Origin of the sequence: Ruegeria sp. HKCCD7303 (genome assembly GCF_013111185.1) — a bacterium.
In the GTDB taxonomy this organism is placed as follows: domain Bacteria; phylum Pseudomonadota; class Alphaproteobacteria; order Rhodobacterales; family Rhodobacteraceae; genus Ruegeria.
Genome location: NZ_WVRE01000003.1, coordinates 343883 through 401553, shown reverse-complemented (window position 1 = coordinate 401553; position 57671 = coordinate 343883). Strand labels below are relative to the sequence as shown.

53 protein-coding genes, 1 tRNA gene, 1 pseudogene and 1 riboswitch (2 of these 56 running past the window's edge) are annotated in these 57671 nt (G+C 57.8%); of the genes and pseudogenes, 39 read left to right on the top strand and 16 right to left on the bottom strand.

Features of this window, described 5'->3' with window-relative positions; all coding sequences use genetic code 11:
* Together GS630_RS11575 and GS630_RS11570 are read left to right on the top strand one after the other, a co-directional pair.
* A protein-coding gene (locus GS630_RS11575; RefSeq protein ID WP_171619799.1) for a UDP-glucuronic acid decarboxylase family protein crosses the window boundary here: on the top strand, positions 1-794 show its 3' portion. The gene continues 178 nt to the left of window position 1, outside the view; only the last 794 of its 972 coding nucleotides appear in the window; the start codon falls outside the window, past its left edge; its stop codon occupies positions 792-794.
* A 204-nt stretch (positions 795-998) separates the two neighbouring features.
* Positions 999-1280, top strand: a complete 282-nt coding sequence (locus GS630_RS11570) for a hypothetical protein (protein ID WP_171177448.1) — start codon at positions 999-1001, stop codon at positions 1278-1280.
* Positions 1281-1295: 15 nt separating this feature from the next.
* Here the strand turns inward: GS630_RS11570 and GS630_RS11565 are convergent, their stop codons facing one another.
* The 3 genes from GS630_RS11565 to GS630_RS11550 all read right to left on the bottom strand — a co-directional run bounded on the left by GS630_RS11565 (position 1296) and on the right by GS630_RS11550 (position 4547).
* Positions 1296-2135, bottom strand: a complete 840-nt coding sequence (locus GS630_RS11565) for a DMT family transporter (RefSeq protein ID WP_171177450.1) — start codon at positions 2133-2135, stop codon at positions 1296-1298.
* A gap of 99 nt (positions 2136-2234) precedes the next feature.
* Positions 2235-3005: an alpha/beta hydrolase gene (locus tag GS630_RS11560; RefSeq protein ID WP_171619797.1), complete on the bottom strand. Its 771-nt coding sequence runs from the start codon at positions 3003-3005 to the stop codon at positions 2235-2237.
* Positions 3006-3872: 867 nt separating this feature from the next.
* Entirely contained in the window at positions 3873-4547 is a 675-nt protein-coding gene (locus GS630_RS11550) for a TIGR04283 family arsenosugar biosynthesis glycosyltransferase (protein WP_171177454.1), read from the bottom strand.
* Between the two features lie 73 nt (positions 4548-4620).
* On the opposite strand from GS630_RS11550, the gene GS630_RS11545 reads away from it, so the two are divergent.
* Positions 4621-5358, top strand: a complete 738-nt coding sequence (locus GS630_RS11545) for a folate-binding protein YgfZ (RefSeq protein ID WP_171177457.1) — start codon at positions 4621-4623, stop codon at positions 5356-5358.
* Positions 5359-5470: 112 nt separating this feature from the next.
* The gene (locus tag GS630_RS11540) at positions 5471-6412 is read left to right on the top strand and encodes an ABC transporter transmembrane domain-containing protein (protein WP_171177459.1); all 942 of its coding nucleotides are present in this window, start codon (positions 5471-5473) and stop codon (positions 6410-6412) included.
* 54 nt (positions 6413-6466) lie between these two features.
* Here GS630_RS11540 and efp read toward each other — a convergent pair whose 3' ends face one another.
* Complete coding sequence (gene efp, locus GS630_RS11535; RefSeq protein ID WP_171177461.1) at positions 6467-7030, bottom strand: elongation factor P; 564 nt, start codon at positions 7028-7030, stop codon at positions 6467-6469.
* Positions 7031-7248: 218 nt separating this feature from the next.
* Here efp and GS630_RS11530 point away from each other — a divergent pair, with 218 nt between their 5' ends.
* Positions 7249-7569 carry a DUF6280 family protein gene (locus GS630_RS11530; RefSeq protein ID WP_037310273.1) on the top strand — a complete coding sequence of 107 codons (321 nt, stop codon included), beginning with the start codon at positions 7249-7251 and terminating at the stop codon, positions 7567-7569.
* 82 nt (positions 7570-7651) lie between these two features.
* Here the strand turns inward: GS630_RS11530 and GS630_RS11525 are convergent, their stop codons facing one another.
* Complete coding sequence (locus GS630_RS11525; protein ID WP_171619795.1) at positions 7652-8221, bottom strand: cobalamin biosynthesis protein CobQ; 570 nt, start codon at positions 8219-8221, stop codon at positions 7652-7654.
* 62 nt (positions 8222-8283) lie between these two features.
* On the opposite strand from GS630_RS11525, the gene GS630_RS11520 reads away from it, so the two are divergent.
* Entirely contained in the window at positions 8284-9741 is a 1458-nt protein-coding gene (locus GS630_RS11520) for a cobyric acid synthase (protein ID WP_171177465.1), read from the top strand.
* Positions 9742-9744: 3 nt separating this feature from the next.
* Here GS630_RS11520 and GS630_RS11515 read toward each other — a convergent pair whose 3' ends face one another.
* From GS630_RS11515 to GS630_RS11505, 3 genes are all read right to left on the bottom strand, one after another.
* Positions 9745-10518, bottom strand: coding sequence for a hypothetical protein (locus tag GS630_RS11515; RefSeq protein ID WP_171177467.1), 774 nt, complete (start codon positions 10516-10518; stop codon positions 9745-9747).
* Positions 10519-10591: 73 nt separating this feature from the next.
* Positions 10592-12010 (bottom strand): TolC family outer membrane protein, encoded by a 1419-nt coding sequence (locus GS630_RS11510; protein WP_171619793.1) that lies wholly within the window; start codon positions 12008-12010, stop codon positions 10592-10594.
* 95 nt (positions 12011-12105) lie between these two features.
* Positions 12106-12759: a protein-L-isoaspartate O-methyltransferase gene (locus GS630_RS11505; protein ID WP_171177471.1), complete on the bottom strand. Its 654-nt coding sequence runs from the start codon at positions 12757-12759 to the stop codon at positions 12106-12108.
* 226 nt (positions 12760-12985) lie between these two features.
* Between GS630_RS11505 and GS630_RS11500 the strand changes: the two genes are divergently transcribed.
* Positions 12986-13059 (top strand) — tRNA-Cys (locus GS630_RS11500).
* Between the two features lie 499 nt (positions 13060-13558).
* Here the strand turns inward: GS630_RS11500 and GS630_RS11495 are convergent.
* Positions 13559-14242 (bottom strand): hypothetical protein, encoded by a 684-nt coding sequence (locus GS630_RS11495; protein WP_171619791.1) that lies wholly within the window; start codon positions 14240-14242, stop codon positions 13559-13561.
* A gap of 793 nt (positions 14243-15035) precedes the next feature.
* Here GS630_RS11495 and GS630_RS11490 point away from each other — a divergent pair.
* A complete protein-coding gene (locus GS630_RS11490) occupies positions 15036-16892 on the top strand; it encodes an SLC13 family permease (protein WP_171178075.1) in 1857 nt (618 codons plus the stop codon).
* Positions 16893-16972: 80 nt separating this feature from the next.
* On the opposite strand, the pseudogene GS630_RS11485 reads toward GS630_RS11490, so the two are convergent.
* A pseudogene (locus GS630_RS11485) lies at positions 16973-17950 on the bottom strand (NAD(P)-dependent oxidoreductase); the annotation flags it as partial.
* Positions 17951-18075: 125 nt separating this feature from the next.
* A riboswitch (cobalamin riboswitch) is annotated at positions 18076-18293 on the top strand.
* A gap of 93 nt (positions 18294-18386) precedes the next feature.
* Here GS630_RS11485 and GS630_RS11480 point away from each other — a divergent pair.
* Genes GS630_RS11480 through cobJ form a run of 7 tightly spaced genes read left to right on the top strand, consistent with a single transcriptional unit; the run spans position 18387 to position 26348 of the window.
* The gene (locus tag GS630_RS11480) at positions 18387-18761 is read left to right on the top strand and encodes a DUF1636 domain-containing protein (RefSeq protein ID WP_171619787.1); all 375 of its coding nucleotides are present in this window, start codon (positions 18387-18389) and stop codon (positions 18759-18761) included.
* Between the two features lies 1 nt (position 18762).
* On the top strand, positions 18763-19818 hold the full coding sequence (gene cobW, locus GS630_RS11475) for a cobalamin biosynthesis protein CobW (RefSeq protein ID WP_171177479.1): 1056 nt from the start codon (positions 18763-18765) through the stop codon (positions 19816-19818).
* 3 nt (positions 19819-19821) lie between these two features.
* A complete protein-coding gene (gene cobN, locus GS630_RS11470; protein WP_171619785.1) occupies positions 19822-23115 on the top strand; it encodes a cobaltochelatase subunit CobN in 3294 nt (1097 codons plus the stop codon).
* Positions 23112-24233: a cobalamin biosynthesis protein CobG gene (locus tag GS630_RS11465; protein WP_171619783.1), complete on the top strand. Its 1122-nt coding sequence runs from the start codon at positions 23112-23114 to the stop codon at positions 24231-24233. Before cobN ends, GS630_RS11465 begins: the two co-directional genes overlap by 4 nt.
* Positions 24233-24862 carry a precorrin-8X methylmutase gene (locus GS630_RS11460; RefSeq protein ID WP_171177486.1) on the top strand — a complete coding sequence of 210 codons (630 nt, stop codon included), beginning with the start codon at positions 24233-24235 and terminating at the stop codon, positions 24860-24862. The genes GS630_RS11465 and GS630_RS11460 overlap by 1 nt, the downstream gene beginning before the upstream one ends.
* A complete protein-coding gene (locus tag GS630_RS11455) occupies positions 24859-25587 on the top strand; it encodes a precorrin-2 C(20)-methyltransferase (protein WP_171177488.1) in 729 nt (242 codons plus the stop codon). Before GS630_RS11460 ends, GS630_RS11455 begins: the two co-directional genes overlap by 4 nt.
* Complete coding sequence (gene cobJ, locus GS630_RS11450) at positions 25584-26348, top strand: precorrin-3B C(17)-methyltransferase (RefSeq protein ID WP_171177490.1); 765 nt, start codon at positions 25584-25586, stop codon at positions 26346-26348. The genes GS630_RS11455 and cobJ overlap by 4 nt, the downstream gene beginning before the upstream one ends.
* Here the strand turns inward: cobJ and GS630_RS11445 are convergent.
* Positions 26339-27085: a cobalt-precorrin-6A reductase gene (locus GS630_RS11445; protein WP_171177492.1), complete on the bottom strand. Its 747-nt coding sequence runs from the start codon at positions 27083-27085 to the stop codon at positions 26339-26341. The genes cobJ and GS630_RS11445 overlap by 10 nt on opposite strands.
* Here GS630_RS11445 and cbiE point away from each other — a divergent pair.
* The 13 genes from cbiE (at position 27084) to mdoH (ending at position 41795) form a co-directional block, all read left to right on the top strand.
* Positions 27084-28283 carry a precorrin-6y C5,15-methyltransferase (decarboxylating) subunit CbiE gene (cbiE, locus tag GS630_RS11440; protein WP_171619781.1) on the top strand — a complete coding sequence of 400 codons (1200 nt, stop codon included), beginning with the start codon at positions 27084-27086 and terminating at the stop codon, positions 28281-28283. The two genes, GS630_RS11445 and cbiE, sit on opposite strands and share 2 nt — an antisense overlap.
* Complete coding sequence (locus GS630_RS11435; protein ID WP_171619779.1) at positions 28280-28660, top strand: cobalamin biosynthesis protein; 381 nt, start codon at positions 28280-28282, stop codon at positions 28658-28660. The genes cbiE and GS630_RS11435 overlap by 4 nt, the downstream gene beginning before the upstream one ends.
* On the top strand, positions 28657-29451 hold the full coding sequence (cobM, locus tag GS630_RS11430) for a precorrin-4 C(11)-methyltransferase (protein WP_171619777.1): 795 nt from the start codon (positions 28657-28659) through the stop codon (positions 29449-29451). The genes GS630_RS11435 and cobM overlap by 4 nt, the downstream gene beginning before the upstream one ends.
* Positions 29444-30760 carry a cobyrinate a,c-diamide synthase gene (locus tag GS630_RS11425; protein ID WP_171177501.1) on the top strand — a complete coding sequence of 439 codons (1317 nt, stop codon included), beginning with the start codon at positions 29444-29446 and terminating at the stop codon, positions 30758-30760. Before cobM ends, GS630_RS11425 begins: the two co-directional genes overlap by 8 nt.
* Positions 30757-31485 (top strand): uroporphyrinogen-III C-methyltransferase, encoded by a 729-nt coding sequence (cobA, locus tag GS630_RS11420; protein WP_171236509.1) that lies wholly within the window; start codon positions 30757-30759, stop codon positions 31483-31485. Before GS630_RS11425 ends, cobA begins: the two co-directional genes overlap by 4 nt.
* The gene (gene cobF / locus GS630_RS11415; RefSeq protein ID WP_171619775.1) at positions 31478-32221 is read left to right on the top strand and encodes a precorrin-6A synthase (deacetylating); all 744 of its coding nucleotides are present in this window, start codon (positions 31478-31480) and stop codon (positions 32219-32221) included. Before cobA ends, cobF begins: the two co-directional genes overlap by 8 nt.
* Positions 32222-32306: 85 nt before the next feature.
* On the top strand, positions 32307-32765 hold the full coding sequence (locus tag GS630_RS11410) for a DUF302 domain-containing protein (protein ID WP_171619773.1): 459 nt from the start codon (positions 32307-32309) through the stop codon (positions 32763-32765).
* Between the two features lie 79 nt (positions 32766-32844).
* Positions 32845-34464 (top strand): thiamine pyrophosphate-binding protein, encoded by a 1620-nt coding sequence (locus GS630_RS11405; protein ID WP_171619771.1) that lies wholly within the window; start codon positions 32845-32847, stop codon positions 34462-34464.
* On the top strand, positions 34451-35635 hold the full coding sequence (locus tag GS630_RS11400) for a CaiB/BaiF CoA-transferase family protein (RefSeq protein ID WP_171712030.1): 1185 nt from the start codon (positions 34451-34453) through the stop codon (positions 35633-35635). Before GS630_RS11405 ends, GS630_RS11400 begins: the two co-directional genes overlap by 14 nt.
* A 179-nt stretch (positions 35636-35814) precedes the next feature.
* Positions 35815-37185, top strand: a complete 1371-nt coding sequence (locus tag GS630_RS11395; RefSeq protein ID WP_171177511.1) for a tetratricopeptide repeat protein — start codon at positions 35815-35817, stop codon at positions 37183-37185.
* Positions 37186-37213: 28 nt separating this feature from the next.
* A complete protein-coding gene (locus tag GS630_RS11390; RefSeq protein WP_171236504.1) occupies positions 37214-38431 on the top strand; it encodes an OpgC family protein in 1218 nt (405 codons plus the stop codon).
* Positions 38428-39927 (top strand): glucan biosynthesis protein, encoded by a 1500-nt coding sequence (locus GS630_RS11385; RefSeq protein WP_171619767.1) that lies wholly within the window; start codon positions 38428-38430, stop codon positions 39925-39927. Before GS630_RS11390 ends, GS630_RS11385 begins: the two co-directional genes overlap by 4 nt.
* Entirely contained in the window at positions 39924-41795 is a 1872-nt protein-coding gene (gene mdoH / locus GS630_RS11380) for a glucans biosynthesis glucosyltransferase MdoH (RefSeq protein WP_171619765.1), read from the top strand. Before GS630_RS11385 ends, mdoH begins: the two co-directional genes overlap by 4 nt.
* Here the strand turns inward: mdoH and GS630_RS11375 are convergent, their stop codons facing one another.
* Both GS630_RS11375 and GS630_RS11370 read right to left on the bottom strand, forming a co-directional pair.
* On the bottom strand, positions 41796-42620 hold the full coding sequence (locus GS630_RS11375) for a PHB depolymerase family esterase (protein WP_171619763.1): 825 nt from the start codon (positions 42618-42620) through the stop codon (positions 41796-41798).
* A gap of 8 nt (positions 42621-42628) precedes the next feature.
* A complete protein-coding gene (locus tag GS630_RS11370; protein ID WP_171619761.1) occupies positions 42629-43090 on the bottom strand; it encodes a rhodanese-like domain-containing protein in 462 nt (153 codons plus the stop codon).
* 222 nt (positions 43091-43312) lie between these two features.
* Here GS630_RS11370 and GS630_RS11365 point away from each other — a divergent pair, with 222 nt between their 5' ends.
* Genes GS630_RS11365 through selD form a run of 7 tightly spaced genes read left to right on the top strand, consistent with a single transcriptional unit; the run spans position 43313 to position 51405 of the window.
* Complete coding sequence (locus GS630_RS11365) at positions 43313-46183, top strand: monovalent cation/H+ antiporter subunit A (RefSeq protein WP_171177522.1); 2871 nt, start codon at positions 43313-43315, stop codon at positions 46181-46183.
* On the top strand, positions 46183-46542 hold the full coding sequence (locus tag GS630_RS11360) for a Na+/H+ antiporter subunit C (protein ID WP_170751150.1): 360 nt from the start codon (positions 46183-46185) through the stop codon (positions 46540-46542). The genes GS630_RS11365 and GS630_RS11360 overlap by 1 nt, the downstream gene beginning before the upstream one ends.
* Entirely contained in the window at positions 46539-48083 is a 1545-nt protein-coding gene (locus GS630_RS11355) for a monovalent cation/H+ antiporter subunit D (RefSeq protein WP_171177524.1), read from the top strand. Before GS630_RS11360 ends, GS630_RS11355 begins: the two co-directional genes overlap by 4 nt.
* Positions 48083-48580: a Na+/H+ antiporter subunit E gene (locus tag GS630_RS11350; protein ID WP_171178079.1), complete on the top strand. Its 498-nt coding sequence runs from the start codon at positions 48083-48085 to the stop codon at positions 48578-48580. The genes GS630_RS11355 and GS630_RS11350 overlap by 1 nt, the downstream gene beginning before the upstream one ends.
* Complete coding sequence (locus tag GS630_RS11345) at positions 48577-48846, top strand: K+/H+ antiporter subunit F (protein ID WP_170459173.1); 270 nt, start codon at positions 48577-48579, stop codon at positions 48844-48846. Before GS630_RS11350 ends, GS630_RS11345 begins: the two co-directional genes overlap by 4 nt.
* 7 nt (positions 48847-48853) lie before the next feature.
* Positions 48854-49240 (top strand): Na+/H+ antiporter subunit G, encoded by a 387-nt coding sequence (locus tag GS630_RS11340; protein ID WP_171177527.1) that lies wholly within the window; start codon positions 48854-48856, stop codon positions 49238-49240.
* Positions 49241-49245: 5 nt separating this feature from the next.
* Positions 49246-51405, top strand: a complete 2160-nt coding sequence (selD, locus tag GS630_RS11335) for a selenide, water dikinase SelD (RefSeq protein ID WP_171619759.1) — start codon at positions 49246-49248, stop codon at positions 51403-51405.
* Here selD and mnmH read toward each other — a convergent pair.
* Entirely contained in the window at positions 51396-52448 is a 1053-nt protein-coding gene (gene mnmH / locus GS630_RS11330) for a tRNA 2-selenouridine(34) synthase MnmH (protein ID WP_171619757.1), read from the bottom strand. The genes selD and mnmH overlap by 10 nt on opposite strands.
* A 47-nt stretch (positions 52449-52495) precedes the next feature.
* Complete coding sequence (locus tag GS630_RS11325; RefSeq protein ID WP_171620140.1) at positions 52496-53161, bottom strand: SOS response-associated peptidase; 666 nt, start codon at positions 53159-53161, stop codon at positions 52496-52498.
* 54 nt (positions 53162-53215) lie between these two features.
* Here GS630_RS11325 and GS630_RS11320 point away from each other — a divergent pair, with 54 nt between their 5' ends.
* On the top strand, positions 53216-54868 hold the full coding sequence (locus GS630_RS11320; protein ID WP_171619755.1) for a tetratricopeptide repeat-containing sulfotransferase family protein: 1653 nt from the start codon (positions 53216-53218) through the stop codon (positions 54866-54868).
* A gap of 63 nt (positions 54869-54931) precedes the next feature.
* On the opposite strand, the gene GS630_RS11315 is transcribed toward GS630_RS11320, so the two are convergent.
* Positions 54932-56515: a bifunctional UDP-sugar hydrolase/5'-nucleotidase gene (locus tag GS630_RS11315; RefSeq protein ID WP_171238241.1), complete on the bottom strand. Its 1584-nt coding sequence runs from the start codon at positions 56513-56515 to the stop codon at positions 54932-54934.
* Between the two features lie 107 nt (positions 56516-56622).
* On the opposite strand from GS630_RS11315, the gene GS630_RS11310 reads away from it, so the two are divergent.
* The 3 genes in view from GS630_RS11310 to GS630_RS11300 are tightly spaced (each overlapping or abutting the next) and all read left to right on the top strand, a layout consistent with a single transcriptional unit that may run on beyond the window.
* Positions 56623-56961 carry a DUF952 domain-containing protein gene (locus tag GS630_RS11310; protein ID WP_171238240.1) on the top strand — a complete coding sequence of 113 codons (339 nt, stop codon included), beginning with the start codon at positions 56623-56625 and terminating at the stop codon, positions 56959-56961.
* Positions 56958-57389, top strand: a complete 432-nt coding sequence (locus GS630_RS11305) for a DUF1330 domain-containing protein (protein WP_171619753.1) — start codon at positions 56958-56960, stop codon at positions 57387-57389. The genes GS630_RS11310 and GS630_RS11305 overlap by 4 nt, the downstream gene beginning before the upstream one ends.
* Positions 57386-57671, top strand: the start of a protein-coding gene (locus GS630_RS11300; RefSeq protein WP_171619751.1) for a quinone-dependent dihydroorotate dehydrogenase. Its footprint extends 773 nt past the window's final position; 286 of the gene's 1059 nt are visible here — the first part of the coding sequence; it begins with the start codon at positions 57386-57388; its stop codon lies beyond the right edge, outside the window. The genes GS630_RS11305 and GS630_RS11300 overlap by 4 nt, the downstream gene beginning before the upstream one ends.

Below are 57671 nucleotides of genomic sequence, written 5' to 3'. Positions count from 1 at the left end.
TCAAGCGCCATGATGTAACCTTCCCGCTGTTTGTGGAGGTCGACGAAATCTATAACCTCGCCTGTCCGGCCTCACCCGTGCATTACCAGCACGACCCGGTGCAGACGACCAAGACCAGCGTGCATGGCGCGATCAACATGCTGGGGCTGGCGAAGCGGCTGAAATGCAAGATCTTTCAGGCCTCAACTTCTGAGGTCTATGGCGATCCGACCATCCATCCGCAGACCGAAGATTATTGGGGTAACGTCAACCCGGTTGGTCCGCGCTCTTGCTATGACGAGGGCAAGCGCTGCGCCGAGACGTTGTTTTTCGACTATCACCGGCAGATGGGGTTAGAGATCAAGGTGGCTCGCATCTTCAACACCTACGGCCCCCGAATGCACCCTGCCGATGGGCGCGTCGTGTCGAACTTCATCATGCAGGCCCTGACGGGTGAGCCGATCACGATCTTTGGCGACGGTACACAAACCCGGTCTTTCTGTTATGTGGATGATCTGATCGAAGGGTTCATCCGGTTGATGGAGACCGACAAAGACGTCACCGGCCCGGTCAATCTGGGCAATCCCAATGAATTCTCGATGAACGAGCTGGCCAGTGAGGTTCAGGCGCTTGTGGGCACCGACACACCGATCAGTTTCAAGGACCTTCCGCAGGATGACCCCAAGCAACGCCAGCCCGACATCACTCTGGCCCGGACCTTGCTGAACTGGGAACCCAAGGTGCAGTTGAAGGAAGGGTTGGAAGCAACAATCAGCTATTTCAGAAAGCTACAGTCCGAAGCCGCGTCCCACTGAACAAGGGGGTGCATTCCCCCTATTGGACAGGATAGCTCAGGTCTGTGCCTGGGCATCAACAGGCTGGCAGGCAGGAACGGTGGCAACTTCTTGTTGCCTAAACCTTTGACCCCGTTCACACTTACCGCAACATACCAACAATGGCTTGAGGTCCGGGCGTCCAATAATTTTTTACCGACTACGATTTTAAGACGGGAGGACGACATGAAAACTTTAACCTTCGGACTGGCCCTGACCCTGCTGGCCTCACAAGCCCCTGCGCAGCAGATGCTCAGCACTGCATCCCCCATTCCGGACGGGGCCGAAAGCCGGTTTTGTTATTACGAAGGCATGGCCTATTCCGAAGACGCCTTTGTCTTGATGGTCGGCGATAACACAGTCACGACCACAGTCAGCACGGTTCAGGAACGCTTGCTGCGCTGCCACCGCAACAGCGACGGCACTTTGAAATGGAAACCACAGAGCACATTCTCGACCAACAACTAAGCGCTGCGCCCCTGATCAGACAGCGAGTCCAATCAAAGCAACCCCAGCGGCCATGAGCACGGCGGCCCCCAGCCGTCGTATCCAATTGCCTTCTTTGAGGAAGATGAACCCGATCAGCGCAGCAAAGATGACCGAGGTTTCCCGCAGCGCCGAGACAGCGCCCAATGGGGCAAAGTTCTTGGCATAAAGCACCAGCCCATAGGCGGTCATCGAAACCAGCCCGCCCAGAATGCCTGTCATCCAGACCTTGGTCGGCAGGTATCTCAAGCTTGCACGCTTCTTAATCCCGACAAAGCCTGCAATGAACAGATGCAGGAAAGCCCCCCAGGCCCAATAGCTGAGCGTATTGCCTGACAGCCGAACGCCGATCCCATCCACAACCGAGTAGATCGAAATACAGAACCCGGTGCCCAGCGCAAAGCCCAACGCGCTGCGCCCCACGCCCGAGCGCAGCGCCTTCCAACTGCTCAGCTGAATGCCAAATGCAATCAGGGCAATGCCACCCCAAGCTTGCAAGGGCAGCACCTCCCCTACCAGAAGCATCGCCCAAAGCGAAACCAGTGCCGGAACGATGCCCCGCGCAATGGGGTAGACCACACTCAGATCGCCATGCTGATAGGCTTTGCCCAGCATGAAGTAATACCCGAAATGCACAACGGTCGAGAGCAAGATGTAGATAAAGCTTTCAGCACTGGGCAATGGCAGGACCATCACCATCACGGCTGCCGGCAACACGTGGCCCAAAGCAACAAGGCCCAACATCGTCGTGCGATCCGCCGCTGTCTTGACGATGGCGTTCCAGACCGCATGCAGCAGTGCCGCAGACAGAATGATAAGGATGACAAACAGGGTCATGCCCGGACCTTTCCCGCAGATACTATGCGCAAAAAGGGTCTCTGGCCCTATTCACTTGGCGCGATCTCGGCCAAAACGCCGATTTTTGTCAACCCGGTTTCACATGGGCTGTTGACCAAGCCAGCTTTCGATTTGCTCAGCAGGCCCCTGCCAGCCCGGCTCCATAAACAGAAAATGTGCGTGGTCCGGAATCAGCAAAAAGGTTCCGCGTTTCCCGTACCGCTCTGCCAATGCGCGGCAGGTGTCGGGGTTTACCGCCCGGTCTTCTGCACCGGAAACGACTAGAACCGGGCAGTCGACCTTTTCGAAATCGACCTTTATCGCGTGATCGTCATCAAACATCCAAAAGAACATTTCGAACATCACGCGCCCGCTTTCAGCCCCCAATTGATCGAACACGGCGTGTTGCTGGGCCACGTCCATTTTATTTAGGGCAAAGGGCGCCATCAGGTCGAACTCAACCCGCATGGGCTGTTTCCAGAAGGCCCCGCCTTCCATCAACGCCCGCGGCACGGCGCGTTCGTCGTCGGTTTCAGGCAACGTGCCCCAGGGCGCATTAGGGTTAATCAAAACAATAGCGCTGGCCAAACCGCGTGAGGCCACCTGCTGCGCAACAACACCCGCGATGGCGTGACCCAGCAGAACCGGCTTGCTGTCCAGACCCTGTACAAATTCCGTTATGTCATTGGTATAATCCAACACGCTGGTTTCAGTCAGCCCGGGGTCAGGGTCTGCTTTCGGATCACCGCCATGATGGCGCAAGGCGGGGGTGTGTACAGTCCATCCGCGATCCCGAAAGAAGGTCGCGTAATCTTGCATACACCAGGGTCCGGCAAATGCCCCATGAATCAGAACAATTTCTTTTGTCATCGAAATCTCCCGTGGCTCTTCGGTCAGTATGAGCATCCGGTAAGATGTTACAACTGCCCGTGATCCCTGTTGCAGGACGCAGGTCAGGTCCTAAGATCGAATTCATGAGTTTTGTGACCGACAACCAACTGCCTTTGCTGATTCTGTTTTTTGTAGTGGGATCGATCGGAACGGCATTTCTGTTCCGCAAACCGGCGGGGCATCGGGCTTGGAAGCTGGCCGACCTGGTTTGGGTCGTTCTGGGCGGCATTGGGGCGCTGGTCGCTGTTCTGGCCGGGCTGTACACCTCGGACAGCTCTCGGTTGGATCGTCAGATCGACGTGGCCTATGCGGCCACTCTGGCTTTTGATCGCGACGCGGCACGGTTTCGCCTGCGCTTTTGTGATCCTGCCTTTGATCCGGACACGGCCGTTTTGTGCGACAAGGTCGAGTTCCTGTCGGCTTCAACGGCCAGCAATTCAGAATTGCCGTTGTTCATTGCCGTCACCAATGAGGTCGCCCCATTACAAGGCCTGCATTTCCTGTTCGGACGTCAAGCCAAGGATGACATGGATGAAATGCGCAGCGCTGCCGCGCAGGCTGACGCCTTCGATATCGACCAGTTTCTGGTCTTCACCTCGCTGGACGACGAAACGCAGACCGCTATCGACAACATGCGCCGGAAAGTACCAGCCATTGCCGGGGACTACCTGATCCTGGCCCAAAGCTATGATGATCTGATCGATCAGGTCGGCAAATTGAAAGACGAATGGGAATATTTGCAGGCCAATGCTCATATTCTGGTTCTGCAAATCGTGGCCCTTTGCCTTGTCAGCTTTGCGGCCCCGTTTCGGTTGGGGAAATCGCTGGTCGAGCTGCGTACGACACTTATCGCCGATACGCCTGCGCCAACACCTGCGGATCCGTCCCCAGAAAATAACGCAGCAGAGTCCACAGATTCCGACTACCCCGCCGAATCCAGCCCGCCTGCTCATACCGCTCCGCGCTCGTAAAGGCCCGCGCATCCAGAAGTGTGATCCGGGGTAAACTACGTACCAGCGCCACGTCCTCCATCAAAGGTTGGTCGGGATAGCCGCCTGCAGCGTGATAGATTTCGCGTGGCACCAAAAGCCCCTGATCCCCATACGGCAGCCTGAAAACCCGGCTGCGCAGATTGGCCCAGCCCGAGACCCATCCCGGCGCAATACCCCGCGCTCGGAAAGCCAACCGGAAAGCCGCAGGTCCTGTGCTGGATAGATGGGCGCTCACCGCCTCGCTCCAGCCCCTTTCCAATACGGTGTCAGCATGCAGGATCAGCACCCAATCCCCACCAGCCTCTGCGCAACCCCGTCGCAACTGCCCGCCGCGCGAAGGCGTACCTGTCACAATCCGGGCTCCGGCCTCTTCCGCGATTTCCAGTGTTAGGTCGGCAGACCCGCCATCGCTTATGATTAGGTCCCGGATTAGCCCGGCGTGCAGCCCTTCCATCAATGCCCCAAGGCATTCGGGCAAGGCATCGGCAGCGTTCAGGGTCGGAATAACAACAGAGATCGGGGCTGGCACGTCTGATACCCTCTGGTCTTGGCGGCGGATCTTCCTATATCACGAGGCCAAGGGAAATGACGAGGACCAAGCCATGCCCACCCGCCGCATCCTGCGCCTGACCGGCTCGGACACCGAAAGTTTTTTGCAGGACCTGATCACCAATGACATTCAGGGTTTGAACGACGGGCTTGTTTATGCCGCGCTGTTGACGCCGCAAGGCAAGTATCTGGCCGACTTCTTCCTCAAGCGCGATGGCGATGGCGTTCTGCTGGATGTGGCCGAGCACCTTGCCGATGATCTGATCAAACGTCTGAGCATGTACAAGCTGCGTGCAGATGTGGCGATCGAAAGCACCGACCTGAACCTGCACCGCGGGTCAGGTTGCGCGCCAGAGAACGCGTTGCCCGACCCGCGGCACCCTGCCTTGGGCTGGCGTATGTATTCTGCGGCACCCGAACAGGATGATGGCACCGATTTCGATGCCCTGCGCGTTCAGCACTGCATTCCCGAAGCGGGTACTGAGCTGACCCAGGACAGCTATATCCTCGAATCTGGGTTCGAAGCGCTGAACGGCGTGGATTTCAAAAAGGGCTGCTATGTAGGTCAGGAAGTGACCGCGCGCATGAAGCACAAGACCGAATTGCGTAAGGGCCTGCGTCGCGTTGTTGTCGACGGCACCGCGCCCGTGGGGACCGAGATCACAGCCAACGGCAAATCGGCCGGCACCCTGTTCACTCAATCTGGGGGCCACGCCATCGCCTATTTGCGTTTCGACCGCGCAGGCGGCGAAATGCAGGCGGGCGAGGCGACGGTGCGACTTACCGACTAAGTACCGCTTGTTGCCTAATCAGCACGAACTCCTCGTCGACACACATCCCCAAGTTTGAACCTGTTCCCCAGCCCTGCCAAACTGAGGGAAACAGGTCAAACCGGATACACCCATGTTTCGACTATATTCCGCGATCTGGCGCGCCAGTGCCGGACGGCAGATCATCCTTATCGTACTGTCCATCGCCATTGCGGCGCTTGCCGCCGTTCCGCTGGAGTTTCAACGCGATATCGTCAACCATCTGACGGCGGATGATGTCGGCACTGAAAAGCTGATCCAATTGGGTATTGGTATGATGGCCGTTATCCTGCTGAGCCTGGGGCTGAAATGGGTTTTAGGGTACCGCGCGGGTACCTTAGGTGAAGACATGATCCGACTGATCCGGCAGCGCCTGCTATGGCGTTCAACCGATCTGAAGGAAACGGGCGCGGACCTGCGCAAAGGCACCATGACCACGGCCATTTCCGCCGAAGCCGAAGAACTGGGGAAATTTGCGGGCGGCGCATTCTCGGATCCGGTGGTTCAGATCGGTACGCTGATAAGCGTAATCGGCTATATTTCATCCACGCAACCGGGACTTGGGCTGATCGCCTTCTCGATGATCGTGCCGCAGATCATCATCGTTCTGGTTTCGCAACGCAAAGTGAACACTTTCGTGGCAGAGCGTGTCCATATCCTGCGCGGCGCCACAGACCGGCTGACGACCGAGGATATGGAAGCGGTTGAGCGGGACATCAACATTATGTTTGACGACATTTATGACACGCGGCGACGTATGTTCCTGTGGAAACTGTCGGCCAAATTCCTGCTAAGCGTGATCAACGGAGCGGGAACCGTCGGCATTCTGATGTTGGGCGGTTATCTGGTGTTACAGGGGAAAACGGATGTGGGCACCGTTGTGGCCGCCGCCAGTGGCCTTAGCCGTATACAGGGGCCGACTGCATTTCTGATCGCTTTCTATCGCCAGGTCAGCGCCAATCGCATCAAGTATGAACTGATGCTGGAACTGTTTGGACCCGACCCAACACGGTATCGTCATCGCCCTAACGCATAAAAAAAGACCGCGCGGCGAATGCCTGCGCGGTCTCTTGTAAAAAGTGACGAAACGTCACGCGCGTTCGGAATACTCCATCGTTTCGGTATTCACGACGATCATTTCGTCCTGTCCGATGAAAGGCGGCACCATGACCTTCACGCCGTTGTCCAGTACCGCAGGCTTAAACGAATTTGCCGCCGTCTGGCCCTTTACGACAGGCTCGGTCTCGACGATCTGGCAAGTCACTTTCTGCGGCAGCGTCGCGTTCAGCGCTTCGCTTTCGTAGAATTCAACGACGATGGTCATGCCATCTTGCAGGAACGGACGACGTTCGCCCAGCAAATCTGCTGGCAATTCAATCTGTTCGTAGGTCTCGGTATCCATGAACACCAGCATCCCGTCGGATTCGTACAGGAATTGCTGGTCCTTCTGTTCCAGGCGGACGCGTTCAACCTTGTCCGCTGACCGGAAGCGTTCGTTCAATTTCGAGCCATTGCGCAGGTTGCGCAGTTCCACTTGGGCAAATGCCCCGCCTTTGCCGGGCTTTACATGGTCTACCTTGACCGCTGCCCACAGGCCGTCGTTATGCTCAAGCACATTGCCGGGGCGAATTTCGTTCCCATTTATCTTGGGCATTACATAAATCCTTCACAAACGGTTGATGCATCAGTTGCGGTCCCTATATCTGGCGGGACCACACCTGACAAGACAACGACACCTAGTGCTGCACTTGCAGCAAGCCATGCAAGTGACGCAACGCAACTATGCATTTTAGCTGTATCCGAATCGCACCTAATAGGTCATAAGGACCCTCACGCCGAAAATGCAAGAGCAAGAACAACAAGGAAGACGAGATGAGAGATTTCGTTGACGGCACTGCCTTTAACAACGAGCAAGGCAATCGTGCGCGCAAACTTTTCGCGGCCGTTGTGTTGGCTGCACTTGACGATGCTATCGCCGACGACAAGAAATACGGCAATGGCCCCGAACAAATCGCCCGCTGGGCACGTTCGCGCGATGGTCGCGAGGTGCTGTCCTGCGCAGGTATTGACCCTAACGAACGGGTTGTCAGCGGACTGATGGAGTTCGTTGGCCGTGGCGTGCGGACCTCGGTCGCATTGTCACGCGAAGAAAGCGAGCGTCGCAATGCCGCTCAGCAGGCTGAAGCCGCCTGATCCCAGGCGATTTCGCACCAGAAAAAACGCGCTCTGCCCGTCAGAGCGCGTTTTTCTTTGCTTTGTTTCGCGGTTTTCGCGCCTAAAAAAACAACAGCCACTGGCGCGCCACCCAAATTTCAGCCGCCAACATGATACCAAACATGGCCCTGCCCCAAACAGGCAGGCCACGCTGCCAAAGCACAACATAGGCGGCCAAACACACTGCCGCAGAAACTGGTGCCACCCACAAAGCGTGATGGCTGCTGTCCCAATAGCTGACTGGGCTGTGAAACACCCAATCGCTCAGAGGCCAGAACTGGGGTCGTCCGTCACCGGCGTGCAGTAAGAAGTCTGTCGCTAGATGCAAAAGACCTGCCGCAGCCCCGACAGCGACAAAGTGCCAGCGACGCCAAACTGCCAATATCAGTGCACACCCCCAGATGATAAAGGAGTTGTCGATGGCAAAGACGGTCTGCCAGGCCTGCGAATAGTACAGTTGCCCAAAGACCACCTGTTCCGGAATACCCAGAACAAACAGCGACACCGTCGCCATGAGATACAGAGACAGATCCGGCAGCACCGCCCCGAGCAAGGCGGCCAACAAGATACGCCCCTGCGGCGGCCGGGCAAAAGCGGCGGCACCGATCAAAAGATGCGCTGGCGTGTTCATCCGGGGCTTTCCCTTCCGGTTCAAATCAGGTCATCTGCGCCCCGACATATAGGAGACAAACCATGGTTCGCGCCATCATGATTCAAGGCACTGGCAGCAATGTCGGAAAATCGGTTCTTGTGGCCGGGCTTGCGCGGGCCTTTACCCGGCGAGGCATGCGGATTGCTCCGTTTAAACCACAAAACATGTCGAACAACGCAGCGGTCACCGAGAACGGGGGCGAGATCGGCCGCGCGCAAGCGCTTCAGGCCCGTGCAGCGCGGCGGGCGACCCATACTGACATGAACCCCATCCTGCTAAAGCCCGAGACGGACACTGGCGCTCAAATCATCGTGCAAGGGCAGCGCGCGGGAACTATGAAGGCCGGAGATTACCGCAAGGACAAGTCCAAGCTGCTGGGGGCCGCGCTGGAAAGCTTCGACCGGCTTTGTGCAGATGCTGATCTGGTCCTGATCGAAGGCGCGGGAAGTCCAGCCGAAACCAATCTGCGCAAGGGTGATATCGCCAATATGGGCTTTGCCTGTACCGCAGGTATTCCGGTGGTTCTGGTCGGTGACATTCATCGCGGCGGCGTGATCGCGCAGATCGTCGGCACGCAGGCCGTGCTGGACGACGGCGATCTGGCCCAGATTCGGGGCTTTGCCGTTAACCGGTTCAAAGGGGATGTGTCCTTGTTCGACGAAGGGCGCGACGACATTGCCGTCCGCACAGGCTGGCCGTGTTTGGGCGTGGTTCCATGGTTTCACGACGCATGGAAATTGCCTGCCGAGGATATGATGGACATTCGGTCCCATACCGGAGGTAAGTGCAAGGTCGTCGTGCCTCAGCTCGAACGTATGGCCAATTTCGATGACCTTGACCCGCTGTCAGCTGAGCCTGGTGTGAGCGTTGAGATCATTCCCGCAGGACGCCCCCTGCCCGGCGACGCTGATCTGGTTCTGCTGCCCGGCAGCAAGTCCACCATAGGGGATCTGACTTACTTCAGGGCGCAGGGGTGGGATATCGATCTTTACGGCCATGTCCGGCGTGGCGGGCATGTTCTGGGACTGTGCGGTGGGTATCAGATGCTGGGCAAGACCATCTCTGATCCAGATGGCGTCGATGGCAGACCCGGAAAGGTCGACGGGTTGGGTTTACTGGACGTTCACACCGTTATGGGCGGACAGAAACAAGTCATTCTGCGTTCGGCTCATGCCCTGCCTGACCGGGAACCGGTCAGCGGGTATGAAATCCACATGGGTCACACCAACGGCTCTGATTGCGACCGGGCGTGGCTGGAGGTCGATGGAAAACCGGAAGGTGCCGCCAGCGCCAATGGACGGATCAAGGGCAGTTACCTGCACGGCATCTTTTCGTCCGACGCGTTCCGGGCACGTTATCTTTCAAAGTTGGGCGTGACCTCTGACGTCACTTATGAGGACGGCGTGGAACAGGCGCTGGACGATCTGGCAGATCATCTTGAACGCCACATGGACCTTGATCTGCTGCTAAGCCTTGCCCAGCCGCCTCAGCGCGGTTGAGGTTCAATCCAGTTCTTTTGCGGCCAAGGCGCGCGCAATCTCGCGTCTGACCATCTTGCGAACATTTCGCGTTATCCGCTCGCCCATCGTGCCCTGCAATTCCTGCCGGACAACTTCAGCGATCAAAGCGCGCAAATCGTCTTCATCCATATCGATCGTTCGATCTTTGTCGGCAGCCTCTGCAACCACCTCGGATTCTTCCCGCGGCGCGCGGATGAACTCTGCCTTTACGTGTGCGTCGCCCTCTTCCTCGATGCCGCCAGTTAGGTTGACGTCATTCGAGCCTATGGACTCGGCTGCAGCAAATTCTTCTTCCACATTCCAAGGCAAAGATTGCGACCGCGTTCCGGAATAGGCGTCTTCGCTGTCACCATCCGGTTCCCATTGATCTTCTGTCTGCGCGATCGCAGCTTCCAGGGCTTCGATCTTGGCGCTCAGGCTGGATGCAGCATCCGCCGATCGCGCAGGCTTTGGCGCGTCGGACTCGTCCTGTGCAGCATTGGCCGACTGCTTGCCCGCCTGCACAATATCACAGGACCGAAGCAACATAGGTTTGGCCGAGTCGGAAACCTCAGAATCCGAGTCGGCCTGAGCAGAAACTACATTGGCCTGATTGGAAGAGCTGACACGCAAAGCATCCGTCAAAACCAGCCGTCCTGGCTTTTTTGTTGCAGGCTGTTGATCCAAGACGGATTTATTGCGGGTGTCTTCGCTTACCAAACGTTTGACCGAAGACAGAACGTCTTCGATCCCTGCTTTTACGACATTATCAGTCATTGTTCTCTACCGCTCTGTCCTTGGATCGAGTGTAGCTAAACAATCCCAACCTCACAACAAATAGTATAGTCGATCAGTCCCGACGCAACGCTTTGAGGACACGATCCAGATCCTTGCTTTGTTTGCTGACCCGTGCTGGTGCATTTTTCACCAAGTTATAGTATAAGGTCGGATCATAGATCTGAACCGCCAGACCCAAACGCTCGGCCGTCAACAAACCTTGCGCTTGCAACAACTGATAGGCCGCGCGGGACCGCTCGGTGCGCGATGCCACTTCGGCCAACTGCGCATCCAGCAGGTCTTGCTGTGCGTTCAAAACATCCAAGGTCGTCCGAGCACCCAATGTCGCTTCTTCGCGAATGCCGTCGAAAGCCACTTGCGAGGCGCGAACTCGTTCGGTTGACGCCCTAAGGCTGGCACTGGCGGCCTGAAACGCCGCGTAGCGATCGGTGACACCTTGAGTGATGTTTTTCTGCACATTCAGCAAGTTTGCACGCGACGCATCCCGTGTCGCCATTGCCCGACGAATATTCGCCGCTAACCGGCCACCCGCATAGATGGGTTGATTGAAATTCAGCGCGATGGTCGCATCGTTGATGTAATCATTGTTGTCGTAGCTTTCTGTCACCCCTGCGTCTGCGTTCAGGCTGACATTCGGACCAAGATTGGCCCGTTGTTGCTCCACGATCAGGTCAAAAGCGCGAACCTGATGTTGCGCCGACAGGATCGCCGGATGGTTGCGTTGGGCCAGGCTGATGGCCTCAGCCTCGGATCGCGGCAGGTTGGGCAGGCTCGGCTGACCCGCTGTGCGCCCCGGCGCTTTACCAACCGCATTCACATATTCGGCCTGCGCGATGCTCAACTCACCACGGGCGACCGCCAGATCCGCCTGCGAGCTCGCCAATTGCGCTTCGGACAGGGCAACGTCTGTCCGGGTCACTTCGCCAACTTCAAATCGGTCATTCGACGCCCTGAGTTCTTCAGCTGAAACCTCGACGTTGTTCTGGCGGATTTGAACGGTTTCTTCCTGCAGCAGCACGCCCAAGTAAGCGTTTGCCGCGCGGATCAAAATCTGCTGCTCAATATCGATCAGGCTTTGTCGGGTCGACAACACCGTTTCCTGCGCAGACTGTTTGCCCAGAATCGACGCGCCGCCATCATACAAAAGCTGACCCAGGGTCAGACCCGTAAAGAACCGAGAAGGTTCGTTGGTCGTAACCACATTGTTAGTCCGTGAACGGGTATAGTCCTGGCTGACCTGCACGGTCCAGTTGATGATGGGCCGCAACGCCGACAGCGCAATAGCTACATCTTCATCCGCAGCCCGCAACAGCGCCCTGTTCTGTTCCAGCAAACCACTTGTGTTATACGCGCCAATGAAGGCGTCTGTTATGTTGTCTGCCCACGCTACACGCCCTGGCATCACGCTGATGGCAAGTCCTGCGGTCACTGCAAGCGCCCTGACCAGCTTACCTGTCGCCGTACCACGCATACCGAAATCCTCTCAAAACGAAATTACACTGCCCTGCAGGCAGTTTGCGGCCTTGTTTTCAACTAATCAAGGCGGCAGTAGAATCTATCGGCGGACTATAGCGAAAATGCACACTCGGCCGAAAAACCCTCAAGAACAGGTGCGCTGGCGTTAAACGCATCGCGCCAGCTGACCTGACCGCCCGACTTCCGACCGATCCGCACAGTGCCGAGGTTGCCTTCGACGAACAAACAAGCGATTCGACCATGTTCCTTGAGCTGGTCCAGCAATTCTGCGGGGATCTGCTCAACCCCGCCTTGAACCATGATCACGTCATACGGTCCATGTTCAGCAACGCCCTGCTCAAGCGGCCCCACATGGATAATGGCATTGTCGACATCCGCCTCGGCCAGAAGGCTCTGCGCCTCAGCGGCAAGCGCCTCGTCGCTTTCCACTCCTACGACCAACTGCGCCATCCGCGCAGCCACGGCCGTGGAATATCCCATGGCAGGCGCGATATCGAGCACCATCTCATCGTTCGAAATGTTCAGCGCATCCAGTATCTTGGCCAGGGTGCGCGGCTCAATCATCGCGCGCCCGTTCCCCATATCGATCACTGCATCGGCATAGGCCGCTTCACGCTGAGAATTTGGCACAAAGTTTTCGCGAGGGACGTGCAGCATCGCGTCAATGATCGGGAATTTGGTGACGTCAGAGGGTCGAACCTGTGTATCAACCATTGTGCGGCGCCGGGCTGCGAAATCTTTCATTGGATATCTCGTCTCATTCCCAAGGATGTCCGGCTTGTGCCACATCCTGACCCGGCCAGCAACGGCCCTGTTGCCGCAACCCAACTTCATCGTTGTCGAATTCAGTCATGAGGTACCGCGAATTTCAATCTTGTCGCCAAATTTGCACGCAATCCACTGGACGACCCTGAGGAAAGCTGCTAAAACCCCACGCACACCACGGCAAGTATTTGATTTTACTTGAAAAGGCGAGTTGGCGGAGTGGTGACGCAGCGGATTGCAAATCCGTGTACACCGGTTCGATTCCGGTACTCGCCTCCAAATCAGTCAACCACTTTCGTGACGCCTTGCCGCGTTCTTGCGCCCACAATTAGCGGTGCGATTATGTTTTTGTGCCTTTAGGCCGCGATTTTGCTCGATTGGGTTTAGGCAATACCGTGTCGTTTTCATTCGGAACTGCCTGCATGTAACACTCGATAACTTGCGCTATGCAGCATGCCGACCAACCCCGATAACATCGCGAGTTGGCGTAGTGACAGAGCTGCGTTCAGCAATCGGGTCGCGGCTGTCACGTGTGCAACTAATAGTTAATAGTGCCCTCAATCAGCCATTGATCCATCGAGGTGTCCCAACCTCGTGCCGTTACTTTGCAATTTGGGTCGAAGCCACCATGCAAGGTCCTCCGACCTTGGTTTCAAAATGCGATGCAAATCAAATGGGTACTTCAGGCAATCAGTTTTGCCAATATGGCCAATGACTAAGGCAGGTGATTCCAAATACACGCCCCATCCCAAGCTTAGACTTGAATTGCCGGGCCTGTCTAAATTTGAGAGCCCATTTCACGCATTGCTTCTATTATGGTGTTCGCACGAAGTTTTTTTTGACCATCAGGCTCCTTAACCTGGCTCGCCATCGTCCAAGCCTGTAGCAAGCGGTCCTCCAATTCTGGATCATGTATCTTTTTCAAGTGAGGATCTGAAAACAGGTCTGGATCATTGGCGGGAAGAAGCTGTTCCACATTGTCTTCTTTCAATTGCTCCCAAGCGCCAATCCAACGTGCATCACGCCCCTGTTTGATTGCTTGTTCGGTCTTTTGGAGAAAGTTCTCAAGCACGCTTGGCGTTAGACCTCGATAACGCTCAGTATCTTTAAAATCCAAACCTTTTGTAAGCTCGATCAGTTTCGCTCTTTGCAGCTGAGAAATCGTATCTCCTGCTTCAGCGCAATTGAATCGCACCCATTTCTTAAAGTGTACCTCTCTCGGCCCGGCGCCGACATTAAGACGCTGCTCGGATGCCGCCGCGCCAAAGTCCGTGATTCCCAGCTCTTGCAAAAAACGTTTTGCGACTCCTTCACACTTCACTTCCCTAGTGTAAGGCAGCACTCTCACTTCGATTTCAGGAAACCTATTGAATGAGCCCCATAAGGGCAGTCTAGTAAATTGCAAAGACCGTCGATCTGCAAATTCGCGGAAACTATCAAAGCGTTGAAAGGCGGAAACCATTTGCGAATACGCCGAGTCTAATCCAGTGGCAGGGTGACGCAAAAAAAAGAATACATGTTATTCTATAACCCAAATCCTCAAAATAGTTCTTAATTCGTTCCAAGCAAAGCGGTTCGCGCATAATCACAAACATTGTCTCTGAAGAAATTAGGAGATCTGGGAAGCCTGCGCCCGTTATCTCTGCGGTTAGGCTTTGAATTAACCCGGACAAATCTGTCCGCGCTGGCAATCCAGATATCGCACGCACAAGCTGGTGGTGTGCGCCATTCGTGTTCTGCCCTGCACTCGGAACGAACAGCCCGTGGTGATTAAACCAATCTCTATTGTCCAGAAGAAGTGTTTGAATTGACGTCGTTCCAGTCTTAGGCGCGCCAATATGCAGATAACAGTGCCGTGAGATGTCAAACTACCTTAACTATCAAGTCTTTGCCCGAGTTCGTGTTGTGAAAGCCTGACACCAACGTCACTTTGAAGTCAACTGGCACATATAGCACCTTCGGGTGGCGTTTATGATCGGGCTTTATAGAGAGCATTCCGGGCCATCCAGCCTGAAGCCGTTCGACCCTATAGCACATGTCAGAAGCTGAGATATCGGGTCTGGTAGCGTGTTGCCGCGCATTCGAAGAAGACAGTCATCGCCACCAAACACACCCAACCCAGTGCGAAATATTATGTCCCTCATTCGGTCTAAAACGAAATTTCATGACAACGCGAACGGAATGGACTAAGGACTAATGCAAGAGAAGCCAAAATATCTGGACGAATTGTGGAATACATAGCATTTACCTTCGAGATGGGGGTCGTTTGCGCCCTTCTCGCTTTCACTGTTTTCCTGTTTGTGTCCGAGATCGTCAGAATTGATCTTTCCGCAATATTGGTTTTGGTTCTTGTCGGCTTGCTAAGCTACGCGCCCGGCCTTGAGAATCTGGCGGATGTGCCGCGTCTGTTTGATGGATTCGCGTCAAACGCAGTTATCTCGATCATTGCGGTCATGATTGTTGGCGCTGGACTGGACAAAACTGGCATCATGAACAAGGTTGCGGCTGCTATTTTGAAATATGGCGGCAAGTCGGAAAACCGGGTTCTGCCGATCATATCCGGAACCGTTGGCGTCATTTCGTCTTTCATGCAGAACGTGGGCGCGGCCGCATTGTTTCTGCCGGTTGTCAGCCGGATATCCTCGCGATCTGGAATACCTCTGTCGCGCCTGCTTATGCCGATGGGGTTCTGTGCGATTCTGGGCGGCACGATGACGATGGTGGGGTCTTCACCGCTGATCTTGCTTAATGATCTGATCCAGACAGCAAATGACGGATTGCCGGACTCTCAGAAAATGCAACCGTTCGGATTGTTCTCGGTAACGCCGATCGGTGCGGTATTGATCCTGACCGGCATCGGGTATTTTCTGTTGCTGGGGCGCTGGGTTCTTCCCGAAGCGGAAGGGGAAGACAACACTGGCACCGGTCAGGGCACACAGGAGTATTTGCAGAGGGTCTACGGGCTAAAGGCAGATGTATTCGAAGTTGTTGTGCCCGCGGAAAGCCCGCTGGTGGGAAAAATTCTTGCCGATATCAACCACGAGAGCCACCTGTACATCATTTCAACTTTCTATCGCGGTAAAACCTCGATGGTTCAGGTTCTGACCGCAGAAATCGCGGCCCCTTGTCGGCTGGCTATTGTCGGACGACGTTCTGAGGTTCAGGAATTTGCCACGAAATACGGTTTGACCGTTCTTCCTGATCTGGACATTTTTGTTGAAGAGTTCGCCCCCACCAATGCCGGCGTGGCCGAAGTGGTTATCACCCCGGACAGCAAACTGATCGGGAAATGCCCGCGTGAGCTTTTGTTCCGCAAGACTTATGGCATGTCGCTGCTTGCCATTCACCGAGGGGAAGAAACGCTCAGCCACGTTGAGACTGAAGATCACGAATCCACTCAGATAGGGCTTGAAAAGTTCCATGCCGGGGACATGCTTGTTGCGCATACCCGTTGGGACAACCTTATGCGGATCACGCGCGATCCCGATTTCGTTGTGGTGACAACCGATTTTCCACAGGATGAACTGAGGCCGCAGAAGGTCGGGTGGGCCCTTGCCTTTTTTGCCATTTCATTGTCCCTAATCCTGTTCACGGACGTGCGCCTTTCGCTGTGTCTTCTGACCGGGGCAGCCGGAATGATGTTGACCCGCGTGCTTAGCGTGGATGAGGCCTATCGTGCCGTTGGATGGAACACCGTCTTCCTGCTCGCCTGCCTCATACCTTTGGGACAGGCCGTGCAGAACACCGGCACAGCCGCATGGATCGCACAGCAAATCATGGTCATTCTTGACGGCTGGCCACTTTGGTCGCTTCAAGCAGGCATTGCCGTTCTGGCAACAGCGTTTTCATTGGTCATGTCGAACGTTGGCGCCACCGTTCTGCTCGTACCACTGGCCGTATCAATTGCCGTGGCTGCAGGAGGCAACCCAGCAGTCTTTGCACTCACAGTCGCCATATCAACCTCGAACAGCTTCATCATCCCGACCCATCAGGTCAACGCACTGATCATGGGTCCGGCCGGATACAAGGTCATGGATTTCGTACGCTCGGGCGGCATTATGACTGCTTTGTTCCTGATCGTTTCGTTGGTGATGATCAACGTCCTGTACTAGCGTAGCAATCGGGGCCGGATTTATGGGCTGACCAACCCCGACTGCCAATGACACCTCACTGGAAAGCCCAGGCTGGACCTTTACGCCGGACCTCGCCCTTGCGGAACAACCTCGTACCCTGGCTCTTCCGGTTCATCATCTTCCATCTCCGGCGGGAAACCGGGGGCTGTGATGTCCAGGCCTGTCGCCTCTTCCAGTCGTTTGATGATATTCGGCGACAGCTCGCGATCCCCATACCGGGCAATGCCATCTTCAAAAATCTTGATCATGACCGGGTTCATTTCCAGAGGCACCCCGGCGCGGTCAGCGACCTCTTGAAACAGACCAATGTCCTTTTTCACCAAGTCCATAGTGAAAGAAATATCGCGCGATCCGTTGAGGATGACCTGACTTTCCGTTTCATGCACAAAGGACGTACCGGACGAGATTTTTATCGCCTCGTATGTTGTGTTCAGATCCATCCCGGCAGCCTTTGCCGTGACCAGCGCTTCGGCGCAGGTGATCAGGTTGGCCGTGGCCAGATAGTTGGTCATCACCTTCAGAACCGAGGCAGAGCCCAATTCACCAGTGTGCAAAACACGCCGCCCCATGGTGGTCAGAAACGGCAGAATTCGCTCAAAAGTCGCACGATCACATCCCGCGAAGATCGAGATATTGCCGGTGGCGGCCCGATGGCACCCGCCCGAAACCGGGCAATCCACTGCCGCGCCTCCGCGTTCGATCACCTCGGCCCCCAAACGCTTGACCTCGGTCTCATCGGTCGTCGACATCTCCATCCAGATTTTGCCGGGGCCCACTTCGGGCAGCATCTCTTGCATGACCGCATCTGATGCCGCAGGCGATGGCAAGCAGGTGATGACGGCATCGCAATCGCGCATCAACTGTGCCGGACCTTCGGCTGCCTTTGCGCCAAGGGCGACGAACTCGCCCACCAGATCCGCGTTCAGATCATGCACTATCAGATCAATCCCGTTTCGCAGCAAGGAACCCGAAAGCTTGCCGCCAACGTTTCCCAACCCGATGAATCCTACTTTCATATGTCGCCTCTCCCTGCTGGCTTGTACCCGTCATGCGATCACGGATTTATCTGACCATTCATGCCGCCCAACGACAACCACAGGTCGCTTTTCACACCCACACCCTGATGTTACGCGCAACGCGCTTGACAAGCGGGCCAGCGGTGCCGCATGACCCATTCGTTGGTGTCGGCAAGAGCCGATGAAAAGGGAATGCGTCAACGGATCTTCCGCCAAACGCAGCCGCCCCCGCGACCGTGACCGGAGAGGGTGCCCAATGCCACTGGCCAAGGCCGGGAAGGCGGGACATCCGACAGAGGACCCTGACGTACCAGGTCTCTGACATCCGCAAGCCGGGAGACCTGCCAGCACCCGAAGTTGAAACCGGGCGGGGTGTTCCGGTGTCGGGTCCATGTTGCGACACGTGGCCCGCTTGAAACCCCGTCCCCCGCGAAGAGGATTTGGGGGGATGAGAGACATGACTGAGACCACACCGGTCGAGCTTCTGGTCTGTACGACCTGCCGCCGCGGGCTGCCCGTCGAAGACGATGCGCAACGCCCTGGCACATTGCTGCACCAGGCCTTGGAACAAGCCGAATTGCCCGACGGCATCACCCTGAAACCTGTCGAATGCCTTTCGAACTGCGATCAGGGTTGTTCTATCGTGCTGCGCGGCGGTCCCGATCGCTGGACCTTCGTTTACGAGAACCTGAACGAAGTGGACCATGTCGATGTAATCGTCGACGGCGCGACCAAGTATCTGGCTACCGAAGATGGCCTGGTGAAATGGCGCGAGCGCCCTGAACATTTCCGCAAAAACTGCGCCTCGCGCATTCCACCGATTGGAGCCTGACATGTCGAATCTCGAAAAACTTCCCGTCACCGTGATCACCGGCTTTCTGGGCTCGGGCAAAACAACGCTGGTCAAACACCTGATGCAAAACCCGCAGGGCAAACGTCTGGCCGTCGTCGTCAACGAGTTTGGCGATGTGGGCGTGGATGGCGATATCCTGAAATCCTGCGCCATCCCGGATTGCCCTGCGGAAAACATCATGGAGTTGGCAAACGGTTGCATCTGCTGCACCGTCGCGGATGACTTCATCCCGACCATCGAGGCGCTGATGGCGCTGGAACCGCGCCCCGAGCATATCCTGATCGAAACCTCTGGCCTCGCCCTGCCAAAACCGTTGTTGAAGGCGTTCGACTGGCCGGATATCCGCTCAAAGATCACTGTCGATGGCGTGATCGCTCTGGCCGATGCCGAGGCCGTCGCCGCCGGTCGCTTTGCCCCGAATGTCGAAGCTGTCGATGCCCAGCGCCTCGCCGACGACTCGATCGATCACGAAACGCCGCTGTCCGAAGTGTTCGAAGATCAGATCTCGTGCGCCGACATTATCCTTCTGACCAAGCCTGATCTTGCAGGGCCCGAAGGTGTGGCCAAGGCCAAAGAAGTGATCGCCGCCGAAGCCCCTCGCCACCTGCCTGTTGTCGAAGTCGCCGAGGGCGTTGTGGATGTCCGCGTTGTACTGGGTCTGGAAGCCGCAGCCGAGGACGACATGGATGCGCGTCCGTCGCACCACGACGGTCACCACGATCACGAGCATGACGATTTCGAAAGCACCATCGTCGAGTTGCCGGAACAAACCGATCCAGCTGATCTGGTCGCCAAGATCGAACGTCTGGCGACCGAGCTGAACATCCTGCGGGTCAAAGGTTATGCGGCAGTACAGGGCAAACCCATGCGCCTGCTGGTTCAGGCTGTGGGCGCACGCGTCCGTCACCAATATGACCGCCCATGGGGACCAGAGGAAGAGCGCCGTTCGCGTCTGGTTGTTATCGCCGAGCATGACGACATCAAAGAGGCCGAAATCCACGCGATCCTCGCGGGCGTCACCGAGGCTGCCGAGTAAACCATGCACGTCGTCTTCCGCGAAAGCCACGGGCTCGAGGAAACCGAGACCCCAACCGATCTGGGCCAAAGCCCGGCGGATCTGGTTGTTTTGTCCTTCTCGGACAGCGACCTCGGCGCTTTCGCGGCGGGCTGGCATCGTGGCGGCGGAACCGAGGGGCGAATGCCGACGCTTCGATTGGCCAATTTGACCGCGCTCAAACACCCTCTGTCCGTCGACACCTATGTCGAGCAGACGTTGGACGGCGCCAAGGGCATTCTGATCCGCCTGATTGGCGGCGTGCCTTACTGGTCCTACGGCTTGCAACAGGTTCTGGCGCTGGCGCATGCTAAGGGCATCGCGCTTGCCGTTCTGCCCGCGGACGGGCGAGAGGATACGCGGCTGGATGACTACTCTACCCTGCCCGTTTCAACGCTGCGCCGTTTGGCCCATCTGTGTGACACCGGTGGTGAGGTCGCAGCGCAAGCCGCATTGGCCCAGATGGCCTTGGCAGCAGGGCTTTATGCCGGGCCGGTGATGGGCGCAAAGACCCTGCCTGAATGCGGCGCATGGTGCCCGGATCGCGGTGTAATCCCAACGGATACCGCGTTCGAAGGCGACGCAAAACGTATCGTCGTCACGTTTTACCGCGCATATCTGACGTCGGCCGACACTGCCCCAGTCGCAGCTCTGATCCGCAGTTTGCGTGCGCGCGGATTTGCGGCAGTGGGCCTGTTCGCACCTTCGCTCAAAGCGCCAACTGCTGCCGATTGGTTGCGCGAGACGCTTGGGGCGTTGACCCCCGCTGCCATCATCAACGCAACGTCCTTTTCGGGCAAAGGCGCGTCGGGCACGTCTCCGCTGGATGCCGCCAATGTGCCGGTGTTTCAGGTCGCTCTGGCCACCTCGCGCCGCAAAGCCTGGGCTGAGGCGGAACGCGGTCTCTCGCCTGCCGACCTTGCCATGCATGTTGTCTTGCCTGAGGTAGACGGACGAATTTCGGCGGGCATCGCCTCGTTCAAAGAACCGGGCAAACGCGATCCTCATCTGGAATACTCCCGCTTTGCCCATCGGGCCGAGGCCGAACGGATCGAAGCCATTATCGACCGGGTATCAGGCTGGCTGCGCCTGAACGACAAACCAAAGACGGATCAGATCCCGGCGCTTGTGCTGTCGACCTACCCCGGGAAAGACTGGCAGATGGCCCATGCGGTGGGTCTGGACGCGCTGGCATCCGCCGAGGCGATGCTGTCCGATCTCCAGAACGAAGGTTATGACACCGCGCCAGCAGAACCGATTGCCGAGACTCTTTTGGACGCTCGGATTTCATGGCCGCTGGACGAGTACTTGCAAGCGCTGACCTATCTGCCCGAGCAATTGCGAACCGACCTTCGAACGGTTTGGGGCAAATGCGAAGACGATCCGGCCTTTGCAGATGGCGCGTTTCACTTTACAGCTCTACGCCGGGGCCAAGCTCTGGTCGCGCTGCAACCCGAACGCGGAACACCGGAACTGCGCGATGACGATTATCACGACCTTTCGCGCACGCCCCGTCACAGCTATGTCGCCTTTTATTTGTGGCTGCGCAAAGGTCTTGGTGCGGACGCGCTGATCCATATTGGTGCGCATGGCACATTGGAATGGTTGCCCGGGAAGTCCGTTGCACTGTCTGCTGATTGCTGGCCCGAAGCGCTGATCCGCGACCTGCCAGTGATCTACCCCTTTATCGTCAATGACCCCGGCGAAGCCGCGCAGGCCAAGCGTCGGATCGGGGCCGTCACGCTGGGCCATATCCCACCGCCGATGAAGGAAAGCGGGACGCCGGACCGGATGGTGCGGTTGGAGTCGCTGCTGGATGAGTTCTCGAACGCAGACGGGTTAGACCCCAAGCGCCGCGACCGTTTGCAAGAAGATATTCGGGACGAAGCGCAGGCCATCGGGCTGGAAAACGATCTTGGGCTCGATCAAGCCACCTGCACAGCCGAGGCGATCACCCGGATCGACCGTTTTGTCTGTGACATCAAGGAAAGCCAATTCGGCGACGGGCTACATATCTTTGGCCGCGTGCCCGAAGTGACAGGCAATTTCGACCCAACGGCTTCGGCCCATGCCGAACGAAGTGCTCTGATCGACGCGCTCGGGGGCAAAAGGATCGAGGCTGGCCCATCCGGCTCTCCCTATCGTGGGCGGTCGGACGTGCTGCCGACAGGGCGGAACCTTTATACAACCGACCCACGCTCGGTCCCAACCCGCGCAGCATATGCGCAGGGCGTCAAACTGGCTGAAGAGCTTGTGCGCCGTCATCTGCAAGAAGAAGGCGATTACCCCAAAGGGCTGATTGTTGACCTGTGGGGCTCAGCCACCATGCGTACTGCGGGCGAAGAATTCGCCATGGCGCTGCATCTTCTGGGTGTAAAGCCTGTTTGGGACAAAGGTTCAGAGCGTGTATCTGGCATCGAGGTGCTTCCGATCACGGATCTCAGTCGCCCGCGACTGGACGTGACGTTGCGCGTGTCGGGCCTGTTCCGTGATGTGTTCCCGACCCTTTCGGCGCTGTACGGTCAGGCCGTTCGTGCGCTGTCTGCGCGCGACGAAGCGCCGGACTGGAACCCCTATGCAGGCTTGGCCCCTACGGCCCGCGTCTACGGCCCGGCGCCCGGCAGTTATGGCGTCAACATGACCCAATTGTCCGAAGTCTACACCGACGAAGCGCGCGTCCAGGCAGGCGAGGCTTGGCTGGAAGCCAGTTCTTTCGCGCTGGAAGGCGAACACATCGCACAGGACAAAGACGGTATCACCCAGCGCGTGGCCAATGCTGACAGCTTTGTTCACCTGCAGGATCTGACCGAAACCGATCTGCTGCTGGCCAATGACTACGCTACGCATGAGGCCGGATTTGCGGCAGCCAAGAAAATCACCGGTGGTAGCGTGCAGCTTTACCATCTGGACAACACAAACCCCGAAATCCCCCGCGCCCGAACCCTGCCGGAAGAGATCAGCCGTGTCGTTCACGCTCGCGCCGCAAATCCCAACTGGATCGCAGGGATGCAACGGCATGGCTTCAGGGGCGCAGCTGAAATCGCGGCGACGCTGGATCACATGGCATCCTTCGCCCATCTGTCCGGGACGGTCGCACCACATCTGTTCGATCTTTACCACGATGCCACTTTGGGCAACGAAGAAGTGGACACCTTCCTGCAAGAGGCCAATCCCCTGGCCCATCAAGCAATGCAGGACCGGTTCCGCGCGTTGCTTGAGGCCGGGCTTTGGAACACCCGTCGAAACTCGATCCGGGCGGATCTGGAGGGCCTGACATGAGCGCTCCTATCGTGCAGGGTTGGTGCCCCGGCGCCCATCGTCCAATGATGTCTGGTGACGGATTGGTCGTGCGGGTCCGGCCCCGGCTTGCACGACTGACAGCGGATCAGGCGCTGGGTCTGTGCGACCTTGCAGATCGGTTTGGCAACGGGTCGATCGACTTGACCAACCGTGCCAATCTTCAATTGCGGGGCGTGGAGGACTATGACCATCAGCCGCTGCTCAAGGAGCTTGCAGCGCTGAACCTTCTGGATGCAGAACCCGGCATCGAGGTGCGACGCAATATTCTGGTCACTCCGCTGTATCAGGCCGATGATTTGACTGCGCGCCTAACGCAGGAATTGATCGACCGGCTGGCGGAGCTGCCTGCCCTTCCCGCCAAGTTCGGCTTTGCCATCGACACCGGACCCGCGCGGCTTTTGAACGCGGATTCAGCGGATATTCGTCTGGAAACGGGCGTTGACGGCCTGATCCTGCGCGCCGATGGCTGCGAAACTGGGCGACCTGTGACCGAGGCCGACGCCATTGATCATATGATCGCGTTAGCCATGTGGTTTTCAAAGATATACACTTCCGAAACTCGCCGCATGGCGCGGGTCATCGACGCGTTGCCGCAGGAATGGCAAGGACATGCGCCGGGCCCCGTCGGCTCAAAACTGCAACCTGGCCCATGTGATCTGGGCGCGCTGTATGGTGCAGCTTTTGGATCGCTGCCTGCGCGCAAGCTTTATGATCTGATTGACGACGGCGGCGCGACTGCCCTGCGTGTCACGCCGTGGCGGTTGATCTTACTGGAAGGCGGGGCGGCGATACCCGCAACAAAGTTTGTCACGGATGCCTCTGACCCGCTGATGACCACCGACGCCTGCCCCGGCGCACCGTTCTGCCCACAGGCGCAGGTGGAAACCCGCGACATCGCCCGCGCCTTGGCCGCGCGCATACCCGGACGACTGCATGTCTCGGGATGTGCCAAGGGCTGTGCCCGGATGGGGCCTGCCGACATCACATTGGTGGGCGCAAACGGACGATTTGATCTTGTAAAACAGGGCCGCGCAGGGGATGAGCCCTGCCAGCGCGGGCTCGACCCCGAAACACTCATGACTATGGACTTCACCTGATGCCCTACACATACGAAACCGATGGCGCGGCGATCTACAAGGAAAGCTTTGCCACCATCCGGTCCGAGGCTGATCTGGCCCGTTTTGATGCCGATGAAGAGCAGGTCGCCGTCCGGATGATCCACGCTGCGGGTATGGTCGGGCTGGAAGAGTTCATTCATTTCTCGCCTGGTTTTGTGACGGATGCCCGCACGGCGTTGGAAAATGGCGCACCGATCCTGTGTGATGCGCGTATGGTCAGCGAAGGTGTGACCCGTTTCCGCCTGCCCGCCGATAACGAAGTGATCTGCACCCTGCATGACGAACGCGTGCGCCCTTTGGCCGCCGAGATGAGCAACACCCGCTCTGCTGCCGCGCTGGAACTGTGGCGTCCGCATCTGGACGGGGCATTGGTCGCCATCGGCAACGCGCCGACGGCCCTGTTCCACCTTCTGAACATGTTGGAAGACCCCGACTGCCCGCGCCCTGCCGCGATCATTGGCTGCCCCGTGGGCTTTGTCGGCGCAATGGAATCCAAGGATGCGCTGTGGGAGGCACAACCGGTGCCGTCCTGCATTGTCAAAGGTCGTCTGGGCGGCAGTGCCATCACCGTGGCAGCCGTCAACGCCATCGCAAGCCGGGCAGAATGAGCATGGGCACCATATACGGCGTGGGTCTTGGCCCCGGCGACCCGGATCTGATGAGCGTCCGGGCAGATCGTCTGTTGCGCAATGCCAAGCATGTGGCCTTTTTCCGCAAGCCGGGCCGCAGCGGTCAGGCCCGCAAGATCGTCAACGGCATGATCCCTGAAGGTGCGGTGGAATTTCCGATGGAATACCCCGTAACCACCGAGATCCCCGTCACGGACCCGCGTTACAATGAGTTGCTGGCCGCATTCTACGAGGATTGCACTGCCCATCTGAAAACACTGTCCGAACAGGGCGAAGACGTTGTGGTTCTGTGCGAGGGCGATCCGTTCTTCTATGGCTCTTTCATGCATCTTTACAACCGGTTGCGCAATGAAACTCCGGTTGAGGTTGTGCCTGCAATCACCGGCATGTCCGGTGCGTGGACCGCGACAGGTGACCCGATCACATGGGGTGATGACGTGTTGACCGTGCTGGTTGGCACCTTGCCGGAAGACACTTTGGCCGAGCGTATGGCGCAAACTGATGCGCTCGTTGTGATGAAGATCGGGCGGAACATCGAGAAGGTGAAGCGGGCTTTGAAAACCTCAGGCCTCTATGACCGGGCGTGGATCGTCGAATACGCACAGATGCCGAACCAAACGGTGACAAAACTGTCGGAGGCATGCGAAAAGATCACCCCGTATTTCTCGATCATCGTGGTGCATGGTCAGGGACGGCGGCCATGAGCGGTTGGGTCAAGATTGCAGGGCTGGGGCCGGGCGACGAGGCATTGGTGACACCAGAAGTCACTGCGGCGCTGGCTGAGGCCACCGATGTGGTAGGTTACATCCCGTACGTCGCGCGTGTGACCGAACGCCCTGGCCTGACCTTGCACGCAAGCGACAACCGGGTCGAAATCGACCGCTCGCAACACGCATTGCAAATGGCTGCCGAGGGCAAAAAAGTTGTCGTCGTATCCTCAGGCGACCCCGGTGTGTTTGCCATGGCCGCAGCCGTCTTTGAGGCGCTGGAGAGCGGCCCGTCTGAATGGCGCGAACTTCAGATCGATGTACTGCCGGGCATCACCGCAATGTTGGCCGCATCTGCGCGGGCGGGTGCGCCCATGGGACATGATTTCTGTGCCATAAACCTCAGCGACAATCTGAAACCGTGGTCATTAATCGAAAAGCGTCTGCGTCTGGCGGCACAGGCCGATTTCTCGATGGCCTTCTACAATCCACGCTCAAAGTCTCGTCCGGAAGGCTTTGTAAAGACATTGGAAATCCTGCGTGACGAATGCGAGCCCGAGCGCCTGATTATGTTCGCTCGCGCGGTTTCGCGGTCAGACGAGGCGATCCGAATTTCGACGCTTGCCGAAGCCACGCCCGAGATGGCGGATATGCAGACAGTGGTCATTGTGGGTTCGTCCCGCACCCGCGTGATCGAGCGCAAAGGCACACCAATCGTCTACACCCCACGTTTTACCCCTGATAAGGATCAGGGATGAGACAGCCAGTCCAGAACCTGTGCGACAGTCGTAAGCTCGGTCCGTTGCGGCAGAACCGGGCGGTCGATCATCAACACGGGCAAGCCCAGCGCGCGCGCCGCATCCAGCTTGGCCCGCGCGCCGGTGCCTCCCGCGTTCTTGGAGACGACAAGCTGCGTCCCATGGCGCTGCATCAGCGCGCGATCGTCGGCTTCGGTAAAGGGCCCTCTGGCAACGACAACTTCGGCATTCGGCAGGGGCAAGCTGTCGGGGTCATCCACCAGACGCAGCAGATAATTGTGCTGGGGCTGGGCGGCAAAATCCTCAAGATGCATGCGGCCAACGGCCAGGAAAACCCGCTGTGCGTCCCCGGACAGTGCATCGACAGCCGCCGCGATATCAGGGACGTGATGCCAGTTATCGCCGGTCTGCGGCGTCCACGCCGCGCGGGTCAGCGCGGCCAGGGGCATCTGCGTTGCCCAACACGCCTCGATCGCGTTCCGGCTCATCTGGGCCGCAAACGGATGGGTCGCGTCCACGACATGAGTGATGGCGTTGTCGCGGATGAAATCCGCCAAACCTTCCGAGCCGCCGTAACCGCCAACACGGACTGGCAAAGGCTGCGGGCGTGGCGTTTCCACCCGTCCTGCGTAGGAATAGACAGCCGTAATTCGTTGTTCCACAAAGGTTTTAGCCAAGGCGTTGGCCTCGGTCGTACCGCCCAGAAGCAACACATTGGGGATCAGGAGATTAGTCATGTCTGATGCTCCGTGGCTGACCGTTCTGGGATTGGGCGAAGATGGGCTTGATGGCCTGTCGCCAACAAGCCGTCAAGTGCTGGACCGGGCCGAAGTGATCATGGGGCCACCGCGCCACCTGTCGCTGCTGCCCGAAACCGGAGCAGAACGCATCGAATGGCCGGTGCCGTTTTCGGATGGCTTGCCGATCCTGCAAGGTTTGCGCGGGAAACAGACCGTTGTTCTGGCTTCGGGCGATCCGTTCTGGTTTGGCGCGGGCTCGGTCATTGCGCGCAATTTCGATGCCGGTGAATGGACCGCCCTGCCCGGCCAATCCACCTTTTCGCTGGCCGCCGCACGGCTCGGCTGGCCCTTGGAAAGTACTTTGACCTTTGGCCTGCACGCCGCGCCGCTGACCCGGCTGCGCCCCCATCTGGCCCCGGGTCTGCGCGCGATCCTTTTGCTGCGCGACGGAAAGGCTGTGGCGGAACTGGCAACATATTTGACTGAAACCGGTTTTGCAGATTCTTCTCTGCACGTTATGCAGGCTTTGGGCGGTCCGCGCGAAAGCTCCAAAACCGTCACTCTGACCGAGGCCCTTCTGGGCACGTTCGACCATCCCGTCTGCGTTGGCCTGGACGTCACCGGCTCAGGTCCGGCCCTGTCCAAAGCGTCTGGCAAACCCGATGACATCTTTGAAACCGACGGTCAAATCACCAAACGCCCCATCCGAGCGCTGACCCTTTCAGCGCTTGCCCCGCAACGGGGCGAACATCTGTGGGATATCGGCGGCGGCACGGGTTCAATAAGCATCGAATGGCTAATGTGTGATCAGACCCTTTCCGCAACGTGTTTCGAGCCCCGTGCTGACCGGGCCGAGCGTATCCGCCGAAATGCAGATACGTTGGGGCAAGATCGATTGAATGTAGTACACGGAACCGCACCAGAAGCGCTGTCCGGTGTCGACCTGCCGGATGCCGTTTTCATCGGCGGAGGGTTGAGCGCCAATCTGCTGGCGTGGCTGCGCGATGCGCTTCCCAAGGGCACACGCCTTGTCGCCAATGCGGTCACATTGGAAAGCGAGGCCCTGCTGGCACGTTGGCACGAAGACTTGGGCGGTGACCTGCTTCGGATAGAACTTGCACAATCAGCCCCGCTGGGACCAAGGCGCGGCTGGAAATCCGCCTATCCGGTGGTGCAGTGGAGCGTGACGCTATGATCGTTGCTGGCCTTGGTTTCTCCTCTTCTGCGACAGCCGACAGCTTGCGTGAAGCGTTTGACGCGGCGACTGCGAACCATGATGTGGCAGCCTTGGCGACTGTCACCGACAAGGAAGGCCATTCAGCACTGACATCCTTTGCAGAAGAGGTGTCTCTGCCCGTGCATTTCGTTGCCGCAGCTGATCTGGCCGGGCAACGCACGCTCACTTGCTCGACCCGTAGCCGGGCCACCTATGGCACCGGAAGCGTGGCCGAAGCATCCGCATTGGCTGCCGCCGGAAAGCTTGTTGGCTCGGGCGCGCGGTTGCTCTCACCCAGACAGATTTCAGACGACCGGCTGGCGACCTGCGCCATAGCCATCGGAGGACAAACATGACCGTTCATTTCATCGGCGCCGGACCGGGCGCCGCCGACCTGTTGACACTGCGCGGGCGCGATATCATCGCATCCTGTCCTGTGTGCCTTTACGCTGGGTCTCTGGTGCCGGAAGAGATCCTGAGCCACTGCCCCGAGGGCGCAAAGATCATCAACACAGCGCCGATGGATCTGGATCAGATCATGGCCGAGATCGACGCGGCCCATAAAGCGGGTCAGGATGTGGCGCGCCTTCATTCCGGTGATCTGTCGGTCTGGTCGGCTATGGGTGAGCAAATCCGCCGCTTGAAAGAGATGGGCATCCCGGTCAGCGTCACACCGGGCGTGCCTTCGTTTGCCGCTGCCGCTGCTGCGCTGGGTACGGAACTGACGTTGCCGGGTCTGGCGCAATCCGTGGTGCTGACCCGAACACCGGGACGAGCATCCTCGATGCCCGAAGGCGAAACCTTGGAAAACTTCGCGCGCACAGGGGCGACGCTGGCTATTCACCTGTCGATCGGCAATCTGGACAAGGTCATCGCCGATCTGACACCGGCCTTTGGGGCAGATTGCCCGGTAGCCGTAGTTTACCGCGCCAGCTGGCCGGATGAGCAGATCATTCGAGCAACGCTGGAGACGCTGAAAGACGCGCTGGACGAGAAAATCTCGCGCACTGCATTGATTATGGTCGGTCCGGCGCTGGCGGGCGAAGGCTTTGACGAAAGCTGCCTGTATTCAAAAGATTACGACCGCCGCTATCGCCCGCAAAGCGCAGAAAGCCCTTGGTCCAGCTGGAGCCACGGCGATGACTAACCCCCCCGGCGTTCTGATTTCAGCGCCGTCCTCCGGCACCGGCAAGACAACGGTGATGCTGGGCCTGTTGCGGGCTTTGGCCGAGGATGGTCTGACCGTGCAACCGTTCAAAAGCGGACCCGATTACATTGATCCTGCGTTCCATCGGGCGGCAGCGGGACGAGCCTCGTTCAACCTGGACAGCTGGGCGATGGGTGATCCTTTGCTGAGCGCAATTTCAGCGCAGGCCGAAGGTGCGGATATCGTTGTGGCCGAAGGTTCGATGGGGCTGTTCGACGGTGTCGCCAAGCCCGGAGAGCTGGGCCACGGGTCAAGTGCTGAAACCGCTGCGCGGATGGGATGGCCGGTGGTGCTGGTTCTGGACGTCGGCGGTCAGGCGCAATCGGCGGCAGCGACGGCGTTAGGATTCAAGTTGTACAATCCCGATCTGCCTTTTGCCGGAGTGATCCTGAACCGCTGCGCCAGCCCCCGGCACGAGCGTTTGACCCGACTGGGCATGGAACGCGCAGGATTGCCGGTACTGGGCGTGCTGCCCCGTCGCGGAGATCTGACATTGCCGGAACGGCATCTAGGTCTGATTCAGGCGGTTGAGCATCCGGATCTGGAAAGCGCAATCGTCGGCTATGCTGCGTTTCTGCGCGAACATGTTGATCTTGAGGCGATCAAGCGGGCGGCTTCCTCAGGCCCCGGCGGGCCATCGTCAGCCGCGCTGCCGCGCCCACCTGCTCAGCGGATTGCGCTGGCTCGGGATGCGGCCTTTTCGTTCACCTATCCGCACCTGTTGGAAGGCTGGCGCGCGGCTGGGGCCGAAATCCTGCCTTTCTCGCCACTGGCCGATGAAGCCCCGGCGACGGATGCCGATCTGATCTGGTTGCCCGGTGGATACCCTGAGTTGCACGCCGGAACCTTGGCCGCAGCGAACACGTTCCTGACGGGTCTGCGCAAGCATGCCGAGACCAAGCCGGTTCATGGGGAATGCGGGGGCTATATGGCGCTTGGGACAGCGCTGATCGACAAGGATGGCGTGCAGCATGAAATGGCAGGCTTACTTGGGCTTGTGACCTCTTACCAGAAGCGAAAATTCAACCTTGGGTACCGCAAGGCTGAATTGCTGGCACAGATGCCCGGTTTTGCTGAAGGCGCTGCACTGCGCGGGCACGAATTCCACTATTCTTCGATTGTGGAGCAACCTGATGCCCCGCTTGCGCGTGTGTTTGATGCAGAAGGCGCAGAAGGCCCGCAGACAGGCTCGGTGCGCGGCAATGTCACCGGCACGTTCTTTCACCTGATCGCAGAGGCCTCGGCATGAGCGGCTTTGTCTCTTTCATCGGTTCGGGCCCCGGAGACCCTGAACTGCTGACACTGAAGGCCGTGGACCGGATGCAGAAAGCGGATGCCGTGCTGTTTGATGACCTGAGCAGCGGGCCCATTCTGAGCCACGCGCGCGAGGATGCGGATCTTGTGGGGGTCGGCAAACGGGCTGGACGCCCCTCGCCCAAACAGGACCATGTCAGCCGGTTGTTGGTGGATTATGCCCAGACCGGCCAGCACGTTGTGCGGCTGAAGTCCGGCGATGGCGGGATGTTCGGGCGTCTGGAAGAAGAGCTTGTGGCCCTGCGTGAAGCAGGTATTGCCTATGAGATCATTCCTGGCATCCCCTCAGCCATTGCGGCGGCGGCTGCAGCCGGTATTCCGCTGACACGCCGTCTGACCGCACGGCGGGTACAGTTTGTCACCGGTCATGACGTCAGCGGCGAACTGCCGGACGATCTGAACCTGACTGCTTTGGCTGACCCTCAGGCCACCACCGTTGTGTTCATGGGCAAGCGCACCTTCCCGCTGCTGGTTGAAGCGTTGAATGCTCATGGCCTGCCACTGGACACTCCGGCGTTGATGGCTGAATCCGTGTCGACCCCGGATCAAAAGCTCCGGCGCGCTACCATCGGCGCGTTGGCGGATCAGTTGAAGTCCGAGATTGGCAAAGCTCCGGCGCTGATCCTGTATGGCCCACTGGCGGAGTTCGAAGATGATTGACCTAAGCCTGATCGGCATCGGCACGGGAAACCCCGATCATGTGACCTTTCAAGGGGCGAAGGCGATCCGGGCGGCGGACTTGATTCTGATTCCGCGAAAAGGGGAGAACAAAGCCGATCTGGCCGGGCTGCGCGAGGAAATCATTGCCGAAGTAACCGATACCGCGCCCCAGATCGCATATTTCGATATCCCGAAACGCCGCGCGGACGATGGCTATTTGCGCGGAGTTGACGAATGGCACGATGCCATTGCCCTGCGCTGGCAAGAAGCGATGGATACCCATCCCGAGGCAAAGCACGTTGCCTTGCTGATCTGGGGGGATCCGTCGCTTTATGACAGTTCGCTGCGCATCGCGTCGCGGCTTGCCCCCAAACCCAAAACGAAAGTGATCCCCGGCATTACCGCCTTGCAAGCGCTGACGGCGGCCCACGCGATCCCGATCAATGATCTGGGTGCGCCTTATGTCGTCACAACAGGCCGCCGCATTCGGGATGAAGGGTGGCCCGCAACCGGCTCAAAAGTAGCGGTTATGTTAGATGGAGAATGCTCGTTCCAATCCCTTGAGATGGCGGAATTCGACATCTGGTGGGGCGCGTATGTGGGTATGAAAGAAGAGCTGCTGATCAGCGGTCCGCTGGATCAGGTCGCGCAGCGGATTCTGGACACCCGAGCCAAAGCCCGCGCCGATCACGGCTGGATCATGGATATCTACCTGTTAAAGAAGCGCGCCGCATAAAAGCGCGAGCCGAACACGGGTTTGTGACTGCGCTACACGGCCAAGTCTGGCACACATGATTCAGCAAGTTTTCGGAGACGTGATGATGAAAGCGCTCATACCCCTGTTCTGCCTGATCGCTTTGCCCGTCTGGGCGCAAGACATACCCAAGGGTTGGGTCGTACACCCATCAGACAAGCCCTATGCCGAACTGGTCGATGCCACCAAAGCCGCCATCAAGGGAAACGGGTTGATCGTCGTAACTCAGGCTGGCCCCACCAAGGCGGCGGCTGCGCGCGGGATCACCATTCCGGGCAACCGGGTGATCGGGGCCTTTAACAATGACTATGCAGTGCGGGTGCTTGAAACCTCGACCCATGCGATGATCGAAGCGCCCATCCGCTTTTATGTCACCGAAAACGAGGACGGCTCTGCCACTCTATCCTACAAAACTCCCAGCTTTGTTTTTGCCCCATACGCATCGGAAGGTGGGCAGGCTTTGCTGGACATCGCCGCAGAACTTGACACAAAGTTTCAATCTGTCGCCGAAGACGCAGTCAAATAGTCACACTGGCGTGAACCGGCTTGCGTCTGTGGGCGTCCTCCGCAATCTGCTTTGAAACGGTTATTTCGGAGCATGACTGATGCAGGACTCTTCGCCCCGCGCTGCGGATCTTCTGGCCCAACGCCTGTACGAAGCGGGGTGCCGCCACGCATTTGGGATGCCAGGGGGTGAGGTTCTTACGCTGGTGGACGCACTAGAGAAGGCAGGCATCACCTTCCATCTGACCAAGCATGAAAATTCTGCCGGGTTTATGGCAGAGGCGGTGCATCACCGTGATGGCGCACCTGCGATATTGGTGGCCACACTTGGTCCGGGAGCGATGAACGGTATCAACGTCGTTGCAAATGCGCTGCAGGACCGCGTGCCCATGATCGTTCTGACCGGATGTGTCGACGCAGATGAGGCCCTGACCTACACGCATCAGGTCATGGACCACGCCCAAGTATACCGCTCGATCACCAAGGGTACCTTCACGCTGACCGCCAAGGGCGCGGACGTGGTGGCCGACAAGGCGGTATCGCTGGCCATGCAGCCGCGCCCCGGCCCGGTTCATGTTGATGTACCTATCTCGGTTGCTGACACGCCCGTGATCGGTGTGAAACGCCGCCGTCTTGCCAAGGTCGCGCCAGTAAGCCCGGGGGGGGAGTGTCTGGAAAAGGCCCGCCGATGGGTGGCCGAGGCCGAGCGCCCAATTGCCATCATCGGTCTGGATGTCCTCTATGATGACTCGCGCAGTGTGGTGCAGGCGTTTTTGGAACATTTTGGCATTCCCTTCGTGACCACCTACAAGGCCAAAGGCGTGGTGCCCGAGGATCACCCCCTGTGTCTGGGCGGTGCGGGCCTGTCTCCGTTGGCGGACAAACATCTGGTGCCGCTGGTCGAACAATCCGATTTGGTGCTTTGCCTGGGCTATGACCCGATCGAAATGCGGCCCGGTTGGCGCGAGATTTGGGATCCCGAAACCAAGCGCGTCATCGACATCTCTGCCGTGGTGAACGATCATTACATGCATCAGGCGGGTCTAAACCTTGTTGCCGATACAGGCGAAACGCTGGAAGCCATCGCCAAAGGCAACCCCGCCCGTACAACTTGGCCAAATGGCGAGCCCTCACAGGTCAAAACTGCTTTGGCAGAGGCTTTCCCAAATGACGAATCCTGGGGACCGGCGGCAGTCATTGCTGAAACCCGGGCGGTTTTGCCCCCTGAAACTCTGGCAACCGCAGATAGCGGCGCACATCGTATTTTGCTGAGTCAGATGTGGGGGTGCAGTGAAGAGCGCGGGCTGATCCAGTCTTCGGCGCTGTGTACTATGGGCTGCGCGGTTCCGATGGCCATCGGCCTGAAACTGGCCGAACCTCAGCGCCCGGTCATCAGCTTCTCAGGCGATGCCGGTTTTCTGATGGTGGCTGGTGAATTGTCGACCGCCGCCGAAATGCGAGGCAACCCGATCTTTTTGGTCTTTGTGGATGCAAGCCTTGCTCTGATCGAACTGAAACAGCGTCAAAGACAAATGGGCAACAAGGGCGTGGACTTTGGCCACCATGATTTCGCTGCCATGGGCCGAGCCTTTGGTGGGAATGGCCAAACCGTTCGCAACAGGGCAGAGTTGCGCGCAGCGTTGGAAGCTGCTGTAAAGGCCGAGACATTTACCGTCATTGCTGCTGAAATTGAGCGCGGAGGTTATGATGGCCGCATCTGAAGGCCCCCTGAACGGCGTCAAGGTTCTGGATCTTAGCCGGATTCTGGCAGGGCCCACATGCACGCAGTTGCTTGGCGATCTGGGCGCAACCGTCATCAAGATTGAAAACCCCGCCACAGGCGGCGACGACACAAGGCAATGGGGTCCGCCCTATGTGACAGATGCCCAGGGCAACCGCTCGGACCTAAGTGCGTATTTCATGTCAGCCAACCGCAACAAGAAATCCGTCGCTCTGGATATCGCCACAGCCGAAGGCCAGGCGGAAATTCGGCGGCTGGCGTCACATGCGGATATCCTTATCGAAAATTTCAAGCCCGGCGGGCTGGCGAAATACGGTCTCGACTACGCCACCCTGTCGCAAGAGTTTCCCGATTTGGTCTACTGCTCAATATCGGGCTACGGACAGACAGGCCCCAATTCCAGCAAGCCCGGCTACGATCTGATGGCACAGGGCTATGGTGGGATCATGTCACTGACCGGCGATCCGGAAGGTGCGCCCATGAAAGTTGGCGTCGGAATCGCAGATGTGATGTGTGGTATGTACGCAACCGTCGGCATCCTTGCCGCACTACGTCACCGCGACCTGACTGGCGAAGGGCAGCAGATTGATCTGGCTTTGGTGGATGCTCAGATCGCGTGGCTGATCAATGAAGGCGTAAATTATCTGACTTCAGGCGATGTCCCGCAGCGGCGCGGCAACGGGCACCCGAATATCGTACCCTACGACGTCTATGAAACCGCTGACGGGCACGTCATTCTCGCGGTTGGAAATGACGGTCAGTTCAGAAAACTCTGCAGCTTTATCGAAAGAGCAGAACTGGCAGACGACCCCAGATTTGCAACCAATCCAGCCCGTTTGGAAAATCGAGATGCGCTGAACGCGGTTCTTCGTCCTGCGGTTAAAACGTTGAGCACACAGGCCGTTATTTCTGGACTTGAAGCCGTCAAAGTTCCTGTTGGTCCGGTTCAGACGCTTGATCAGGTCTTTGATACTGAACAGGTGGCCGCGCGGCAGATGCAGATCGCAATGCAAGCCCAACCTGGTCAGGTCAACCTGATCGGGAATCCACTCAACTTGTCTCGTACGCCTGTAACATATCGCAGCGCGCCACCGGTCTGCGGGGCGGATACTCAGGCGGTTCTGAGCGCCGAAAACCCTTTCGAAGATTGAAATACTTGCACATTTAGGCAGCAACTCGCTGAAACATGCTCTTGAATCGGCGGTTTTTTTCGCCTTTTTCGCACACGGCATTTCACCAATTCGAGAGCAGGGTCGATACTGTTACGCCCCTCCCTCACACTCTGTTACATCGAACAGTGTGAAGTACCGCAATCAGATTGGACCAAAGTATGAAACAAGACGTTTTTGGACAGATGAACACCCTGACGCAGCCAGCGGCTGTGGATGCATGGAATGGTGTTCTGCTTGGGTTCATGGCGCATGCGGCAGTCACGCCCCAACATCTGGGCAAGGTGCTTGAGCTTGAGCCCGACTTTGCGCTGGGTCATGCGGTCAAAGGTCTGTTCATGGCTCTGCTGGGTCGGCGCGAGATGATGGCGGTCGCGGTAGAGGCTCTGGCTGCGGCCAATGCCGCGTCCGAGCGGCAACCGATTTCGGCCCGAGAGCAGCTGTACGTAGACTCGTTGGCGCTGTTTCTGACAGGCCAACAGACGCAGGCGGTTCAGAAATTCGAAGCCATTCTGCGCGAACACCCGCAGGACACATTGGCGATGAAACTGAGCCATGCGACACGATTCGTACTGGGTGATGCCGATGGGATGCGCCGGTCGATTGAACGCGTGATGCCATCCTATGATCCCGACCATCCCGGTCGGGGTTATCTGTTGGGCTGCCACTCCTTTGCGCTGGAGGAAACTGGTGCCTACGAAAAAGCCGAGATCGCTGGCCGTCAGGCGTTGTGGATGGTTTCGGATGATGCGTGGGGTCTGCACGCGGTGGCCCATGTTCATGAGATGACCGGCAACGCACAGCTGGGTCTGGATTGGTTGGCCGGACGCGAAGACGCCTGGGCGCACTGTAACAATTTCCGCTATCACGTCTGGTGGCACAAAGCCCTGATGCATCTTGATCTGGGCCAGGTCGATCAGGTGATGGAGCTGTATGACGCCCATATCCGCAAGGATAAAACCGACGACTACCGCGACATTTCGAATGCAACCTCGCTGTTGTCTCGGCTTGAGCTTGAGGGCGTAAATGTTGGAAACCGCTGGGAAGAACTGGCTGATCTGAGTGCTGCGCGCACCGAAGATGGCTGCCTGATCTTTGCGGACCTGCATTACCTGCTGGCCTTGACGGGCGATAACCGCGCCGATTCCACCGCCAAGATGCTGAGCCGGATGAACCGTGATGCCGCCCAAGCCAATGATGACGCCACCCGTCGTATGGCTGATCCGGGTGTTTCAGCCGCCATGGGATTGGAAGCCTTCGGAGACGGCCATTATGGCACCGCCTTCGATCACCTGCTGACGGCGCGTGGATCGATGCAACTGGCCGGTGGCAGCCACGCGCAACGTGATGTATTTGAACGCATTACCATCGATTCTGGCCTGCGCGCCGGACGCCTGGACGCGGTCGAGCGCATTCTGGACGACCGCCGTGCCAAACGCGCCGGAGGCGAAGACAATTATGCCGTCGCGCGCCGTGCCCTGATCGACGCGGCCCGAGACAGCGGCGACGTTCAAAGCGTTCCCGCAGAATAACAAGACGACCAAGAAGGACAGAAAACGTATGGCGACCATATCGCCCGCTTCTGATTTTGCATCTGCATCGGCCCCGGCCGCAGCTCCTGCCCGCACGCGTGATCCGCGATTGGATTTCTATCGCGGCATCGCGATGTTCATCATTCTGATTGCCCATATTCCCAACGATCCCTGGGCCAGGTGGATACCCGCGCGGTTCGGTTATTCAGACGCGACCGAGATCTTTGTGTTCTGTTCGGGCATGGCCTCGGCCATTGCTTTTGGCGGCGCATTTCTGCGTAAAGGTTGGTGGATGGGAACAGCGCGTGTCGCCTTCCGTATCTGGCAGGTCTACTGGGCGCATATCTGCCTGTTCTTCTTTGTAGCCATGACCATGGCCGCGCTAGATCAGACAGGGTGGTTTGAAAAGACCTATATCTCATCCCTCAACCTGCAGCATTTCTTCAACGATCCGGCCCCGCAGATGGTTGGAATTTTTACGCTGACTTATGTGCCAAACTACTTTGACATCCTGCCGATGTATCTGGTGGTCCTGGCGCTGATGCCGCTGTACATGGCGCTCTACCGTGTCAGTTTCTGGCTGATGGCGGCGGTTTGCGTGGCGATCTGGTTTATCGCTCAGACCGGTGCGCTGGCATTGCCGGCCGAACCGTGGTCAGACCGTCAGTGGTTCTTCAATCCATTTGGTTGGCAGCTGCTTTTCTTCACAGGGTTCGCTTTTATGCGCGGTTGGATTCCAGCCCCGCCGGTATCAAAGGCACTGATCTGGGCGGCAATCGCCTTTGTTGTCTTGTCGGCTCCATTCGGGTCGTGGAAGGTCTTTACCTGGATCAACACTGCCGCGCCCGAGCTTGGCGCTGTGATCCGCAAGGGCTGGCCCCTGACTGAAGAGCTGCGCGGCAAAACCGAATTTGGCCTTCTGCGCTATGTCCACTTTCTGTCACTGGCCTATCTGGGCTGGGTTGCAGCCGGCGAACATGGCCATCACCTGATCGCAACCGGCCACAGCATGGGCGCGCGTGTCTGGCAATTCCTGCTGGCAGTTATCACCAAGGTCGGTCAGCAATCCCTTGCCGTCTTTGTGTTTTCCATGGCCGCAGCCCGCTTGATCGGCGTGGCGCTAGACCAATCTGGGCGGGATGTTGCCAGTGTCTTTATCGCCAACATGATTGGCTTTGCGATGATCATCGGCGTGGCCTATCTGGCCGCGTGGTTCAAGTCACAACCCTGGAAGACAAAGAAATGAACTTTACCCGTCGCGCATTCCTCGTCTCGACGACCGCCTTGGCCTTTGCCCCGTCTGCCTATGCAACGGGCGGTGAGGTTCCGTTTGACCGCGACTATGTGATCAAAATGGCCCGCGACCTGGCCAGCCGCCCCTATGCAGAACGCGAGATGGTGCCGCAGGAATGGCAGGATCTGACCTATCAGCAGTACCGCTCGATCCGGTTCAGGCTGGATCGTGCTCTTTGGTACGAAACCGAAACGCCGTTCAACGTCGATTTCTTCACGCCAGGTCTCTATTTCCCGCGCACTGTCAAAGTTGAAACGGTTGAGAATGGAATGACCAAACCGGTCGCCTTCGATCTGGACATGTTCGACAAGTCCGAAGATGTGCCGCAACTGCCGATCGACGACACGCTTGGCTTTTCGGGCTTGCGCCTTCGGACCGAGATGCACCGCCCCGGCAAGACAGATGAATTCTGCGTCTGGCAGGGAGCCAGCTATTTCCGCGCTATTGGTCTGCACGAGGTTTACGGCCTGTCCGCGCGTGGTCTGGCGCTGAAAACCGGCGATCCGGATGGTGAGGAGTTCCCCGAATTCATCCGCTTCTGGCTGGAACGTCCCGCACCCGGCCAGCGTAATATGGTCGTCCACGCGCTGATGGACAGCCCCAGCGTGACCGGTGCCTATCGGTTCAACGTTACCGCAGGTGCAGACTGCATCATGGATGTTGAGGCAACGCTGTTCCCGCGCGAAGATCTGTCTCATGTCGGTATCGCACCGGGAACGTCGATGTTCCTGTTCGATCAGACCAACCACAGCCGGTTCGACGATTTCCGCCCGGCGGTTCATGACAGCGACGGGCTGCTGATCCGCAATGGCGCAGGCGAAGTTCTGTGGCGGCCGCTAGCCAATCCGACCCGTCTGCAAATTTCGTCTTTTGTGGACACGAACCCACGTGGTTTCGGTCTGATGCAACGCAAGCGCGAGTTTTCGGATTACGCAGACCTTGAGGCCAACTATCACAAACGTCCCGGCCTGTGGGTCGAACCCAACCAGGATTGGGGCAAAGGCACCGTGACGCTGGTTGAAATCCCGGCAGATCAGGAAATCTATGACAACATCGTCGCCTATTGGCGCCCATCAGAGCCCTATGCGGCGGGCAGTCAAGTTGATCTGTCCTATCGCCTGATCTGGGGGGAAGAACCCCAACGCACTCCAATGCCGCGTGTCATCAACAGCGCGATGGGCGAAAATACCTTTGGTGAGGGTCGTCTGGCAGTCATCGACTTTGAAGACAGTGAACTGTTCGAGGACATCGACGCGATCTCGATCTTTGTTGACTCACCTCATGCCGAAACTTCTGAAGGTGTTCTGCAACGCAATCCCGATACCGGTGGCCTGCGTCTGGCCTTTTCTTTCCAGCCTGAAGATCGCAATCATGTCGAACTGCGCGCTCAGCTTCTGAAAGACAAACAGCCTGCCTCTGAGGTCTGGCTTTACCGTTGGACCACATGAGCCGCGATCTGCATATCATGCCGCCAGAAGCCCCTCTGGCGATGCCCGCGCAGAACTTCAGCGCGCGGTTCCGGGATGCGAATGCGCCTTCCGGCAAGCGCGGCTCGTCGGCTGGGTTCTGGCGTGCTTTGGCGTTTTCCCCGGCAATGGCGGCAACACTGGGTCTGCTCTGGGTGATGAGTGACTGGTTCAGCGCCGAGGGGATCAATCTGGTCGAAGCGATACTGCTGGCGCTGATCTCGTTCAACTTTTTCTGGATCACTTTCACGTTTTGCACGGTGCTTTTGGGTATGGTGTCCCTGTCTAGGCAGGACCGTCCCCAAAAAAGCCATCGCGCGCAGCCGCTGCGTGTGGCCTTGCTGACCCCGGTTTACAACGAGGTGCCGTGGAACGTACTGGGCAACGCCCGCACCATGCTTGAAGATTTACAAACCCGTGGTGGGCGGCACCACTATGCCATGTTCATCCTTTCCGATACGCGGGACCCCGAGATAGCAGCGCAGGAACAGGCCAGTGTCGAGGCGTTGCGCACCACTTTGGCACCGGGGCTGGAGTTGTACTATCGCCGCCGTGAACAGAATACTGACCGAAAGGTAGGCAACATCGCCGATTGGGTGAGCCGCTGGGGTGCGGACTGGGATGCGATGCTGGTGTTGGATGCCGACAGCCTGATGACCGGACGCGCGATCTATCGTCTGACCGATGCGTTGGCGCGTGATCCCGGTGCGGGATTGATTCAAAGCTACCCGCAGCTCATTGGCGCGCAGTCAGTTTTTGCCCGGATGCAGCAATTCGCCAACGGTGTCTATGGTATCGCCTTTGCCGAAGGTCTGGCGCGCTGGTGCGGGCAAGAAGGCAACTATTGGGGCCACAACGCCATCATCCGCACCAACGCTTTTGCCACAAGCGCTGGCCTGCCCAAGCTGCGTTCATTCAGCGGTCAGGACAAGCTGATCATGAGCCACGATTTTGTCGAGGCGGGATTGCTGCGCCGCGCGGGTTGGGCCGTGCGCTTTCTGCCGCGTATTCGCGGATCATACGAAGAAACACCACCCACCCTCATCGATCATGCCATGCGGGACCGCCGCTGGTGTCAGGGCAACCTGCAACACCTGAAACTGCTGGGGTCAACCGGGTTCCGCGCTGTGTCGCGCTTTCACATGTTCCATGGCGCCATCGGATATCTGATGTCACCCTTGTGGTTCGCACTGCTCTTGATGTGGGCGCTGATTGGTCAAGGTCAGGACGCATCCGTCCTACACTATTTCAGCCCTGACAATCCGCTGTTCCCCCAATGGCCCGAGATGTCGGAAACCCGTCATGTGCTGATTATTCTGGTCATGTACGCCATGCTGCTGGCCCCCAAAGTGCTGGGTGTTTTGGCTCTGCCACTCAGCGGTGTGCGCTATTCCGACTTTGGTGGTGCGCGCAAGTTTCTGACGTCGTTCCTGGCCGAGGTTCTACTTTCTATTCTGTACGCGCCTATTCTGATGGTGCAGCAGATGATTGCGGTCTTCCGCACGGCCTTTGGCATCCAACGCGGCTGGTCTCCGCAAGCCCGCGATGGCGGCAGCTATGGGCTCGGTACGTTGGTGCTGTGCCACGCATTGGAAACGATCAGTGGCATCGCGCTGAGCGTCGGTATCCTGTCCGGTCTGGTTTCGATCTGGTTGGCCCCGATTGCCATCAGCCTCGCGCTGGCCATACCGCTTTCGGCCCTCAGCGGTGTTTCGGCAAGCGCGGCCCGGAGAATGGTCGGGATGCGCGAAGACTTCAGCGAACCCGCCATCACTCGATCAGCCCGCCGTTATCGGGATGAGTTGAAGCGGCTGGTCGAAGGCAAAGGCAACATGACCCCGGCAGAATAATCAGCTGCCGGGAAGTCCCTCGTACCAATCGACGATCATGTCTGCCCAACCGGCAGGAACATTGTGCCCCCCGGGAAACAGCGCGAATTCTAACGCGCTGCCTTCGGCGCAACCGGTCCAGCGGCGACGCATGAAGTCGTCCGTCACAGTGAAACTGCTTGGTTTGTGATCGAGGCAGCCATTGGCTTCACGCCAGATTTCAAGACCGGCAAAGATGTCGCCTTGTTGAAAGCGCCCACCGCCCAGCAATCGCCCTTCGAGCGGTACGACATTGTCTGTCCAACCGTGGGTGTGGAACATGCGGATCGGGCCTTCACACGTCACAGGATGCGGACGCCAGAACCCTCCGGACACCGGTACGTAAGCGGAGAATGTATCCGGTGCGTAACAGGCCAGGTAGTTGACCATAAAGCCGCCTGCCGAAAATCCACCCAGCAGAACCCGATCAGGATCGACGCCAAAACGGTCTGCGGCATCTTGCATGACTTCGGTCAGAAAGGCGGTTTCGTCCCGATCACCAAAACCCGGATAAAAGTTCCAGCTTTTGGTGCCGCCACGGTCCGGTCGCTCCAAACCCTCAGGCGCCATAACCGCATAGCCACGCTTCAGCAGAGGTTCGACCATCGAGCGATTGCGCATCGTGCCCGATCCGCTGCCACCATAGCCGTGCAGGAACACCACCATCGGAGGGTTGTCCCCCTCGGGCAACTCAAGATGATACGAGCCCATCGGTGTTTCGCAAACCGCGTCCTGCCCAGCGCATCCGGCCCAAGCGGCCTGCCCGGCGGCGGCAATGAGTGCCGCCAGACTAAGTGTTCGTATCATCCTGCATCCTAGTTAAACTTTCGAACCGGCAGCCCGGCCCTGACCCAACCCGGGCCTGCGGCCGAGCCCAGCATACCCTCGGGCACGTCAATGATCTGGGTAAAACCCGCTGCAATAAGTTGGTTGCTCAAACGCGCTGAGCGCACCCCCCGCGCACATATGAGCGCCACTGGCGTATCCAGCCTCCCGCCGGTCATCTGCTGCAAGGTCTCAACGAAGTCTTCGCGCCGCATATCAAGCGGCGATGCACCTTCGGCAATGCCCGATGCGCGCCATTCCCGCGGAGTTCGTATGTCGACCAACAGTATTTTTCCTTCGCGGGCCTGTTCATGCGCCATTTCAACGCTGATCCGCCCGCCGCCGTGATCTTCTGGGATCAAACGATATTCCCGGATCGCAAAGCCCGCGGCGATCGCGACACCACCGCCGATCAACACCCACCTTCGGGTTCGGTTCACTTTTTCGATCACCGATAGCCTCCTGTTCGATGCCCATTCATCTAGCACATTTGGGTGGAAACGGATGCCTTAAAACCTATGCACAGGATCAAGATTGCGTCATTTTTTCACAGGGCTACCGTACAGTTAAATGTTTCGCTAGTTATCAGTGAAGAAGTTACAAAATCTGGACAGCCTAGGAAATATCTTTACAAAATAGGCTTCATCCTGACCGCTCAGACCGGAGTATCGCACTTGTCCCTATTCCTTATCGCGGCCCTTCCTTTCCTTGGTGCTGTATTCCCTGCTCTGCTGATCCGAGCAGGCAGAAACGCGGCAGCATCCGCTGCGGCGTTAACCACGTTTCTTGCCCTAATGGGTTTGCTGATCCACATCCCATCGGTCATGCGCGGAGACGTCGTGACCGCCCGCTTCGATTGGATTCCCGGTCTTGGCCTGAATGCCAACTTCATGTTGGACGGGTTGGGCTTTCTGTTCGCCCTACTGATATTGGGTATCGGTCTGCTGATCATCCTTTACGCGCGGTTCTACCTGTCGCGCGAAGATCCGATGGGGCAGTTCTACACTTATCTGCTATTGTTTCAGGGTGCTATGGTCGGGATTGTTCTGTCAGACAACATCCTGCTTTTGCTTATTTTCTGGGAACTTACATCGCTCAGCTCGTTCCTGCTGATCGGTTATTGGAAGCACCTGCCCGAAGGCCGTCAAGGTGCGCGGATGGCGCTGGCCGTCACCGGAGGCGGCGGGTTGGCAATGATCGCCGGGATGCTGATCCTGGGAAACATCGTGGGCTCATATGACCTGAGTGTCATTCTACAGAACAAAGAGCTGATCCAAGCTTCGCCCTACTACCTTCCCGCACTGATCCTGATCCTGCTGGGCGCTTTCACCAAATCGGCGCAGTTCCCTTTCCATTTCTGGCTACCGCACGCGATGGCGGCACCGACACCCGTATCTGCTTATCTGCACTCGGCCACCATGGTGAAGGCCGGTCTGTTCCTAATGGCGCGGATGTGGCCGGTTTTGGCCGGGACGGATGCGTGGTTCTATATCGTGGCCACTACCGGTCTGGTGACGATGTTGCTGGGCGCGGTGATTGCGCTGTTCAAGGATGACCTGAAAGCGCTGCTGGCGTTTTCGACTGTGTCGCATCTGGGCCTGATCACCATGTTGCTGGGTTTCGGCACGAAATTCGCAGCCGTGGCAGCGGTGTTCCACATCATCAACCACGCGACCTTCAAGGCAGCGCTGTTTATGACAGCTGGGATTGTCGATCATGAGACCGGAACACGCGACGTCAAGCGGTTGGGCGGTTTGCGTCATTTGATGCCGATCACCTTCACAATCGGCACCATCGCCGCGCTTTCAATGGCTGGTTTGCCACCCCTGAACGGCTTCTTGTCGAAAGAGATGATGCTGGAAGAAACCGTGCACACCACATGGCTGAACTCAGCCTATCTGGTGCCGGGCCTGGCCTTGCTCGCATCTCTGTTTTCCGCAGCTTATTCCTTCCGTTTCGTGAGCCACGTGTTCCTTGGCCCGCAGCGCGACGATTACCCTGCACATCCGCATGATCCGCCGGTTGGGCTTTGGATTGCCCCCGCTTTCCTTGTCGTGCTGGTCGTTCTGATCGGTCTCTATTCAGCCGCCATTGTCGGTCCGTTGGTCGCCGTGGTGTCCAGCGCTGTGATCGGTGGGGAAAAGCTGCCATACTATTCGCTTAAACTGTGGCACGGCTTTGTGCCCGCGCTGTACATGTCGATCGTAGCAACGCTGGGCGGTCTGTTCCTGCTGTCGATGCACAAACGCGGAGAGCAGCTTTGGAATGCCCTACCTCGCCCTGAAGCCAAGGTGATATTCGAAACCATCATCCACGCCTTCACGCGCCTCAGCCAATGGGTTACGGATGAGCTGCACAACGGTGTCCTCAGCCGTTATGCGATCATCTTCATCGCCTTTACGGTCGGGCTGGGCTACTACGCCTATTCGACCGGTACCATTGGGGTTGAAACCCGCGTTCCACTGCCTGCGCAAATCATCCCGATCGTCGGCTGGCTCTGTCTGGTCGGCGCGACGCTGGGCATCATGTGGTTCCACCGCAACCGCCTGCTCTCGCTTGTTCTGATTGGCGTTGTGGGCCTGATCGTGTCAGTCGCCTTCAACTATCTATCCGCGCCGGACTTGGCGCTGACGCAAATCTCGGTTGAAGTTGTAACCATGATCCTGCTTCTGCTGTCGCTGAACTTTCTGCCCACGGAAACGCCGTGGGACAGTTCAGCCGCACGGCGGTGGCGAGACGCTGCGATTTCTGTCGTCGCGGGCATCGGGACCGGCGCACTGATCTACGCGATCATGCTGCGGGATTTCGCGTTCCCAACGATCTCGGACTTCCATTTGGCGAACTCCTACAAAGGTGGTGGCGGCACGAACGTCGTGAACGTCATTCTGGTCGACTTCCGGGGCTTTGATACCTTTGGCGAGATCATCGTACTGGGCATCGCGGCGCTGATCATCTTTGCCCTGACCGAAGCGGTTCTGGGTACAAATGTGCGCGGCTATTTGCTGAACCGCAAACCGCACTGGCCTCAATCTGGGGACTCACATCCGCTGATGATGGTTGTGGTCACTCGCGTCATGATGCCAATCGCATTGATGGTGGGCGCCTACATCTTCTTCCGCGGACATAACCAACCCGGGGGTGGCTTCATCGCGGGCTTGATTGTCGCGATTGCGTTCCTGATGCAGTACATGGCCAGCGGTTACACCTGGGCCATCGAACGGCAAAGGTTCTACTATCACGGAACTATCGGCTGGGGCGTGCTGATAGCTGCGGCGACCGGATTGGGGGCCTGGTTCAACGAACGCCCCTTCCTGACCAGCGATTTTGGCTACATCAACTGGCCGCCGCTGGAAGAGTTCGAGTGGGCCACGGCCATGCTGTTTGACGTGGGCGTCTTTCTCGCCGTTCTTGGGGCGGTGATGCTCGCGCTGGACAGCCTGTCACGCTTTGCCTGGCGGCCGGGCATGGCGCAGGAATTCCCAATGGATATCAACCCGCTGCGGGATTCCTCTGAAGATGAAGACAAAGAGAAGGAGCAGGCCTGATGGAAGCGCTCGTAGCCTCTGCCGTAGGCATTATGACCGCCGCCGGGATTTTCCTGATCCTGCGTCGTCGGACATTCCCGGTCATTCTGGGCCTGTCACTCATCACCTATGCTGTGAACGTGTTCTTGTTTGCCACCGGGCGACTCGCGCTGAATGCGCCTGCCGTTCTGAACAAATACGAAGACGTGCCCTATACCGACCCGCTGCCACAGGCGCTGGTGCTGACGGCCATCGTGATTTCTTTTGGAATGACAGCCGTAATCGTGATGATCGCGCTCTCGGCTTATTTGTCCTCGAAGGATGACCATATCGACATGAGCCCACAGGACAGCGTAGACGCGCCGGGAGAAGACGCATGAACCACTGGATCGTTGCGCCGATCGTCCTTCCCGCGATCCTGGCCCCGTTTATCATCATGGTCCTGCGCTATCATCTGGACCTGCAGCGTATCTTCTCGGTCTCGGGCGTTATTGCCCTGCTTGGCATAGCGCTGACCATTACCGCGCAAGCTTCGGGCGGTGAAATTCTGGTCTACGAGCTTGGCAACTGGCCAGCGCCATTCGGCATCGTCATGGTGCTGGACAGGCTGTCGGCCATGATGGTTCTGCTAACGGCACTGCTAGCCCTGCCGATTGTGCTTTATGCCATCGCGTCGGGCTGGGATGAGCGCGGCAAACATTTCCACGCGCTGTTCCATTTCCAGCTTATGGGCGTCTGCGGAGCTTTCCTGACAGGCGATGCGTTCAACCTGTTCGTTTTCTTCGAGGTCCTTCTAATCGCCTCTTACGGTTTGATGACCCATGGAGGCGGTTCGGTCCGGTTAAAATCCGGCGTGCAATATGTTGCGTACAACCTCTTGGGTTCGACCCTGTTCCTGTTTGCCTTGGGGACAATCTATGGCGTCACCGGTACGCTGAACATGGCAGATATCGCTGTGCGCGTTGCCGAAATCCCCGCCGAGGACACCGCCCTTTTGCGGGTTGGCGCGGTGCTTCTGCTTTTGGTGTTCTGTATCAAGGCCGCCGTTTTGCCGCTGCATTTCTGGCTTCCAGCCAGCTACGCCAATGCGCCATTACCCGTGGCTGCCCTATTTGCCATCATGACCAAAGTTGGTGCTTACTCGATCATTCGCATGTATACGCTGGCCTTCGGACCCGAGGTCGAAGCGACGCAAGGTTTGGTGGGCGATTGGCTGCAACCCGCAGCGCTTGTGACTTTGGCCGTTGGGGCCATCGGAATTTTGGGATCGCAACACATAGCTCGCATGGTTGCGTTTTGCGCCATCGCCTCGATGGGGACCTTGCTGATCGCGATCTCACAATTCACGCCAGATGCGACGGCTGCAGCACTCTATTATGTGTTCCACTCGACCTTGGCGACTGCGCTGTTGTTCCTTGTTGCTGATCTGGTGATGGAGCGTCGCGGCGGGGCAATTGCACCAACAACGCCCATGCCGCAAAGCGGCCTGATCTCGGCCCTGTTCTTTGTCGGGGCCATCGCGATGGCAGGTATGCCGCCACTTTCAGGCTTCATCGGCAAGTTGCTGGTATTGGACGCGTCGCGGGATGCATCGGACGCAACTGCGGTCTGGGCTGTTATTCTGATCGGATCTTTTGTCACCATTGTTGGGCTGGCGCGCGCGGGCACATTGATCTTCTGGAAAAGCCACGACACGCAGGTGGTTACCGTAGAAGACCCTGTCGATGGTGAAGAGGTACCCGCACCGGTTGCCCCGGAACCGCAACCGGGCCTTGCTATCACAGCCGTGTTTGGGTTGGTGGCAGGTCTGATCCTTCTGACCCTGTTTGCGGGCCCTGCATTGGAATACACAAGCAAAACGGCAGGCCAGTTGTTTGCGCCTGAAAACTACATCTCTGCCGTATTGGGAGGGGAAGAATGATGAAACTGCTGCGCCGGATTTTTCCGCACCCTCATCTGACTTTCTTGCTGACATTCGTGTGGGTTTTGCTGGCCAATAATGGATCGTTGAATTCGTTGGTTTTTGGCCTGATCCTGGGGATCATCATCCCCTTCATAACGCAGCCCTATTGGCCGGATCGCCCCAAACTGCGTAATTGGCGGATGGTGGCAGAGTATATACTGGTCGTGCTTTGGGACATTGTGGTTGCAAACGTGACCGTTGCCCGGATCATCCTGTTCAAGCGGGATGCCGACCGCCAACCCAACTGGATCTGCGTCCCGCTGGAACTGCGCACCCCCGAGGCGATTACCGTGTTGGCCGGAACAATCACCATGACCCCCGGCACGGTCAGCTGCGATCTGTCGGCACAAGGGCATAACCTGCTGGTCCATTGCCTTGACGCCCCCGACCCCGAGGCGGTTCGCGATCAGATCAAACAACGCTATGAACGCCGCCTGAAGGAGATTTTCGAATGATCGAATACGCCATCTACTTCGCCTTCGCCTGTTTTGGCGCCGCAATCATGATGTGCCTGTGGCGGATCATCACCGCTGACGGCGTCGGCACGCGCGTTCTGGCGCTGGATACGATGGTGATCAACACCATTGCCCTGATGATCCTTTATGGTCTGGATCAAGGTACCGAGATCTTTTTCGAGGCCGCCATGATCATTGCCATGCTGGGTTTTGTTTCAACCGTGGCCTATGCGCGCTTCATGCTGCGCGGCAACATCATCGAGTGAGGGCGACATGACATTTCTCGTCGAATTGCTGATCGCCGTCTTCTTGATCATGTCGGGTATCTTCGGGTTTGTCGGCTCGTTTGGGATGATCAAACTGAAAGATCCAATGTCGCGCCTGCACGCGCCGACCAAGGCGACAACGTTGGGAGTGGGCGGCGTCTTGCTGGCTTCAATAGCGCATTCGGTGCTGCTGGAGGGTAAACTGTCCATGCACGAGCTGCTGATCACGCTGTTTCTGTTCCTGACCGCTCCGATCACGGCCCTGTTCATTGCCAAATGGCACATTCACCGTCATGAAAAGCCCGAAGGTCTGCCGGATGCCGGTGAGGATGAGCTTTGGGCCACCCACGCGGTCGAGCAGGTCGAAGACGTCCCGGACCATAGCGCGAACTAATTCCTATGCATTCACCTCCGCTGCCCCTGACCCGCGATTTGGTTCTTGTTGGCGGAGGTCATACCCACGCGCTGCTTTTGCGAAAATGGGGGATGACTCCTCTTGCAGGTGCGCGGGTCACTGTAATAAATCCAGGCCCTACTGCTCCTTATTCCGGTATGTTGCCGGGATATGTCGCCGGGCACTACGACCGATGGGAATTGGACATCGATCTGGTAAAACTGGCGCGCTTTGCAGATGCGCGGGTCATACTGGGTGCCGTCGAAGGGATCGATACTGATAGCCATCAGGTGCATGTTTCCGGGCACCCGCCAGTCGGGTTCGATGTGGCTTCGGTCAATGTTGGGATCACCTCGGACATGCCCGCTCTGCCGGGCTTTGCCGAACATGCCATTCCAGCCAAACCTCTGGGCCGATTTGCCGCGCGATGGGCTGACTATCTGAATCATGATGGCCCTGCGTCTGTCGCGGTGATCGGCGGGGGCGTTGCCGGGGCCGAATTGGTCATGGCCATGGCCCACGCTCTCAAAGCAAAGGGGCGCGCGGCGCGGATCACGCTGATCGACAATGCCTCAATCCTGGCGGCTACCAAACCCAAGGCGGAGGCCACGATCCGTCGCGCCATGCAGGATCTGGGTGTGGAAGTCATCGAAAACGCAGTGATTACCCGGATCGCCGCTGATCACGTCCAACTGCAGGACGGCCGCGCTATCCCCGCCCATTTCGTCACCGGAGCCGCCGGGGCGCGCCCTTATGACTGGATCGCACGTACAGGGCTGGATCTGCAAGACGGGTACATCCGGGTGAACAGCTATCTTCAATCCAGCGATCCTGCTGTCTTTGCCGCCGGGGATTGCGCTCATCTGTCAGAAAATCCGCGCCCCAAGGCAGGCGTTTACGCGGTGCGCGAAGCACCCGTTCTTTTCGACAATCTGCGTGCTGCACTAAGTGCGGGACGGATGCGCAGATATGTCCCGCAGAAGGATTACCTCAAACTGATCTCGTTGGGCGGCAAATCCGCGCTGGGTGAGCGTTTAGGTACATCCTTGAGCGGCCCGATCATGTGGAAATGGAAGAACCACATCGACCAAACTTTCATGAACAGGTTTCGAGACCTGCCGCAAATGAAGCTTTCTGCATTGCCACACGACCGGGCCTTCGGGCTGGATAAGGCGCTTGGGGAAAAACCCATGTGCGGAGGATGCGGCGCCAAGGTCGGGCGCGATGCGTTGCAGACAGCACTGAAATCCCAGCCCGCGCCTGACCGTTCAGACATCATCCCCCTGCCCGGAGACGATGCAGCCTTGCTACAAACAGGTGGCGTTCAGCAGGTCATGACATCAGATCACCTGCGGGCTTTCACCAATGATCCCGTCCTGATGGCGCGTATCGCTGCTGTTCACGCTTTGGGGGATATCTGGGCCATGGGGGCTGCACCTCAGGCCGCAACTGCGACGATCATCCTTCCTCGTATGTCTGCCAGTCTTCAGGGCCGCACCATGTCAGAAATCATGGCAGTGGCAGGCGACGTGATGAGAGAGGCCGGGGCCGAGATCGTGGGTGGTCACAGTTCCATGGGCGATGAGATGACCATCGGCTTTACCATAACCGGCCTGTGTGAAACGCCGCCCATCACTTTGTCGGGCGGGCAACCGGGAGACCGTTTGATCCTGACCAAGCCCTTGGGCAGCGGCGTTCTGATGGCTGCCGAAATGGCCGGTCTGGCGGATGGAGCCTGGGTCGCGGCCGTTTATCAGCACATGACCCAATCGCAAGGGAAAGCATCAAGAATACTGGCCAAGGCCCATGCGATGACCGACGTGACCGGGTTTGGTTTAGCCGGGCACCTGCACGGGATCTGCGACGCGTCAAACTGCGGTGCCCTGCTGGATCTGGGTGCAGTCGAGGTGATGGACGGCGCGTTGACTTTGACAGATCAGGGCGTGCGCTCGACCATCTTTGCCGACAACCGGGTGATTGCCATGGACCTGCCCGCCGAAGGCAAAGCCGCTTTGCTGTTTGATCCTCAGACGGCTGGTGGTTTACTTGCCGCTGTCGATCCGTCAGTGGCCGATGCCCTGATCAAGGATTTGAAGGCCGCGGGTTATCCGGCTGTGATCATAGGCGAATTGACTGAAACGCCGGGCCTGCGGCTTCAAAGTTGATCCAGCAGGCTTTCGATTTGGGACGCAGCCGCTGAAAGGCCGCCGTCGTCCAAGGACGCAATGTCGAGATTGGCCAGCACCTCAACCGACCGGGATCGCCGTGATTTGGTGTAGGCCGGGTCGTAGTGCTGTTCCATCAACGCCTGTGTCAGCGCGTGTTTTTCACCCGCATCGATCAGGCACATCCACCCGTCGACGACCTCGTGACCGCGATGAAAACGCAGCGGGGACAGCCGATCCCGCAAACGATCACTGTCGGACAGGATATCGTCATAGGCCCTCACCAGATAAGCGGTCCGCGCTTCAATCGGCGCTGTGATTTGCACCCTGGGGGCTGCACACAACGCCGTCCAAAGGCTGGGCGGCAGGATCAGACTGCCGATTTTCGAAGACTCCGCCTCGACTACAACAGGACGCGCTGGATCCATTGCGCACAGCGCGTTGGACAATGCCGATTCAAACGCCTTTTGCGCAGGCTGTCCACCTGGCCTTTCCCCCAGCAAAGATCCCCTGTGATTGGCCAATGCCTCAAGGTCCAGAACCTGTACGCCGCGCCTTTGCAACAGAGCCAACAGATCCGTCTTGGCCGTTCCGGTATAGCCATCCAAGGCGATCAATCGATGCGGCAGAGGATCGTCGTACAAATACGCATTCACCAACCGGCGATAGGTGCGATAGCCGCCTTCAACCACATCAGCGCGCCAACCGATTTGCTGCAACATCCAGGTGAACGATCCAGAACGCTGGCCACCGCGCCAGCAATAGACCAAGGGGCGCCAACTGCCCTCGTGTTGGCTGAGGTGCTGTTCGATGTGATTGGCTGCATTGCGGAACACAAGCGCCGCCCCAAGTTTCCGTGCCAGAAAGGGGCTTTCCTGCACATAGATGGTCCCGACGCGCGCCCGTTCCTCATTATTCAGAACCGGCAAGTTGATCGCACCCGGCAAATGATCCTCGGCATACTCAGCCGGGCTGCGCACGTCGATAACCGTGTCAAAACCATGCGCGTAAAGTTGGGACAGATCGGGGAATTTCAAAGCCATACCAGAGGTCTAGCTTGCTGTGTTTCGAAAGGAAAGGCCACGCGCCCTTACCCGCCAAAAGGTTCAATCAGTTCAGGTCCGCTGGCCCGGTTCGAATTCACCGCCGGGTCGACGCGGTGAAAGGTCAGCACATCCTCGGCCCCCGGCTGCATCAATCGCGCGGCCCCTTTTCCCGCCTCGCCCAGCCATAATGGCCAATCTTCAGGCTCAAGGATCAAGGGCATCCGATGGTGTATGCCCTTGAGGCATTCATTTGCACCTGTCGTCACGATCGCACAGGTGCCCTGTCGGCTTTCCTGAGGGCCCCAGTCCTGCCAAACCCCAGCAAAGGCAATCGGTGCCCCATCCTTGCGATGGATGTACCACGGCAAGCGGGTTCCCTGTTCGGTCTTGGTCCATTCATAGAACCCCGTAGCCACGATCAAACAACGGCGCGATCGGCAAGCGTCGCGAAAGGCTGGTTTGTCAGCCAAAGTCTCTGACCGGGCGTTGATCAACAATGGTCCGGCTGTTTCGGATTTGTACCAATGTGGCAAAAACCCCCAACGCAGCGCATCTAAATGACGACCGGTCTCGCCACTGCGCACCACATGTACCTGATTTGTCGGGCAAACATTGTAATTTGGAACGGCAGGTAATGAGTTTGCAGGCCGTGCAGAAAACAGCTGCGCCATGGCGTCATTGGGAAGAGTTATTGCAAACCGTCCGCACATAGGTAATGAACCATCGATATATTCTTGATACAGGCGCAGGATCTTTCGGGTCACATGAAAAACCAAACCGCTCAAACCCTCAAGAGCAAAGCAATTTCCCTTTTGGAAACAGGCAAACTGCAACAGGCCTTGAAGAAAGCCCAGTTTGGGGTCAAGAAATTCCCCAAGGACTCGGATTTTCATGCAATCGCCGGTTTTGTTCTGACAGAGCTGAAGCAGTACAAGAAATCCATACCCCACTTTTTGGAAGCCTCGCGCAAGAAACCCGATGATCCGCAATTTGCCGAAAACCTGGCAAATGCCCTGATGCAAACGGGACAAATCACGCGCGCATTGACATATGCCGAACAAAAGGTGGAACAGTTTCCCAACAACAAGGAACTTCGCCGGGTCATTGACGAGATTCAGCGCGAAGGCCGAAACTGGCGTTCGATTGTCGAGTTCACAACGCATAGCCTTGCTTCGGACCCTAACAACCCGGAACTTCTTGCAAAAAGGGCGCGGGCTTATCTTCAGATGGGCTTTGTCGAGGAAAGCACGCGTGACATAGAACGCGCTTATGACTTGGCACCGGAAAACATCATGGTCGCTTTCCAAAAGTCGCTCAATCTGCATCATTCTGGCGACAAGGAAATGGCGTTCAGTATCTTAAACGACATCCTGAACACTCAACCCCATCACGCAAATGCTCTGCTGCAAGCGGCCACAATGGCGTCAAAAGAGAACGTGCCGCAATTGATGTCTGCGGTCGAGGCTGCGGCGGCTGAAAAAGATGAACCCCTGCAAGAGCTAGAATTTGCCAAGGCGCATCTTGTCCAAAAAACCGACGGTATCGCCGCGGCTTTGCCCCAGTTTGCAAAAGCAAATGCCGTACAACACGACGCGGTGCCTTATGACTTTGCAGCAGAAGAAGAAAAGCTGCACAAAATCATCGAGCTGTTCCCCGAAGGAACATCATCCTTTGAAGGTATCCAGTCCGAAGCGCCGCTGCCGATTTTTGTGATTGGACAGCCGCGATCCGGCACGACCCTGATGGAAATGATGCTGAGTTCGGCCCCCGACATCGCCGGGTGCGGTGAGTTGATGTTGATCCCGGAACTGACAAACAATTTCCACGCAACCGACAAGGTGTTTGACGCGGAAGCCGCAAAAGACATCGCGCGCTCGTATCGGGAAAACATGCCGAACATACCGGAAAACTCGATTGGGTTTGTCGATAAGCTGCCGCACAATTACCAGCGCGTTGGGTTTATTCTGGCCGCCTTCCCCAACGCCAAGATTGTCAACATGCTGCGCGATCCCAGAGACGTCGGTTTGTCGAAATGGATCAGACGTTTTCCCGCAGGCGGCATGAACTACGCCTCAAATCTGGACGCCATTGCACATTCCGCCAATCTCTATCGCCGCTATATAGCGCACTGGGACACGGTGTTCGAAGGTCAGATCCTAACTTTGCCCTACGAAGAGTTGGTGGCAGATCCCAAAACCCACAGCCAGCGCGTGGCTGAATTTTGCGGAGTAGATTGGCACGAGTCGATGGTACACCCCGAGAAAAACACAAAACAGGTTCGCACGGCCAGTGTGGATCAAGTGCGAAGCAAGATCTCGACCAAGTCAATTGGCGGCTGGCGCGAAGTGGCCGATCACATAACGGCAATGCTGGACGGCTTTGACCCGAAACTCTGGCCGGAATACGATTTCAGCTGACACGCAGCGAAACAAAAAAAGCCGCATCACCTGGATGCGGCTTTTTTATTTCAGACGGTAGATTTACTTCTGCTTGATACGCCCATCCAGATAAGGCTGATACGGCGCGTTTTCCGCCAGATATTCAGCTGTGACATCGGCCAGATCGGGGCCGAAATCATAGGCATTCTTGTCGTCGCCTTCGAACATCGAGTACCCGTCGCCGCCGTTGCGCACATAGTTATTGGTCACAACGAGGTAGGTCTTGTTCGGGTCAATCGGAACAAACCCATCACCTTCGGCCACCATGACCTCACTGATGCGGCCTTCGTTCGGGGCCATGCTTGGGTCCCAAGTGTAGCTCAGGCCCGCGACTTGCGGGAAGCGGCCTTTTACTTCTTCAACTTGGCTAACACCATTCTCCAGCGCATCAATGACGGTTTGACCGGTGATCTCAAAAGTGGACAACGTGTTCTGGAACGGCAGCACCGTCAGAACTTCACCCATGGTCACGTCGCCCTCATCGATCGAAGCGCGCAGGCCACCTGAATTGGCGATCGCAATCTGCGCACCCTGATCGGCGACACGGGCCAGCATCGCGTCGGCCACAAGGTTGCCCATTTCGCATTCCTGTACCCGACAGACCGACCTGTCGCCCTGAATCGCGGCGGCCGAGCTTGCAACAACGCGTTGCTTCATCTCTTCAATTGGCGCGCCCATTTCGGCCACGCGGGCCGCAATGCCTTCGTCAGGTGTGACTGAGGCGTCCAGCAGTATGGGCTCTCCTTCTGCGGCGATCAGATTGCCATCGTCATCAAAGGTCAGTGTGATTTCGCCCAGGTATTTGGAATAGGCATACGCCTGAACAACCGGCACATCGCCGACCATCGTCGGGTATGCCCCGGCGGCGCCTTCCTGTGTATTTGACAAAAGCGTGTGCGAATGGCCACCGACCACAAGGTCAAGCCCCGGCACCTGTTCTGCAATTTCCAGATCCTTGGCCAGTCCCACATGGTTCAACGCGATGATGATATTGACGCCTTCATCCTGCAAAGCGGCCACATCCGCTTTCAGGCTTTCGATCTCGTCCTGAAACACGACATCTTTGCCGGGGCTTGACGTTTCGACCGTATCCGTAGCCAACGCCGAGATGATGCCCACTTTCTGTCCGCCGACATCAAGCACCACATGGTTTTCAACCTTGCCCTTCAGCTCAGCCGACGATGACAGGTCCAGATTGCCTGAAATCACCGGAAAGCTGACCGTTTCAATAAACGACGCCAACCCTTCCGGGCCGTCGTCAAATTCGTGGTTGCCCACGGCCATGACGTCATAGCCGATCGCTTCCATAAATTCGGCTTCTGCTGAACCTTTGTAGGTGGTGTAGAACAGCGATCCCTGGAACGGGTCCCCGGCGTCCAGCAGCAGAACATTCTGATCCGCCAGCGCATCACGGCGGGAATCAACGATCGTCTTGAGGCGCGCAACCCCGCCAAAACACTTACCTTCTGCTTCATCCTCAGCATCGCAGGTCGAGTCGTATTTGTTTATCGACTCGATGCGGCTATGAATGTCGTTGGTGTGCAGAATGGTTAGCTTGTATTCGGCCGCTGCCACGCCGGCAGTCAGGCCAAGAATTGCTGTAGACGCCAGAAATCGGGTCAACATACTGAATCTCCCTGTTTATATTTTCAGAGATCGTGCGCCTATGACGCCCAAGAGTCAAAGAGGAAATCCAGCTTGATTCCATGCGCTGCGCGGGGCATCAGATCGATATGCTGATTTACAAAATTTTCCGGGCCGATGAATGGGCCGCCTTGCAAGACAAGGGCGCGACAGATGGCGCGCCAATTGATGTCACCGATGGCTTTGTCCATTTTTCAACGGCTGAACAAGCTGCTGAGACGGCGGCGAAACACTTCGCAGGTGTGGATTATCTGACGTTACTGGCCTGTAATGCCGACGCCATGGGCGACGATCTGAAATGGGAAGTATCGCGCGGCGGTGCCCTGTTCCCGCATCTCTATCGCCAGATCCGGCTTAGCGACGTTGTCTGGTCACGCCCCCTGCCGTTTGACGGTGCTGTTCACCAGTTCCCCGAGGATATGGAATGACGTCCTTTATCGACCCGGAACGGGATCAGTTCGAGGCATTTAAGGCTCTGGACCGGAACCAGCCAATTGAAATGCTCAATCTGGTGAAATTCCGGGCCACAGCGCAGTATCCTGCTGCGCATGAATTGGCGAGCGCGGGGCTGACCGGGGCACAAGCCTATCAGAAATACGGCGCTGAAACTGCGCCGATTGTTGCACGTATTGGGGCAAGCATTTTGTGGCGTGGGGTGTTTGAAACAACTCTCATTGGGCCGTCGGATGAAACATGGGATGCCGTCTTTATCGCACGCTATCCGACAGCACACGCGTTCCTTGAAATGGTGACAGACCCGGTGTACCGGGCGGCGGTGATCCATCGTCAGGCTGCGGTCGAAACCTCGCGCCTGATCCGGTGCGGATCAGGGGAAAGCGGAAAGGCCTTCGGATGAAACTGATTGAAAAACTGGGGCTGAACGCTCTGCACCGCATGGACCCCGAAGCTGCTCATGGCATGTCGATCAAGGCGCTGAAATCCGGTCTAACGCCCGCGCCGGGGCCTGTGACAACACCGCGCCTGAAAACCAACTTGGCGGGTGTGGATCTGCCAAATCCGGTCGGCCTGGCCGCTGGTTTCGACAAGAACGGTGAGGTCCTCGCACCTCTGTCGCGCGCCGGGTTTGGCTTTATCGAGGTGGGCGCAGTCACGCCCCGTCCGCAGCTAGGAAACCCCA

Bases quoted from the DNA above. Each gene is read 5' to 3' on its own strand.
- GS630_RS11310 (WP_171238240.1), top strand. From the start codon at position 56,623: ATGCTGATTTACAAAATTTTCCGGGCCGATGAATGGGCCGCCTTGCAA.
- GS630_RS11360 (WP_170751150.1), top strand. From the start codon at position 46,183: ATGGAAGCGCTCGTAGCCTCTGCCGTAGGCATTATGACCGCCGCCGGG.
- GS630_RS11320 (WP_171619755.1), top strand. From the start codon at position 53,216: ATGAAAAACCAAACCGCTCAAACCCTCAAGAGCAAAGCAATTTCCCTT.
- GS630_RS11435 (WP_171619779.1), top strand. From the start codon at position 28,280: ATGATCGTTGCTGGCCTTGGTTTCTCCTCTTCTGCGACAGCCGACAGC.
- GS630_RS11455 (WP_171177488.1), top strand. From the start codon at position 24,859: ATGAGCATGGGCACCATATACGGCGTGGGTCTTGGCCCCGGCGACCCG.
- GS630_RS11405 (WP_171619771.1), top strand. From the start codon at position 32,845: ATGCAGGACTCTTCGCCCCGCGCTGCGGATCTTCTGGCCCAACGCCTG.
- GS630_RS11545 (WP_171177457.1), top strand. From the start codon at position 4,621: ATGCCCACCCGCCGCATCCTGCGCCTGACCGGCTCGGACACCGAAAGT.
- GS630_RS11395 (WP_171177511.1), top strand. From the start codon at position 35,815: ATGAAACAAGACGTTTTTGGACAGATGAACACCCTGACGCAGCCAGCG.
- GS630_RS11340 (WP_171177527.1), top strand. From the start codon at position 48,854: ATGACATTTCTCGTCGAATTGCTGATCGCCGTCTTCTTGATCATGTCG.
- GS630_RS11305 (WP_171619753.1), top strand. From the start codon at position 56,958: ATGACGTCCTTTATCGACCCGGAACGGGATCAGTTCGAGGCATTTAAG.
- GS630_RS11390 (WP_171236504.1), top strand. From the start codon at position 37,214: ATGGCGACCATATCGCCCGCTTCTGATTTTGCATCTGCATCGGCCCCG.
- GS630_RS11525 (WP_171619795.1), bottom strand. From the start codon at position 8,221: ATGAACACGCCAGCGCATCTTTTGATCGGTGCCGCCGCTTTTGCCCGG.
- GS630_RS11480 (WP_171619787.1), top strand. From the start codon at position 18,387: ATGACTGAGACCACACCGGTCGAGCTTCTGGTCTGTACGACCTGCCGC.
- GS630_RS11350 (WP_171178079.1), top strand. From the start codon at position 48,083: ATGAAACTGCTGCGCCGGATTTTTCCGCACCCTCATCTGACTTTCTTG.
- GS630_RS11510 (WP_171619793.1), bottom strand. From the start codon at position 12,010: ATGCGTGGTACGGCGACAGGTAAGCTGGTCAGGGCGCTTGCAGTGACC.
- GS630_RS11560 (WP_171619797.1), bottom strand. From the start codon at position 3,005: ATGACAAAAGAAATTGTTCTGATTCATGGGGCATTTGCCGGACCCTGG.
- GS630_RS11565 (WP_171177450.1), bottom strand. From the start codon at position 2,135: ATGACCCTGTTTGTCATCCTTATCATTCTGTCTGCGGCACTGCTGCAT.
- cobJ (WP_171177490.1), top strand. From the start codon at position 25,584: ATGAGCGGTTGGGTCAAGATTGCAGGGCTGGGGCCGGGCGACGAGGCA.
- GS630_RS11515 (WP_171177467.1), bottom strand. From the start codon at position 10,518: ATGACTGATAATGTCGTAAAAGCAGGGATCGAAGACGTTCTGTCTTCG.
- GS630_RS11505 (WP_171177471.1), bottom strand. From the start codon at position 12,759: ATGAAAGATTTCGCAGCCCGGCGCCGCACAATGGTTGATACACAGGTT.
- GS630_RS11465 (WP_171619783.1), top strand. From the start codon at position 23,112: ATGAGCGCTCCTATCGTGCAGGGTTGGTGCCCCGGCGCCCATCGTCCA.
- GS630_RS11345 (WP_170459173.1), top strand. From the start codon at position 48,577: ATGATCGAATACGCCATCTACTTCGCCTTCGCCTGTTTTGGCGCCGCA.
- selD (WP_171619759.1), top strand. From the start codon at position 49,246: ATGCATTCACCTCCGCTGCCCCTGACCCGCGATTTGGTTCTTGTTGGC.
- GS630_RS11520 (WP_171177465.1), top strand. From the start codon at position 8,284: ATGGTTCGCGCCATCATGATTCAAGGCACTGGCAGCAATGTCGGAAAA.
- GS630_RS11530 (WP_037310273.1), top strand. From the start codon at position 7,249: ATGAGAGATTTCGTTGACGGCACTGCCTTTAACAACGAGCAAGGCAAT.
- GS630_RS11445 (WP_171177492.1), bottom strand. From the start codon at position 27,085: ATGACTAATCTCCTGATCCCCAATGTGTTGCTTCTGGGCGGTACGACC.
- GS630_RS11325 (WP_171620140.1), bottom strand. From the start codon at position 53,161: ATGTGCGGACGGTTTGCAATAACTCTTCCCAATGACGCCATGGCGCAG.
- GS630_RS11400 (WP_171712030.1), top strand. From the start codon at position 34,451: ATGGCCGCATCTGAAGGCCCCCTGAACGGCGTCAAGGTTCTGGATCTT.
- GS630_RS11570 (WP_171177448.1), top strand. From the start codon at position 999: ATGAAAACTTTAACCTTCGGACTGGCCCTGACCCTGCTGGCCTCACAA.
- GS630_RS11495 (WP_171619791.1), bottom strand. From the start codon at position 14,242: ATGGTTTCCGCCTTTCAACGCTTTGATAGTTTCCGCGAATTTGCAGAT.
- GS630_RS11315 (WP_171238241.1), bottom strand. From the start codon at position 56,515: ATGTTGACCCGATTTCTGGCGTCTACAGCAATTCTTGGCCTGACTGCC.
- mnmH (WP_171619757.1), bottom strand. From the start codon at position 52,448: ATGGCTTTGAAATTCCCCGATCTGTCCCAACTTTACGCGCATGGTTTT.
- efp (WP_171177461.1), bottom strand. From the start codon at position 7,030: ATGCCCAAGATAAATGGGAACGAAATTCGCCCCGGCAATGTGCTTGAG.
- GS630_RS11385 (WP_171619767.1), top strand. From the start codon at position 38,428: ATGAACTTTACCCGTCGCGCATTCCTCGTCTCGACGACCGCCTTGGCC.
- mdoH (WP_171619765.1), top strand. From the start codon at position 39,924: ATGAGCCGCGATCTGCATATCATGCCGCCAGAAGCCCCTCTGGCGATG.
- cobN (WP_171619785.1), top strand. From the start codon at position 19,822: ATGCACGTCGTCTTCCGCGAAAGCCACGGGCTCGAGGAAACCGAGACC.
- GS630_RS11540 (WP_171177459.1), top strand. From the start codon at position 5,471: ATGTTTCGACTATATTCCGCGATCTGGCGCGCCAGTGCCGGACGGCAG.
- cobW (WP_171177479.1), top strand. From the start codon at position 18,763: ATGTCGAATCTCGAAAAACTTCCCGTCACCGTGATCACCGGCTTTCTG.
- GS630_RS11425 (WP_171177501.1), top strand. From the start codon at position 29,444: ATGACTAACCCCCCCGGCGTTCTGATTTCAGCGCCGTCCTCCGGCACC.
- GS630_RS11355 (WP_171177524.1), top strand. From the start codon at position 46,539: ATGAACCACTGGATCGTTGCGCCGATCGTCCTTCCCGCGATCCTGGCC.
- cobM (WP_171619777.1), top strand. From the start codon at position 28,657: ATGACCGTTCATTTCATCGGCGCCGGACCGGGCGCCGCCGACCTGTTG.
- cbiE (WP_171619781.1), top strand. From the start codon at position 27,084: ATGTCTGATGCTCCGTGGCTGACCGTTCTGGGATTGGGCGAAGATGGG.
- GS630_RS11410 (WP_171619773.1), top strand. From the start codon at position 32,307: ATGAAAGCGCTCATACCCCTGTTCTGCCTGATCGCTTTGCCCGTCTGG.
- cobF (WP_171619775.1), top strand. From the start codon at position 31,478: ATGATTGACCTAAGCCTGATCGGCATCGGCACGGGAAACCCCGATCAT.
- GS630_RS11460 (WP_171177486.1), top strand. From the start codon at position 24,233: ATGCCCTACACATACGAAACCGATGGCGCGGCGATCTACAAGGAAAGC.
- cobA (WP_171236509.1), top strand. From the start codon at position 30,757: ATGAGCGGCTTTGTCTCTTTCATCGGTTCGGGCCCCGGAGACCCTGAA.
- GS630_RS11490 (WP_171178075.1), top strand. From the start codon at position 15,036: ATGGGGGTCGTTTGCGCCCTTCTCGCTTTCACTGTTTTCCTGTTTGTG.
- GS630_RS11375 (WP_171619763.1), bottom strand. From the start codon at position 42,620: ATGATACGAACACTTAGTCTGGCGGCACTCATTGCCGCCGCCGGGCAG.